The sequence below is a fragment of the Haloarcula sp. Atlit-47R genome (genome assembly GCF_003665985.1).
Lineage (GTDB): Archaea > Halobacteriota > Halobacteria > Halobacteriales > Haloarculaceae > Haloarcula > Haloarcula taiwanensis.
The window spans coordinates 1,382,042-1,436,129 of the sequence record NZ_QPLQ01000001.1 but is presented as its reverse complement, the minus strand read 5'-3'; the positions used below and the strand labels follow the sequence as shown (position 1 = coordinate 1,436,129).

At 64.8% G+C, this 54,088-nt stretch carries 64 protein-coding genes (2 of these 64 cut by a window edge); 30 read left to right on the top strand and 34 right to left on the bottom strand.

What is annotated here, in order from left to right; translation table 11 throughout:
- Positions 1–731: the 5' end (the start) of a leucine--tRNA ligase gene (gene leuS, locus DVK00_RS07515; protein ID WP_121536098.1), read on the bottom strand. Its footprint begins 1,945 nt before the window's first position; only the first 731 of its 2,676 coding nucleotides appear in the window; its start codon is at positions 729–731; its stop codon lies beyond the left edge, outside the window.
- A gap of 147 nt (positions 732–878) precedes the next feature.
- On the opposite strand from leuS, the gene DVK00_RS22225 reads away from it, so the two are divergent.
- From DVK00_RS22225 to DVK00_RS07500, 4 genes are all read left to right on the top strand, one after another.
- Positions 879–1,676, top strand: a complete 798-nt coding sequence (locus DVK00_RS22225) for a response regulator (RefSeq protein ID WP_158598760.1) — start codon at positions 879–881, stop codon at positions 1,674–1,676.
- Positions 1,677–1,784: 108 nt separating this feature from the next.
- Complete coding sequence (locus tag DVK00_RS07505) at positions 1,785–1,970, top strand: hypothetical protein (RefSeq protein WP_101348989.1); 186 nt, start codon at positions 1,785–1,787, stop codon at positions 1,968–1,970.
- A complete protein-coding gene (locus DVK00_RS21650; protein WP_014039217.1) occupies positions 1,970–2,137 on the top strand; it encodes a hypothetical protein in 168 nt (55 codons plus the stop codon). The genes DVK00_RS07505 and DVK00_RS21650 overlap by 1 nt, the downstream gene beginning before the upstream one ends.
- Positions 2,138–2,180: 43 nt before the next feature.
- Positions 2,181–2,396, top strand: coding sequence for a hypothetical protein (locus DVK00_RS07500; RefSeq protein ID WP_121536094.1), 216 nt, complete (start codon positions 2,181–2,183; stop codon positions 2,394–2,396).
- Here DVK00_RS07500 and DVK00_RS07495 read toward each other — a convergent pair whose 3' ends face one another.
- Complete coding sequence (locus DVK00_RS07495) at positions 2,397–3,392, bottom strand: ornithine cyclodeaminase family protein (RefSeq protein WP_121577503.1); 996 nt, start codon at positions 3,390–3,392, stop codon at positions 2,397–2,399.
- 76 nt (positions 3,393–3,468) lie between these two features.
- Here DVK00_RS07495 and DVK00_RS07490 point away from each other — a divergent pair, with 76 nt between their 5' ends.
- Positions 3,469–4,332, top strand: coding sequence for a hypothetical protein (locus DVK00_RS07490; RefSeq protein WP_101348986.1), 864 nt, complete (start codon positions 3,469–3,471; stop codon positions 4,330–4,332).
- A 295-nt stretch (positions 4,333–4,627) separates the two neighbouring features.
- Here the strand turns inward: DVK00_RS07490 and thsB are convergent, their stop codons facing one another.
- Both thsB and DVK00_RS07480 read right to left on the bottom strand, forming a co-directional pair.
- The gene (gene thsB / locus DVK00_RS07485) at positions 4,628–6,307 is read right to left on the bottom strand and encodes a TCP-1/cpn60 chaperonin family protein (RefSeq protein WP_394337668.1); all 1,680 of its coding nucleotides are present in this window, start codon (positions 6,305–6,307) and stop codon (positions 4,628–4,630) included.
- A 174-nt stretch (positions 6,308–6,481) separates the two neighbouring features.
- Positions 6,482–6,871, bottom strand: a complete 390-nt coding sequence (locus DVK00_RS07480) for a hypothetical protein (RefSeq protein WP_101348985.1) — start codon at positions 6,869–6,871, stop codon at positions 6,482–6,484.
- A 114-nt stretch (positions 6,872–6,985) separates the two neighbouring features.
- Between DVK00_RS07480 and mutS the strand changes: the two genes are divergently transcribed.
- Positions 6,986–9,814, top strand: coding sequence for a DNA mismatch repair protein MutS (gene mutS, locus DVK00_RS07475; RefSeq protein WP_121536088.1), 2,829 nt, complete (start codon positions 6,986–6,988; stop codon positions 9,812–9,814).
- Positions 9,815–9,823: 9 nt separating this feature from the next.
- On the opposite strand, the gene DVK00_RS07470 is transcribed toward mutS, so the two are convergent.
- A complete protein-coding gene (locus DVK00_RS07470; protein ID WP_101348983.1) occupies positions 9,824–10,540 on the bottom strand; it encodes a bacterio-opsin activator domain-containing protein in 717 nt (238 codons plus the stop codon).
- Between the two features lie 119 nt (positions 10,541–10,659).
- Between DVK00_RS07470 and DVK00_RS07465 the strand changes: the two genes are divergently transcribed.
- On the top strand, positions 10,660–10,908 hold the full coding sequence (locus DVK00_RS07465) for a HalOD1 output domain-containing protein (RefSeq protein ID WP_101348982.1): 249 nt from the start codon (positions 10,660–10,662) through the stop codon (positions 10,906–10,908).
- Positions 10,909–10,923: 15 nt separating this feature from the next.
- Here the strand turns inward: DVK00_RS07465 and nucS are convergent, their stop codons facing one another.
- Positions 10,924–11,643, bottom strand: a complete 720-nt coding sequence (nucS, locus tag DVK00_RS07460) for an endonuclease NucS (RefSeq protein WP_101348981.1) — start codon at positions 11,641–11,643, stop codon at positions 10,924–10,926.
- Positions 11,644–11,652: 9 nt separating this feature from the next.
- On the bottom strand, positions 11,653–12,090 hold the full coding sequence (locus DVK00_RS07455) for a DUF6735 family protein (protein WP_101348980.1): 438 nt from the start codon (positions 12,088–12,090) through the stop codon (positions 11,653–11,655).
- Between the two features lie 183 nt (positions 12,091–12,273).
- On the opposite strand from DVK00_RS07455, the gene DVK00_RS07450 reads away from it, so the two are divergent.
- The 7 genes from DVK00_RS07450 (at position 12,274) to DVK00_RS07425 (ending at position 17,178) form a co-directional block, all read left to right on the top strand.
- Positions 12,274–12,561, top strand: a complete 288-nt coding sequence (locus DVK00_RS07450; RefSeq protein WP_101348979.1) for a zinc ribbon domain-containing protein — start codon at positions 12,274–12,276, stop codon at positions 12,559–12,561.
- A gap of 109 nt (positions 12,562–12,670) precedes the next feature.
- Positions 12,671–13,963, top strand: a complete 1,293-nt coding sequence (locus tag DVK00_RS07445) for a hypothetical protein (protein ID WP_121577502.1) — start codon at positions 12,671–12,673, stop codon at positions 13,961–13,963.
- Positions 13,964–13,993: 30 nt separating this feature from the next.
- Positions 13,994–14,977, top strand: coding sequence for a Gfo/Idh/MocA family protein (locus DVK00_RS07440; protein WP_121577501.1), 984 nt, complete (start codon positions 13,994–13,996; stop codon positions 14,975–14,977).
- 117 nt (positions 14,978–15,094) lie between these two features.
- The gene (locus DVK00_RS07435) at positions 15,095–15,889 is read left to right on the top strand and encodes an aldo/keto reductase (RefSeq protein WP_101351382.1); all 795 of its coding nucleotides are present in this window, start codon (positions 15,095–15,097) and stop codon (positions 15,887–15,889) included.
- A 6-nt stretch (positions 15,890–15,895) separates the two neighbouring features.
- Positions 15,896–16,081 carry a hypothetical protein gene (locus tag DVK00_RS07430; RefSeq protein ID WP_101348976.1) on the top strand — a complete coding sequence of 62 codons (186 nt, stop codon included), beginning with the start codon at positions 15,896–15,898 and terminating at the stop codon, positions 16,079–16,081.
- 74 nt (positions 16,082–16,155) lie between these two features.
- On the top strand, positions 16,156–16,293 hold the full coding sequence (locus tag DVK00_RS21645) for a hypothetical protein (RefSeq protein ID WP_004516449.1): 138 nt from the start codon (positions 16,156–16,158) through the stop codon (positions 16,291–16,293).
- Positions 16,294–16,461: 168 nt separating this feature from the next.
- Positions 16,462–17,178, top strand: a complete 717-nt coding sequence (locus tag DVK00_RS07425; RefSeq protein ID WP_101348975.1) for a type 1 glutamine amidotransferase — start codon at positions 16,462–16,464, stop codon at positions 17,176–17,178.
- Between the two features lie 24 nt (positions 17,179–17,202).
- Here DVK00_RS07425 and DVK00_RS07420 read toward each other — a convergent pair whose 3' ends face one another.
- The 3 genes from DVK00_RS07420 to DVK00_RS07415 all read right to left on the bottom strand — a co-directional run bounded on the left by DVK00_RS07420 (position 17,203) and on the right by DVK00_RS07415 (position 18,763).
- Positions 17,203–17,670, bottom strand: coding sequence for a cupin domain-containing protein (locus DVK00_RS07420; RefSeq protein WP_101348974.1), 468 nt, complete (start codon positions 17,668–17,670; stop codon positions 17,203–17,205).
- 97 nt (positions 17,671–17,767) lie between these two features.
- Positions 17,768–17,932 carry a DUF6757 family protein gene (locus DVK00_RS21640; protein WP_004516452.1) on the bottom strand — a complete coding sequence of 55 codons (165 nt, stop codon included), beginning with the start codon at positions 17,930–17,932 and terminating at the stop codon, positions 17,768–17,770.
- 54 nt (positions 17,933–17,986) lie between these two features.
- Positions 17,987–18,763, bottom strand: coding sequence for a PHP domain-containing protein (locus DVK00_RS07415; RefSeq protein WP_101348973.1), 777 nt, complete (start codon positions 18,761–18,763; stop codon positions 17,987–17,989).
- Positions 18,764–18,909: 146 nt separating this feature from the next.
- Between DVK00_RS07415 and DVK00_RS07410 the strand changes: the two genes are divergently transcribed.
- Positions 18,910–19,197 carry a DUF2795 domain-containing protein gene (locus tag DVK00_RS07410; RefSeq protein ID WP_080508797.1) on the top strand — a complete coding sequence of 96 codons (288 nt, stop codon included), beginning with the start codon at positions 18,910–18,912 and terminating at the stop codon, positions 19,195–19,197.
- 116 nt (positions 19,198–19,313) lie between these two features.
- Here DVK00_RS07410 and DVK00_RS07405 read toward each other — a convergent pair whose 3' ends face one another.
- The 4 genes from DVK00_RS07405 to DVK00_RS07390 all read right to left on the bottom strand — a co-directional run bounded on the left by DVK00_RS07405 (position 19,314) and on the right by DVK00_RS07390 (position 22,144).
- On the bottom strand, positions 19,314–19,724 hold the full coding sequence (locus DVK00_RS07405) for a hypothetical protein (protein WP_101348972.1): 411 nt from the start codon (positions 19,722–19,724) through the stop codon (positions 19,314–19,316).
- A complete protein-coding gene (locus DVK00_RS07400; RefSeq protein WP_053966959.1) occupies positions 19,721–20,407 on the bottom strand; it encodes an ATPase domain-containing protein in 687 nt (228 codons plus the stop codon). Before DVK00_RS07400 ends, DVK00_RS07405 begins: the two co-directional genes overlap by 4 nt.
- A gap of 73 nt (positions 20,408–20,480) precedes the next feature.
- Positions 20,481–21,188, bottom strand: coding sequence for a hypothetical protein (locus DVK00_RS07395; RefSeq protein WP_121536079.1), 708 nt, complete (start codon positions 21,186–21,188; stop codon positions 20,481–20,483).
- A 50-nt stretch (positions 21,189–21,238) separates the two neighbouring features.
- Positions 21,239–22,144, bottom strand: coding sequence for an acyltransferase (locus DVK00_RS07390; RefSeq protein WP_101348970.1), 906 nt, complete (start codon positions 22,142–22,144; stop codon positions 21,239–21,241).
- 131 nt (positions 22,145–22,275) lie between these two features.
- On the opposite strand from DVK00_RS07390, the gene DVK00_RS07385 reads away from it, so the two are divergent.
- Positions 22,276–23,289: a CPBP family intramembrane glutamic endopeptidase gene (locus tag DVK00_RS07385; protein WP_101348969.1), complete on the top strand. Its 1,014-nt coding sequence runs from the start codon at positions 22,276–22,278 to the stop codon at positions 23,287–23,289.
- A gap of 24 nt (positions 23,290–23,313) precedes the next feature.
- Entirely contained in the window at positions 23,314–24,366 is a 1,053-nt protein-coding gene (locus DVK00_RS07380; RefSeq protein WP_101348968.1) for an aldo/keto reductase, read from the top strand.
- 421 nt (positions 24,367–24,787) lie between these two features.
- Here DVK00_RS07380 and radA read toward each other — a convergent pair whose 3' ends face one another.
- From radA to htpX, 3 genes are all read right to left on the bottom strand, one after another.
- Positions 24,788–25,837 (bottom strand): DNA repair and recombination protein RadA, encoded by a 1,050-nt coding sequence (radA, locus tag DVK00_RS07375; RefSeq protein ID WP_101348967.1) that lies wholly within the window; start codon positions 25,835–25,837, stop codon positions 24,788–24,790.
- Positions 25,838–25,969: 132 nt separating this feature from the next.
- On the bottom strand, positions 25,970–26,587 hold the full coding sequence (locus DVK00_RS07370) for a hypothetical protein (RefSeq protein ID WP_101348966.1): 618 nt from the start codon (positions 26,585–26,587) through the stop codon (positions 25,970–25,972).
- Between the two features lie 102 nt (positions 26,588–26,689).
- Positions 26,690–27,568, bottom strand: coding sequence for a zinc metalloprotease HtpX (gene htpX / locus DVK00_RS07365; RefSeq protein WP_101348965.1), 879 nt, complete (start codon positions 27,566–27,568; stop codon positions 26,690–26,692).
- Between the two features lie 128 nt (positions 27,569–27,696).
- On the opposite strand from htpX, the gene DVK00_RS07360 reads away from it, so the two are divergent.
- From DVK00_RS07360 to DVK00_RS07350, 3 genes are all read left to right on the top strand, one after another.
- A complete protein-coding gene (locus DVK00_RS07360) occupies positions 27,697–28,590 on the top strand; it encodes an NAD(P)-dependent oxidoreductase (protein ID WP_101348964.1) in 894 nt (297 codons plus the stop codon).
- An 84-nt stretch (positions 28,591–28,674) separates the two neighbouring features.
- On the top strand, positions 28,675–29,811 hold the full coding sequence (locus DVK00_RS07355; protein WP_121577500.1) for a 60S ribosomal export protein NMD3: 1,137 nt from the start codon (positions 28,675–28,677) through the stop codon (positions 29,809–29,811).
- Positions 29,804–30,844, top strand: coding sequence for a class I SAM-dependent methyltransferase family protein (locus DVK00_RS07350; RefSeq protein WP_101348962.1), 1,041 nt, complete (start codon positions 29,804–29,806; stop codon positions 30,842–30,844). Before DVK00_RS07355 ends, DVK00_RS07350 begins: the two co-directional genes overlap by 8 nt.
- A gap of 155 nt (positions 30,845–30,999) precedes the next feature.
- On the opposite strand, the gene DVK00_RS07345 is transcribed toward DVK00_RS07350, so the two are convergent.
- A complete protein-coding gene (locus DVK00_RS07345; protein ID WP_121577499.1) occupies positions 31,000–32,727 on the bottom strand; it encodes an ATP-dependent DNA helicase in 1,728 nt (575 codons plus the stop codon).
- Between the two features lie 160 nt (positions 32,728–32,887).
- Here DVK00_RS07345 and DVK00_RS07340 point away from each other — a divergent pair, with 160 nt between their 5' ends.
- A complete protein-coding gene (locus DVK00_RS07340) occupies positions 32,888–33,082 on the top strand; it encodes a cold-shock protein (RefSeq protein ID WP_004516469.1) in 195 nt (64 codons plus the stop codon).
- A 107-nt stretch (positions 33,083–33,189) separates the two neighbouring features.
- On the opposite strand, the gene DVK00_RS07335 is transcribed toward DVK00_RS07340, so the two are convergent.
- Positions 33,190–33,411, bottom strand: a complete 222-nt coding sequence (locus DVK00_RS07335) for a hypothetical protein (protein ID WP_101348960.1) — start codon at positions 33,409–33,411, stop codon at positions 33,190–33,192.
- 110 nt (positions 33,412–33,521) lie between these two features.
- On the opposite strand from DVK00_RS07335, the gene DVK00_RS07330 reads away from it, so the two are divergent.
- The 3 genes from DVK00_RS07330 (at position 33,522) to DVK00_RS07320 (ending at position 36,251) form a co-directional block, all read left to right on the top strand.
- Positions 33,522–34,508, top strand: coding sequence for an SDR family oxidoreductase (locus tag DVK00_RS07330; protein ID WP_101351381.1), 987 nt, complete (start codon positions 33,522–33,524; stop codon positions 34,506–34,508).
- A gap of 73 nt (positions 34,509–34,581) precedes the next feature.
- Positions 34,582–35,520: an NAD(P)H-binding protein gene (locus DVK00_RS07325; protein ID WP_121536073.1), complete on the top strand. Its 939-nt coding sequence runs from the start codon at positions 34,582–34,584 to the stop codon at positions 35,518–35,520.
- Entirely contained in the window at positions 35,517–36,251 is a 735-nt protein-coding gene (locus tag DVK00_RS07320; protein ID WP_121512054.1) for a hypothetical protein, read from the top strand. Before DVK00_RS07325 ends, DVK00_RS07320 begins: the two co-directional genes overlap by 4 nt.
- Here DVK00_RS07320 and DVK00_RS21635 read toward each other — a convergent pair.
- The gene (locus tag DVK00_RS21635) at positions 36,238–36,411 is read right to left on the bottom strand and encodes a DUF5786 family protein (protein WP_004516474.1); all 174 of its coding nucleotides are present in this window, start codon (positions 36,409–36,411) and stop codon (positions 36,238–36,240) included. The genes DVK00_RS07320 and DVK00_RS21635 overlap by 14 nt on opposite strands.
- A gap of 154 nt (positions 36,412–36,565) precedes the next feature.
- Between DVK00_RS21635 and DVK00_RS07315 the strand changes: the two genes are divergently transcribed.
- The 4 genes from DVK00_RS07315 to DVK00_RS07300 all read left to right on the top strand — a co-directional run bounded on the left by DVK00_RS07315 (position 36,566) and on the right by DVK00_RS07300 (position 41,068).
- Positions 36,566–37,540 carry a DUF5784 family protein gene (locus DVK00_RS07315; RefSeq protein ID WP_101348957.1) on the top strand — a complete coding sequence of 325 codons (975 nt, stop codon included), beginning with the start codon at positions 36,566–36,568 and terminating at the stop codon, positions 37,538–37,540.
- A 132-nt stretch (positions 37,541–37,672) separates the two neighbouring features.
- Positions 37,673–38,668, top strand: a complete 996-nt coding sequence (locus DVK00_RS07310; protein ID WP_101351380.1) for an ATP-binding protein — start codon at positions 37,673–37,675, stop codon at positions 38,666–38,668.
- A gap of 146 nt (positions 38,669–38,814) precedes the next feature.
- Positions 38,815–40,497 (top strand): thermosome subunit alpha, encoded by a 1,683-nt coding sequence (gene thsA, locus DVK00_RS07305; protein ID WP_004516477.1) that lies wholly within the window; start codon positions 38,815–38,817, stop codon positions 40,495–40,497.
- A gap of 346 nt (positions 40,498–40,843) precedes the next feature.
- The gene (locus DVK00_RS07300; protein WP_121536070.1) at positions 40,844–41,068 is read left to right on the top strand and encodes a hypothetical protein; all 225 of its coding nucleotides are present in this window, start codon (positions 40,844–40,846) and stop codon (positions 41,066–41,068) included.
- Between the two features lie 3 nt (positions 41,069–41,071).
- On the opposite strand, the gene DVK00_RS07295 is transcribed toward DVK00_RS07300, so the two are convergent.
- Genes DVK00_RS07295 through DVK00_RS07275 form a run of 5 tightly spaced genes read right to left on the bottom strand, consistent with a single transcriptional unit; the run spans position 41,072 to position 44,449 of the window.
- Positions 41,072–41,524 carry a TIGR00725 family protein gene (locus tag DVK00_RS07295; RefSeq protein WP_121536067.1) on the bottom strand — a complete coding sequence of 151 codons (453 nt, stop codon included), beginning with the start codon at positions 41,522–41,524 and terminating at the stop codon, positions 41,072–41,074.
- Positions 41,525–41,563: 39 nt separating this feature from the next.
- Positions 41,564–42,991: a poly(3-hydroxyalkanoate) polymerase subunit PhaC gene (gene phaC / locus DVK00_RS07290; protein WP_101348954.1), complete on the bottom strand. Its 1,428-nt coding sequence runs from the start codon at positions 42,989–42,991 to the stop codon at positions 41,564–41,566.
- Between the two features lie 2 nt (positions 42,992–42,993).
- Positions 42,994–43,539, bottom strand: coding sequence for a poly(R)-hydroxyalkanoic acid synthase subunit PhaE (locus tag DVK00_RS07285; protein WP_101348953.1), 546 nt, complete (start codon positions 43,537–43,539; stop codon positions 42,994–42,996).
- 45 nt (positions 43,540–43,584) lie between these two features.
- Positions 43,585–44,142, bottom strand: a complete 558-nt coding sequence (locus DVK00_RS07280) for a hypothetical protein (protein ID WP_101348952.1) — start codon at positions 44,140–44,142, stop codon at positions 43,585–43,587.
- Positions 44,143–44,149: 7 nt separating this feature from the next.
- Positions 44,150–44,449: an AbrB/MazE/SpoVT family DNA-binding domain-containing protein gene (locus tag DVK00_RS07275; protein WP_053966935.1), complete on the bottom strand. Its 300-nt coding sequence runs from the start codon at positions 44,447–44,449 to the stop codon at positions 44,150–44,152.
- A 300-nt stretch (positions 44,450–44,749) separates the two neighbouring features.
- Here DVK00_RS07275 and DVK00_RS07270 point away from each other — a divergent pair, with 300 nt between their 5' ends.
- Positions 44,750–45,295, top strand: a complete 546-nt coding sequence (locus DVK00_RS07270) for a MaoC family dehydratase (protein ID WP_080508796.1) — start codon at positions 44,750–44,752, stop codon at positions 45,293–45,295.
- 1 nt (position 45,296) lies between these two features.
- On the opposite strand, the gene DVK00_RS07265 is transcribed toward DVK00_RS07270, so the two are convergent.
- From DVK00_RS07265 to DVK00_RS07245, 5 genes are all read right to left on the bottom strand, one after another.
- The gene (locus tag DVK00_RS07265; protein ID WP_121577498.1) at positions 45,297–46,139 is read right to left on the bottom strand and encodes an alpha/beta fold hydrolase; all 843 of its coding nucleotides are present in this window, start codon (positions 46,137–46,139) and stop codon (positions 45,297–45,299) included.
- A gap of 76 nt (positions 46,140–46,215) precedes the next feature.
- Complete coding sequence (locus DVK00_RS07260) at positions 46,216–47,520, bottom strand: NADH:flavin oxidoreductase (protein ID WP_121577497.1); 1,305 nt, start codon at positions 47,518–47,520, stop codon at positions 46,216–46,218.
- Positions 47,517–47,804 (bottom strand): hypothetical protein, encoded by a 288-nt coding sequence (locus tag DVK00_RS07255; protein ID WP_101348949.1) that lies wholly within the window; start codon positions 47,802–47,804, stop codon positions 47,517–47,519. Before DVK00_RS07255 ends, DVK00_RS07260 begins: the two co-directional genes overlap by 4 nt.
- A 38-nt stretch (positions 47,805–47,842) precedes the next feature.
- Complete coding sequence (cgi121, locus tag DVK00_RS07250; protein WP_121577496.1) at positions 47,843–48,370, bottom strand: KEOPS complex subunit Cgi121; 528 nt, start codon at positions 48,368–48,370, stop codon at positions 47,843–47,845.
- Positions 48,370–50,766, bottom strand: a complete 2,397-nt coding sequence (locus tag DVK00_RS07245; RefSeq protein WP_121577495.1) for an ATP-dependent DNA helicase — start codon at positions 50,764–50,766, stop codon at positions 48,370–48,372. The genes cgi121 and DVK00_RS07245 overlap by 1 nt, the downstream gene beginning before the upstream one ends.
- Before the next feature lie 98 nt (positions 50,767–50,864).
- Here DVK00_RS07245 and DVK00_RS07240 point away from each other — a divergent pair, with 98 nt between their 5' ends.
- The gene (locus DVK00_RS07240) at positions 50,865–51,107 is read left to right on the top strand and encodes a ferredoxin (RefSeq protein WP_121577494.1); all 243 of its coding nucleotides are present in this window, start codon (positions 50,865–50,867) and stop codon (positions 51,105–51,107) included.
- On the opposite strand, the gene DVK00_RS07235 is transcribed toward DVK00_RS07240, so the two are convergent.
- From DVK00_RS07235 to DVK00_RS07220, 4 genes are all read right to left on the bottom strand, one after another.
- Positions 51,097–51,543: a MaoC/PaaZ C-terminal domain-containing protein gene (locus DVK00_RS07235; protein WP_121512046.1), complete on the bottom strand. Its 447-nt coding sequence runs from the start codon at positions 51,541–51,543 to the stop codon at positions 51,097–51,099. The two genes, DVK00_RS07240 and DVK00_RS07235, sit on opposite strands and share 11 nt — an antisense overlap.
- A 72-nt stretch (positions 51,544–51,615) precedes the next feature.
- Positions 51,616–52,422 carry an ABC transporter permease gene (locus DVK00_RS07230; RefSeq protein WP_101348944.1) on the bottom strand — a complete coding sequence of 269 codons (807 nt, stop codon included), beginning with the start codon at positions 52,420–52,422 and terminating at the stop codon, positions 51,616–51,618.
- Positions 52,416–53,258: an ABC transporter permease gene (locus DVK00_RS07225; protein ID WP_101348943.1), complete on the bottom strand. Its 843-nt coding sequence runs from the start codon at positions 53,256–53,258 to the stop codon at positions 52,416–52,418. The genes DVK00_RS07230 and DVK00_RS07225 overlap by 7 nt, the downstream gene beginning before the upstream one ends.
- A protein-coding gene (locus DVK00_RS07220) for an ABC transporter ATP-binding protein (protein ID WP_121577493.1) crosses the window boundary here: on the bottom strand, positions 53,245–54,088 show its 3' portion. The gene runs 248 nt beyond the window's last position; only the last 844 of its 1,092 coding nucleotides appear in the window; the start codon falls outside the window, past its right edge — the gene reads right to left on this strand; it ends in the stop codon at positions 53,245–53,247. Before DVK00_RS07220 ends, DVK00_RS07225 begins: the two co-directional genes overlap by 14 nt.

Below are 54,088 nucleotides of genomic sequence, written 5' to 3'. Positions count from 1 at the left end.
ACCTCGAAGGCGACGCTCGCGCCCTCCTGTTTGCCGATCCAGTTGCGCTGCATCTCCCGGACGTTGTTCGGCCAGCCGTCCAGATCGTCTAAGTCTTCCAGCAGTTCCTCGGCGTAGTCGGTGATGGTGAAGAACCACTGGTCCATCTCGCGGGCCTCGATGGGGGTGTCACAGCGCCAGCAGAGTTCGTCCTCGCCCTCGACCTGCTCGTCCGCGAGGACGGTCTCACAGGAGGGACACCAGTTCAGTTCAGCGGCCTGTCGCTCGACGAGCCCTTCCTCGCGGAACTGCTTGAACAACCACTGGTTCCACTGGTAGTACTCGGGCTCGCAGGTGGCGAGTTCGCGCTCCCAGTCGTAGCCAAAGCCCATCTCCGTGAGTTGCTCGCGCATCGAGTCGATGCACTGCATCGTCCAGTCACGGGGGTTGGTGTCCCGTTCCTCGGCGGCGTTCTCGGCGGGCAGGCCGAAGGAGTCCCACCCCATCGGGTGGAGGACGCTCTCGCCGCGCATCCGCTCGAAGCGGGCGTAGGCGTCCGTGATGGTGTAGTTCCGGACGTGACCCATGTGTAGCTCGCCGGAGGTGTAGGGGAACATCGCCAGGACGTACTCCGGGTCGGTCTCGTCGTCGTCGATGCGGAACACGTCGGCCTCGTCCCACGTGCGCTGCCACCGGGGCTCGACCTCGGTGTGGTCAAAGCCCCGCTCGCGTTCCTCGCCGGTCGTGGTCATGATATCGGAACATCCGATAGCGACGGTGCTATACCTTTCCCTTCGGGAGACCGGACGGCCGCCACGGGCGACGCGAGCGGGCCTGTCTGTGCATCGACCAGTTTCGCCGAGATGCTTTTATCGGCTGGGAACGGTGGTTACTGCAGCGTGCCCGAAGCAATCGCCGTTCTCCACGTCGACGACGACCCCGACTTCGCCGAGTTTGCGGCGAGCCTCCTGGAGCGGCAGGACGACCGCCTCACCGTGGTCCGGGCAGACAGCGCCAGCGACGGCCAGGCGCTGCTGGCGGAGCGGCCCGTCGACTGTGTCGTCTCCGACTACGACATGCCGCGCCTGAACGGCATCGAGTTCCTGCAGGCGATACGCGAGCAGTATCCCGACCTCCCGTTTATCCTGTTTACCGGGAAGGGGAGCGAGGAGATCGCCAGCGAGGCCATCTCCGCCGGTGTCACCGACTACCTCCAGAAGGGCAGCGACGTCGAGCGGTACGAACTCCTGGCGAACCGGGTCATGAACGCCGTCGCGCAGAACCGGGCCCAGCAGCGGGCGCTCGAAACCACACAGCGCTACGAGACGCTGTTTACGCACACGACCAACGCGATTGCCTCGGTCGAACTGCGAAACGGGGCCCCGATAATCCAGTCGGTCAACCCCGCGTTCGAGGCGACGTTCGTCCCGCCGGGAACGGACGTCGTCGGCCGGAACCTGGACCGGGTCATCACGGCGACCGACGCCCAGCGGGAACAGGCCGAACGCATCACGAGACGCGCCGAGACGGGAGACGTGACGACGACCGAGGTCACGCGCCAGACGGTCGACGGTCCCCGGACGTTCCAGCTCCAGGCGGTGCCGATAGACCCCGGCGAGACGGGCGGGGTCTGTTCGGCCTTCGCGGTGTACACCGACGTCACCGACATCGCTGGGGACGACGAGACGCCGCCGTAGCCGAGTCGGCGACCCACCGGCGGCCGCGGTACCGGGCCCGCCAGACCCCGGTCGACGGTCGGGAACCCACACAAGATTTTTGCCGGACTCAACAGGTGTCACAGACGTATGGTACACTGCCCTGACTGTGAGACCTCGCTCGAAACGGCCGACGACATCGAGTTCGTCGAAGTGGATGCTGTGACCGGGTTCATCAAAGCCTCCAAGCGATTTTACACCGCAAACTGCGCAGCGTGCGGCGTGACTATCGGTAGCGGCGTCGCCGGCGCGAAATCCAACGGGGGTGCGGCCTGATGGTCCACTGTCCCGAGTGCGACGCGGAGATGGCCGACCAGGACGACGTTGAGTTCCTCGATATGGACTCGACGACCGGTTTCTTCACGGCCTCGAAGCGGTTCTACCTCGTCGCCTGTGGCGAGTGCGGGGCCGCCATCGGCAGCGGCGTCGCCGGCGCGATGTAGTCGCCGGGGCTAGGCTTATACACGTATCAGCGCAAGAGAGCGTATGGCAGAATCACCTGACGACACGGACGACAGCGGACGACTGCCGGCGGCGCTCCGGTCGGTCACGCCGGGGACGCGGAGCCGTCCCAACGAGGGGATGGATATGATCGGCTGGGGCATGCTCGCCGGCCTGCTCGTTTTGCTCTTCCCGCTCCTGCCGTTCATCGTCATCGTCTGGGGCATCTCGAAGGTCACGGACGCCCTCACGCCGACCTAGTCAGGTCGCGTCGGTGTCGACGAGCGGGAACGCCGTCCCGTCGCCCTCGGCGCTCGCGTTCTCGTAGACGACGTGTGCGGCCGCGACATCCTGAATAGCCAGCCCAGTCGAGTCAAAGAGCGTGATGCCGTCGTCGTCAGTCCGCCCCGAGAGGGTGCCCGCGACGATGTCGCCGAGCTCCCCGTGGAGGTCGGTGTCGGTCAGGACGCCCTCACCCCAAGGGACGTTAATCTCGCCGGAGTGGGTACACTGCTTGTAGTTGTCGATGACGAGTTTCGCGTCGAGCAGCGTGCGTTCGTCGTGTTCCTGCTTGCCGGCGGCGTCAGCCCCGATGGCGTTGATATGGGTGTGCTCGTCGAGCCACGCCCGCTCGACGATGGGGGACTCGACGGGCGTAATCGTCGACAGCACGTCACAGCCGGCGGCGTCCTCGATGGGACACGCCTGCACGTCGAATCGGTCGGCGAACGTGTCGACGAACGCCTGCTGTTTCTCCGCGTCCCGGTCGGCGACGACCACCGTCTCAATGTCCCGCACCGACGAGATGGCTTCCAGTTGCGTGTAGGCCTGCGTGCCAGCCCCGACCAGTCCGAGCGAGGCCGCGTCGTCGACGGCAAGGTGGTCGGTGGCGACGGCGGCCGCCGCCCCGGTCCGCAGGCGGGTCAGGACGGTGCCGTCCATCACGGCCAGCGGGAACGCCGTCTCAGGGTCCGAGTAGATGAGCGTCCCGAGGACGGTCGGTAGGTCGTGGTCGCGGGGGTTGTCCAGATGGACGTTGACCCACTTGACCGCGGCAGCGTCCCACGTCTCCGCGTTGACGTAGGCCGGCATCGACCTGAAATCGCCGTTGTACTGCGGCAGGTCGATGTAGGACTTGGCCGGCATGATGGTGTTGTCTCTGGCATCGGCGGCAAAGGCCGCGGCAACCGCGTCGATAACTGCTGGCATCGTCGCGTGGTCCTCGACCGCGTCCGCGCCGAGAAGCAGCGTCTGCATACGAAATATTGGCACTCGGTAGCACTTATACCCCCGCTGTCACAGGGGTTATATTACCACGCGACCAGGCATCGGTATGCGTCGCGGGGTGGCAATTGCCGCGGTCTGTCTCTGTCTGCTGAGCGCCGGGTGTACCGGTCTGTTGGGGGACGACGCGGCTGCCAGAGAGACGGTGACGCCAGCCCCAGTCCCGACTGCAGACGCACCGACGGGTCCGGTACAGCGTGCCCCGGGCGTCGTCGGCGACCGCGTCGTCAACGCTACCGCGCTCGGCCGCGCCCACGTCAGCCAGCTCTCGAACACCTCCTATCGAGTCCACCACACCAGAACCGTCATGAACGGCAGCGGCTTGCACAAGCGCGTCCGGACCCGTGCCAGTATCAGCGCGGGCTACGAGTCGTACACGGCCACTCGAACGATATCCGGACAGGGTGTGACAGCGCGTGCGGTCCACAGCACCTGGCGGGACGGCCGTGCGCTCAGGCGGACGACCGTCAACGGCTCGACATCGGCGAAGGTGGTGGCGGACAGTCGGGGTATCGGTGGCCCGCCGCGCTCTCCTCGGGCCGCGCTGTTCTTCGAGCCAACGTTCAATGCGCGTCTCATGGCGTTGTTTTCCGCCACCAACAGCACAGCCATCCGCCCCGGCGATGAGGTCATCAAGCAACTGTACGGAGTGTCGCTGTATCGCGTCAAAGGAACCGGCACAATCGACGACAGCGCGATTGCCACCCGCCCCGTCGACCGTGTGAGCAATGTCTCCCTCTCAGCAACCGTGACGCCTAACGGCATCGTTCGGAGCTACGCGCTCCAGTACACGGCCGTCAACGGAACGGCTACCCACCGAGTGACTGAGATCCTCCGCTACAGCGACCTCGGGACGACGGACGTGGTGTTCGAAGACCGACACCAGCGAAACCGAACAACAGGACCCGACTGATGCGAGGGACGGCTGGACACTGTCACGGGAGCGCCAAAACGGAGAGAGGCCCCCACCCGCTGTCACCAGTCCGTCCCACCAAACGGACCGGGACAGTCGATACTTCGTAGAGAGATACCTAACTGTTCCTCCAGTTTCACGTCTCGATATACACGCTGGGATGACTCGGCGCGTTACAGAACCGCAAAAAACCGAATCGCAAGCGGCGATTCGCTCGTTCGGAGGTCTCTCCGGTCGACTGCTGACTCACGGGCCGATGGCCCGTTGTCTATCCGAGGTTCCGACGGAACCTCGCTTACATCATGCCGCCCATGCCGCCGCCCATGCCACCCATGCCGCCAGGGGCGCCACCGGGGCCGCCGGGGCCGTCTTCGTCGCCGCCGGAAGTCGAGAGTTCGCCGGCAGCGATGATGTCGTCGATCTTGAGGACCAGGTTCGCGGCCTCGGCAGCCGAGGAAATCGCCTGTCGCTTGGCGTGGGCTGGCTCGACGACGCCGGTATCGAGCGTGTTCTCGACATCACCGGAGAAGACGTTCAGGCCGGCGCTGACATCGCCGTCCTCGTGGGCGGCGCGCAGGTCGACCAGCGTGTCGATGCTGTCGAGGCCGGCGTTCTCGGCGAGAGTGCGCGGGATGATTTCCAGCGCGTCGGCGAAGGACTCGATGGCGAGCTGCTCGCGGCCTTCGACGCCGTCGGCGTAGTCGCGGAGACGGCGGGCGACTTCGACTTCGGGTGCGCCGCCGCCACCGAGAACGCTGCCGTTGGCAACGGTGGACGCGACGACGTCGAGCGCGTCCGTGACGCCACGTTCGAGTTCATCGACGACGTGGTCGGTCGACCCACGGAGCAGGAGGGTGACGCCGTGAGCCTCGTCGCCGCTGCCCTCGACGTAGAACAGGCCTTCGGCGTCGTCGCGGGTGACGGAGCCGTGGCCGAGGTCCTCCGCGGTCGCGGAGTCGAGGTCCGAGACGATGCGAGCGCCGAGGACTTCCTTGAGGAACTCGATGTCGGACTTCTTGGCGCGGCGGACGGCCAGAATACCCTTCTCGGCGAGGTAGTGCTGGGCCATGTCGTCGATACCCTTCTGACAGAAGACGACATCGGCGCCGGTGTCCGCGATCTGGTCGACCATCTGCTTGAGCTGCTCCTCTTCCTTGTCGAGGAAGTTCTGGAGCTGGCTCGGGTCGTCGACGGAGAGCTGGGCGTCGACTTCGGTCTCGTCGAGTTCGATGGCCGTGTCGACGAGCAAGACATCGGCGCCGTCGACTTCGGTCGGCATCTCCTCGTGGACCGGGTCTTTGTCGATGACCGCGCCTTCCAGCAGCTCGGAGTTGCCGGCGGAGCTGCCGGTCTGGGTCTCGATGTTGAGGTATTCGAGGTCGGCGACGACGGAGCCGTCATCGGCCTCGACGGTCACGGCGTTGACCGCGTCGACGATGAGCTGGGCGAGCAGCTCCTTGTTGAGCTCCGCGCCCTTGCCCGTCATCGAGGTTTCGGCGACCTTCTTCAGGAGTTCCTCGTCGTCGGGGTCGACTTCCGTGGCGATGTCCGCGAGCTCATCCTTGGCCTGCGTGGCGGCCATGTTGAAGCCCTTGATGATGGCCGTCGGGTGGATGTCCTGTTCGAGGAGGTCCTCGGCGTTCTTGAGGAGTTCGCCTGCGATGGCGACGGCGGAGGTGGTGCCGTCACCGGCCTCGTCTTCCTGTGTCTCGGCAACCTCGACGATCATCGACGCTGTCGGGTTGTCGATATCCATCTCCGAGAGGATGGTGACGCCGTCGTTCGTGACGGTCACGTCGCCCATCGAGGAGACGAGCATCTTGTCCATCCCCTTCGGGCCGAGCGTCGAGCGTACTGACTCGGCGACCGCGCGAGCGGCCGAGATGTTGTGTTCCTGTGCAGACTTGTCCTTCATCCGCTGGGAGTCCTCTCCCAGGATGATCATCGGCTGGCCCTGCATCTGGCGTTGGCTCATAATCAAGCGAAGATTGCATGTGGTTCTATATAAAAGTAGGGGTTATAGGATGCTCACCGGCCGCCCGCCGACACGACCGGAACAGGTGAAATCACCCGACTGAGGTGGTACTGTCCGTCAACAGTGGTAGCTGTTGGCACGCCCCATCAGGACGGTGCCGGGCTGTTTATATATTCACTCGACGGGTTCCGTCCAGTGGACCGTGACCGACCCGACGACGAATGCGTCCTTCGAGTCAGTGTCCCGTCGGAACTGAATCGTGTTCTCGCCGCGGTGCAGTCGCTCGGGCGCAATCGTGTCCATCCAGAGCTGCCACCCCTCGCCCGGCGCGATGTCGAACCCCGACAGCGGGTCCCCGTTGACCACGATTTCGTGGTCGAAGTCCTCGACGTCGTAGACCTGCATCTGCACGTACGGGTCTGCTGGTGACGAGGTGGGGATGTCGACGGAAACCGGGTCGGTCGAATCACCGCTGTACTCGGCCCACGGAACGTCGAGCGAGTCCGCCGACGGGCCGAGGTGTTGCTGGAACTGACAGAGCGCGTAGTTGGCGCGACGTGACATACAGCCTACGTCTCTCGGGCGGTATAAAAATCAGAGGCCGGGTCGGCGATACCTAGCGGTCACGCTACGGCGGAGAGCGGAGCGCCTATGGGGAGTCGGCTGTTGCCACCGGGTATGGACGCTGCGCTTGGCCCGCCCGAGCAGATGGCCGAGCTCGAGGGGGACCTGACGCCGATGATGGCACAGTACTACGAGCTGTGCCGCCAGTACGACGACGCCCTGGTCCTCTTTCAGGTCGGGGACTTCTACGAGGCCTTCTGTGCGGCCGCGAAACGGGTCGCCCGACTGTGTGAGATTACGCTGACCCAGCGCGAGGACTCGACCGGCGAGTACCCGATGGCCGGTATCCCCATCGACAACGCCGAGTCCTACGTCGAGACGCTGCTGGACGCTGGCTACCGGGTCGCTATCGCCGACCAGGTCGAGGACCCCGACGAGGTCAGCGGCGTGGTCAAGCGGGCGGTCACCCGCATCGTCACGCCGGGGACGCTCACCGAGAGCGAACTGCTCGGCGGCGCGGACAACAACTACGTCGCTGCTTTGACCGAAGGCGAACGGTACGGGCTGGCGCTGCTGGACGTGTCGACCGGCGACTGCTACGCCACGAGCGTCGGCTCGGAGGCCGCCGTCGCCGACGAACTCAGCCGGTTCGGCCCCGCCGAGGCAATCGTCGGGCCGGATGTCGACGTGGACCGGGACGCCGTCTTCGGCCCGGCCTGTCTGGTGACGCGCTACGACGCGGACGCCTTCGCCCGGGAGCGCGCCGAGGACCGCGTGTCCCAGTACTTCGGCCCGCCGGAGCGCCTGCTCGCCGGCGACGCGGAGATTCGGGCCTGCGGCGGCCTGCTGGCCTACGCGGAGTACACCCGCGGCAGCGCGGGCGCGGTCGGCCCCGACGGCGAACCGGTCGACCCCGACGTGGACCCCGCCGGCACGCTCGATTACCTCAATCACCTCACGCGGTACGACCCGCGGGAGTACATGCTGCTTGACGCCGTCGCCGTCGAGAGCCTCGAACTGTTCGAGCGGCGGTCGGTGCGGGGCCACGAGAACCGCACGCTCGTTGACACGGTCGACGAGACGGCGTGTGCGCTGGGCCGGCGGAAGCTGACCGACTGGCTCCGCCGCCCGCTGCTCGACGCCGAGCGCATCGAAGCCCGCCACGGCGCGGTCGCAGAACTTCAGCGTGACCCCGCCACCAGAGAAGCCCTGTCTGACCTCCTCGCGGAGGTGTACGACCTCGAACGGCTCATTTCTCGCGTCTCTCGGGGTCGGGCGAACGCCCGTGACCTCCGGTCGCTGGCCGCCACGCTCTCTGTCGTGCCCGAGGTCCGAGAGGAGCTGGCCGACGCCGATGCCCGCCTGCTCGCGGACCTGCACGCGACGCTGGACCCGCTAACTGAAACCCGCGAAGAAATCGAGGCGGCCATTCGCCCGGACCCGCCACAGCAGGTGACCGAAGGCGGCGTCATCCGCGAGGGCTACGACGATGAACTGGACCGACTGCGTTCGACCGAGCAGTCCGGCAAAGAGTGGATAGACGAACTGGAAGCGAGCGAGCGCGAGCGCACCGGCATCGACTCGCTGAAGGTCGGCCACAACTCTGTCCACGGCTACTACATCGAGGTGACCAACGCCAATCTCGATTCCGTCCCCGAGGACTACCAGCGCCGTCAAACGCTGAAAAACAGCGAGCGCTACTACACGCCGGAACTCAAGGAGCGCGAAGAGGAGATTCTGCGAGCCGAGAGCGCGGCCGACGACCTGGAGTACGACCTGTTCTGTGCGGTCCGGGACGAGGTGGCCGACGGGGCCGAGCGCGTGCAAGCCCTGGCCGAGCGGCTGGCTCGCCTCGACGTGCTGGTCTCTTTTGCCGAGGTCGCGGCGCAGTACGACTACTGCCGGCCCACCGTCGGAAGCGACGGTATCGACATCACCGCCGGCCGCCACCCGGTCGTCGAACGCACCGAAGACGCCTTCGTCCCCAACGACACGGGGCTGGGCGGCGGGCCGGTCGGGGACAAAACGGACGGGAGCGGCGACGGCGACGCCGCGGACGACAGACAGCCCTTCCTCGCGGTCGTCACGGGACCGAACATGAGCGGGAAGTCGACGTACATGCGCCAGGTCGCGCTGATATGCCTGCTCGCGCAGGCGGGGAGTTTCGTCCCCGCGAAGGCGGCGGACCTCCCGATTCTCGACCGGGTGTTCACCCGCGTCGGGGCCAGCGACGACATCGCCGGCGGCCGCTCGACGTTCATGATAGAGATGACCGAACTGGCGACGATTCTGGACGCGGCGACCGGAGACTCGCTGGTCCTGCTAGACGAGGTCGGCCGCGGCACGTCGACGGCCGACGGGCTGGCTATCGCCCGCGCCGTCACCGAGTACCTCCACGACGAGGTCGGCGCGTACACGCTGTTTGCGACCCACCACCACGACCTGACCGCCGTCGCGGCCGACCTACCGGGCGCAACCAACCGCCACTTCGAGACCAGCCGCGAGGACGGCGACGTTCGCTTCGACCACGAACTCGCGCCCGGCCCCGCGGCGGCCTCCTATGGCGTTGAGGTCGCGAGTATGGCCGGCGTCCCCGAATCCGTCGTCGACCGGTCACGGGCCCTTCTGGCGGAGGCCGAAGCGACCGATTCGGGCGTCGAAGGGTCGAGTGGGGCAGAATCCGAGGGCAAAACGATGGGTGACTCCGATACGGGTTCCGCCCCCACGGCGACGACTAGAGCGACGGAGAACGGACCAGCGGTGGCGGCGGCCGATGAGGCTCCAGCAGACGACCACAGACAAGGGATGCTTCGGGCGAACGGAGCCGCCGAGGGCGAGTTGCCAGAGTCAGTGGCACAGCAGTTAGCGTCGCTGGACGTCGCGACGATGACGCCGATAGAGGCGATGAACGCGCTCGCGGACTTGCAGGACAGACTCGAATGACAGCGCCGGTCAGCTATCACCCTCAGCAGCCAGGTCGTCGTGCGGGCAGGCGAACATGGTCGCGACGAGTTTCTGTTCGGCAGCCCGCAGATGCTTGTGAAGCGTTGGCTCCGAAATATTGAGAAGCGAAGCGAGGTCCGCAGCTGTCGCTTCGCGGGGCCAGCTGTAGTACCCCGCTTCGTGGGCCGTCACGAGAGCCTCCCGCTGGCGGTCGGTCAGTGATTCGGTGTGGGACGCGTAGTTCTGGAACCCGAACAGCGGGGCGATGGACTCGTGCTGCTTTTTCGCTGCGAGTTCGGCCTCTGAATGGGCCGTCAGGAACGATTCGATAACCGAAGCCGTCTCGGTCTGCCTTGGAACATCGGCTACGATAGTCCCCTGTCCGTCGACACTCCGGGCGGTCCGTGGTACCGCCCCGGCGTCCGCAAGCGAGACAACGGGACAGTTGTCCTGTACGGTGATCTCGACGAGGCCGCCGTCGTCGGTGCGCTCAAGTACCCGCGCCTTACCACGGGTGTCGTCACTGATTCGCTCAACAAGCCGCTCAGGGGGCGTGTCTTCGACCGAAAAAAACTCCGCATACGTGTCGTCCGTCTGTGGCAGGCATTTCTCGAGAATCACTGAACACGATTCGGCTGCAGACACGGATACGAAGGGGTACGAGCCATCAGACAGGGCAAATTCCACACGGGTTACCGCCCGGCCGTTACCAGGCTGTTGGGACATGAATAAGTGCAGTCGGCACATCGTGAAGAATGTTGGCATGGGTCGTGGTTCGGCGTTTACTATACTAGCCATACTGAACTTTACACTACAGAGTGAATCCAGCATGAGGGCAGAGAACCGTGTCTGGAACATCACCAACCGTTATCGAAGCTCACGGCCCTGACCAGTCTATCGTCACGGCAGTCGTTCGCGCTGTCGCGACCGCGGAGAGACGGCCGGTCAAGACGCTCCCGCCGCTGGCCGACAGTATCAATCCAGATGCACTGACGACGTGTATCGCGGATTCGAACACTACCGGTCACGTCGCGTTCGACTACAGCGGCCACCGCGTGGTCGTCGACACCGACGGAACGGTCACCGTGGACTAGGAGCCGACACGGGCGTTACGGCGGCTCCAGCGAGACGAACTCCAGACCGTTCTCGGCAAGCAACTGCCGCGCCCGATCCGTCACGGACGGTGCGACAAGAATCCCCCGGACCTCGGTGTCAGCGTGTAAGTCGCGTCCCAGAGCATCGACGTACCGACCAAGCTGGCCGACAGCGTCGGGACCCACGCGGCGGCGCTTGAGTTCGAGTATCGTCGTCCGACCGTCGGCGTCCTCGCCGTAAACGTCGACCGCTCCGGCAGGGGTCTCGCGTTCGGTCGCCAGCGGCGTAAACCCTGACTCGACCAGCGCCGGCTCGGCGAGGATGCGGTCTTTCAGGTCGGCTTCCGTCCCGGTGAGTGTGAGGTCTTTGGAGTCCGTCACGTCGAAGGCGGCGGCGTGGGCGACTGTCTCGAACGCGACCTCCAGCGACTCCTCGGGGGTCGACCGCGTGGAGCGGACGACCAGCGAATCGTCGTCGACGCTGATGCTGTGTTCACAGCCCGGCGGCTGCCAGTTCACCGGCTGTTGGCCCTCATCGGTGTGGACCAGTGCGGCCCCGTCGGGCTTGAGCATCACGTGGCGGTCGCCAAGCCCCAGCGAACTGGCCGCTCGCCCCTCGTACTCGACCGCACAGGTGCCGACAAGCGTCACTAGCGCGCCGCGGTCAGTGGCACGCGACGCGAGGTCCAGCGCGTCGGCGGGGTCAGGGTACGTCAGCGTTTCGACGGCGGTCACGGATGGCGGTTAGCGGTCCCCGCGTAAAAAGGACGCGTCGTCGGGGCAGTGGACGGACGAAGCACGGTCACGGAGCGACGCGAGCAGGGCACGCCGAACGGTCGCCGGGTCACGGCCTTCGCTGTCGAGGGCGCGACAGGCCTTGTCCTTCCGATCGACCCACCACGTCCGGAACGACTCAGGGTCGGCAGTGCGGGCGAGGACGATGTCGTCGGGAGCCGACAGTGTCGGGTCGAGCCAGCAGACGGCGTAGGTCCGGACCGAGCGGTCGAGCACGACAAACTGCTCGTAGGTGGCATCGATGGCACTGAGGGCAGCCGACGCTGTCAGGCCAGTCCCGAGCGGTCGAGACTGAGCGATGGGGTCGGCGTCGACGCCCCAGTGTGCGACGCGGCAGTCGTAGCGGCCGTCGGGGCGAGCGACAGCGACGAGCGTGCGACGGCCCATCAGGGACCTCCGAGCGTGTCAACGGGCATGCGTACCCCTGGCTGCGTGGTCCTATTTGAACGCTGGCCCACAGGACACCTCCGATGCCTGCTCGGTACGGGAGACAGTGCCAGACCCGTCGAAATCGCCGACCATTGGTAACTCGGCACAACCCTCAAGTAGTACGTTCACGTACCGTCACATATGATGGTGAGCGAGTGGCTCTACGGCGCAATCGCGCTTCTCGTGGGGCTCCACGTCCTGACCATGCTGTACGCGTACCGGCACCGGGGTGACCCAGCCGGTGCGACTGGGCAGGGCGAGGCCGAAGGGCGCCGTGGCAGCGCCACCGACGACAGCACTGAATCCATCGACTGTCCCCACTGCGGGGCGAGGAACGAGCAGGACTACCAGTTCTGCCGGCAGTGCGTCGCCGACCTGACCAGCGGAAGCCCGCAGCGCCAGCCGACGGACCGAAGCCAGCCGTACTGAGAGCGTTGCAAGGGAGGGTCGAAACGACCAGTTTGAGCGCTGCTATCGGCCAAAGGATTTATTTCTACGACAATATATTTGAATATACTGTCACGAACAGGGGTGAACTGTGGAAACTGTTATCGACGTACGTTCCGCGGGTCGACCAGCGGTATTCGACCGGGCGAACACCGACGGGCTGTTCGGACGCAAGCGCCGCCTGCAGCAGCCGCTGGAGCAGTATCTACAGCGGGCAGAGACACCGAGCTATCTCGCGTACAACGACCAGTCCGGCGTCGTCGCTGCCCGGGGGAACAGCGAGTCGCTCACGCCGGCCGGCGACTACCGCGCGTATCTGCTCGCCACGACCGTTCGAGTCCTGTTCGTCGTCGGCGACGACGACCGCGACCGGACCATCTCGCTTCCCCACGAAGGCATCGTTGCCGTGCACTGTTCGTCGGGACTCCGCACGTCGACGCTCGAAATCGTCACCGTCAACGAAGACCGCTGGGCGTTCGAATGCAAGGGCGATCTAGCGCCAGTTCGGTCGTTCATCGACGAAGCCACACAGGTCTGGACGCGCACGCTCACCGAGCTTGATCGGGCAGAGTCCCAGGTCGAGGCCGCTGTGACAGCACTCGAAGCAACAGATTTCGAGACAGCAGCCACGCATATCACGGCCGCACAGGAAGCGCTCGACAACGGGCGAAAGCGGGTCGAAGCACTGGGCGAGGGGGCGAGAGCGGCCGTCGATGGACGACTCCAGTCAGCGCAAGCACGCATCAACACCTGCCAGCGCCGACGCCACGTCAGCGCGGGCGATGAGTACCGCGACACGGCCCGCCGCGCATGGGAGAACCGGTCGTACGAACGGGCCGCAGATGCATACGCACAGGCCGGCGTCGAGTACGAGCGAGCGCTGGCCGTAACGGCATCGGAGCCGCCCACAGAAGCCATCACGGATGCTCGAAACGCGGTCGAAGCGGAGTACACCGAACTCCGGTCAGCCCCAGTCGACGCGGCGCAGGTGGCTGCAAGCGCGGCCAGAGCCACGACAGACCCAGCAGAGCGAGCGAGACACTGGGAAGACGCTCTCGACCGCTACCGGACGGCGTACGAACTTGACTGGGGTCGTGACCGTCGCTTCGACGGCGACCGGGCGTCGCTCCGACAGGCGCTCGCGGACATCGCTGTCAAACTAGTCGATGCACATCGTGAGGCGGGGCGACAGGCGCTTGGGGAAGCTGGCGAGTCAAAAAGAGCGGCGTCCGAGACCGCGTGTGACAGCGCGACGATACACTTCGAGCGCGCACGCGAAGTTGCCGCCGAACTCGTGCCGGACAGACGCGGGTCGGCGACGGACGAACTAGCCGCCGTGTCCGAACAGGGCGTCAGCGTCGAGGCGGAGCCGAAAGGTCGGTAATTGTTTATCACCGCGGAGCCGGGTATCGGTATGCGCTTTGGAATTATTTCGACGGCAGGAATCGCGCGCAAGGACGTGATTCCGGGTATCCAGAAGTCTGCCCACACGGTCGCGGCCATCAGCTCCAGAACCCAAGACCGTGCCAGCGAGGTAGCCGACGACCTCGGTATCGACAGTGCCTTCGGCGACTACGAGACGATGTTCGCCGAGGCGGACATCGACGCGGTGTACAACCCGCTTCCGAACGCGCTCCACGCCGAGTGGAGCCAGCGGGCCGCCGATCACGGCCTCGACGTGCTCTGTGAGAAGCCACTGACCGTCGACACCGCTGAGGCAGTGGACCTCTTCGATTACTGTGCCGAGCAGGGCGTCACGCTGATGGAAGCGTTCATGTATCAGTTCCACCCGCGGACCCAGCGGGCCAGGGAAATCGTCGAAACCGAACTGGGCGAGGTACACACCGTCGACGCATCGTTCAAATTCTCGCTCACAGACCCCGACGATATCCGTCTGGACCCGGAGCTGGCCGGTGGGAGCCTGATGGACGTAGGCTGTTACGCCGTCAGCGCGGTCCGGGGCTTCCTCGGCGAGCCAAGCCAAGCGTTTGCGCATGCCCGGGACTCCCAGAACAGTGGCGTGGACACGAACCTCAGCGGCGTCCTGTCGTACGACGACGGGCGGGTCGCCTCGATTTCCTGTGGGTTTGACGGACCGAGACGGGAGTACTACCGAGTCGAAACGGACGACGGCTGGCTCGAAGCGCCGAACTGCTTCGGCCCGGACCACGACCAGTCCGTCTCGCTGACCTACAGCGTCGACGGCCGCGAGGTCACCGAAACGTTCGATCCGGTCGACCACTACCAGTTGCAGGTCGAGGCGTTCGCAGACGCTATCGAGAGCGGGGAGACACCGCCCATCGACCGGGCCGAAACACTGGGGAATATGCGCGCCATAGATGCGCTGGCCAGAAGCGCGGACACCGGCGAACCGGTCCACGTCGCCAGTCCCGAGTGAGAGGCGACCGGGTGTGTACTGTAATGCGGCGAGCGCGAAACGGTTTTGACTGCCGCGGGTGAGGCACGTACTGTGACACCCCCAACAGCGACACTCCCGAGTGGCGACGAACTGCCGATGGTCGGCGTCGGGACGTGGGACATCGACGGCGACACCGTTCAGCAGTCCGTTCGAGCCGGACTCGACGCGGGCTACGGCCACGTGGACACGGCCGAAGGGTACGAGAACGAGGGCGAAATCGGCGCGGCCCTCGCCGACTACGACCGCGAGGACGTGTTCCTCACATCAAAAGTGCTGCCAAAGCATCTCGACTACGAGTCGGTCATCGAGGCCTGTGAGGCGTCGCTGGACCGACTTGGGACTGATTACCTCGACCTGTATCTCGTCCACTGGCCCAACCCCGCAACCTCCATCCGGGAGACGATGAACGCGATGGCCACACTCCGCGATCAGGGGAAGATCCGCAACGTCGGCGTCTCGAACTTCAGCGCGTACCAGCTCGGGGCCGCCCAGCATGTCGCCGACGTGCCTATCGCTGTCAATCAGATCGAGTACCATCCCTGGAACACGCAGGACCAGGTGGTCGAGTTCTGTCGCGACACCGACACTGTCGTTGAGGCCGCCGCGCCACTGGGTCGAACGGAAGTGTTCGCGGACGATGTCATTCAGGACCTGGCAGAGAAATACGACAGGTCGCCGGCTCAGATCGTCCTGAAGTGGGCGGTCGAGAACGAGGTGGTCGTCCTGCCGAAGTCCTCCTCGCCCGAGCACGTCCGCCAGAACTGCGACCTGTTCGACTGGGACCTCGACGCCGCCGACCACGAGCGCATCGATGCCATCGAACGCGAGCAGGCAGTCTACGATACCGGTGTCTACGACTGGGACAACGACACCTACGGTATCTCGCAATAGGTTCCGATGGTCGAACCGCCCGCACTGGACCGCTGGGACGCCACGGCCGCGGCAAGCATCGCCGTTTTGCTTGTCGTGGCGTACGTGCTGATTCCCGACCCGACGATCCAGTACGGGACGTGGCTGATCGTCTTTTGCATCTGGATGGCCTGGTTCGTCTCTTTCGGTGCCAAATGGTTATACGGCCCCTAGAGGGGTGCGTTGAAGCTTTTACTCGATTCCGTGTCAGCGGAGATTTATTTACTCCCGCTCTCTATACACGCTTGATGCCCCGTATCGAAGTCTCGGAAAACCTGTACCGGCAGATCGAGAGCGAGGCCAACAACGACGACTTCAACGACACGCTGTGGAAGATGGTCGGCTCCTATCGGCGGACGAACAACCCGGAAGCGGACCAGACGTAACACGTATCGCAGTCGTCAACCCGTAGCGGGACGATTCTGAGTGGTCAGTTGCTCCTGATAGCCGCTGTGCCAGCGGGCGCTTCGACACGCCGATGTCCCGTCACTGTGAGCGGCAATCACTGCCGTCGGTACGCACGTTTTTACGATTCGAACTGCTCCGTACTGGTAATGAGGCCACGAATCGCCCTGCTGAACGCAGCCCACGACGGCGGCGACAACCGCCGGAACTTTCGGCGGGAACTCGACGCCGACCTCGTGGAATACGACGTGACCGAGCGCGAACTGCCCGACACCTTCGCGTTCGACGGCTGTCTGGTCACGGGCAGCCGCGCGTCCGTCTACTGGGACGAACCATGGATCCGTGAACTCGAATCCTGGGTCACGGACGCAGTCGACCGTAACATCGCGTTCCTGGGCGTCTGTTTCGGCCACCAGTTGCTCGCACATGCGCTCGGCGGCACCGTCGAGCCGATGGACGAGTACGAGATCGGCTACCGGACGGTCGACCACGATGGCGAGAACGAACTGCTCGCCGGCGTCGACGAGTCGTTCACTGTCTTTACGACGCACTCGGACCGCGTCGCCGAGGTGCCACCGGGCGCGACCACGTTCGCCGAGAACGACTACGGCATCCACGGGTTCCGGAAGGAGAACGTCTTCTCGGTGCAGTTCCACCCCGAGTACGACCCCGAGACGGCCGAGACAGTGACGAAGGGCAAGGACGACCAGCTCGCCGACGAGCGCATCGAAGCGGTACTGGACGGCGTCACCGAGGCGAACTATCGCGCCGCCTGCGAGGCCAAGCAGCTGTTCGACAACTTCACCGAGTTCGCTGCGCGTTACGCGGGTGACGTGACCGGCGCTACCACCGCTGCCGACGACTAACCGACCGGCTTCGCCGCAGTGGCGCTACGAGAACCGGCCGGTTTCTGCGTCACATTCCGCACAGCGTGTCACGAGCGCGTCCCGGTCGGCCGTCATCTCGACGTAGTTGTGCGTGCGACCGCCACACTCCTCGCAGTGTCGAAGCATATCCGTATCGCCCATCTCCTGTGGTGCGCCGAGCGCAAGCGCGACGACACGCTCCTCGCCCTCGTTGTGGCCGCGTTGCCACTCACCGGGCGCAAAGCGGATCGCCTCTCCGGCTGCGACGCGGACATCACCGTCCTCCGTTTCGAACGTCGCCGTGCCCGACTGGATGATAAATACTTCCTCCTGTTCCGGGTGGCGGTGGTAGCCGAAGCCGAAGGATTCGCCGGGTGCCAGTTCGTAGTGATTCAACGCGATATTGTCGGTGCCAAGTGGACCAGCGAGCGCCCGCTTGACCGACGCCGGCCCCATCCGCGATTCGACGGCGTCGATACTGACTTTCTCCATAGTTGCCATGTACGGGGGACAGTCCTTAACGGTTAGTCAGAGTGGGTCACAGCGGAGACGCGGGGGACACAGCAGAAGCAGCAAAACGGAGCGTCGGTCACTCGCGTCGGTCGATGTCGAGTTCCTCGTCGAGGTCTTCGAGCCAGTCGGCGTCTTCCAGCTCCGCCATCTGTTCACGGAAGTGCGTCTTGCAGACACCGACCTTGACGCCGTCGTTCTCGACGGCGATGTCGGCTTCACGGTCGCAGTAGTGACACTGCATACTCGAATAGTAGTCCCGCACGACATTGAACCCTCGGGTTCCGTCTGCCGGTTGTCAGACACCGAGGGCTGTTTCGACCCGGTCCCAGGCGGCCGCGCCCAGACCAGTGTCGCCCAGTGTCTCTCCGTGGGCGTCGCTGCCGCCGGTCGGAATCAGTCCGTGCCGCTCGATGGCGTCGTCGACGAGACCGTTGTCGACCGCTCGGCCGTACGGATACCACCGTTCGACGGCATCGAGCGACGCACACGTGGACAGCGCGGCCGCAGTGTCCCGGTAGCGGAACGGGTGCGCGAGGCCGACCAGCCCGCACGCGTCCGAGAGCAACGCACAGCCGCGCTCGAACGACGGGACCTCCCGGGCGACATAACAGGGGCAGTCATCGCCGATGAGGTCGTCGAACGCGGACTGAAAGGTGTGGTCCGACACCTCGGCGATAGCGCTGGCGATGTGGGGACGACCGAGGCCGTCACGCGGCTCGACGGGGAGCGAGACGCCTAGGCGGTCCTCGACACACTCGATGATGCGCGCGCCGCGCTCGCGGCGGTTCCGCTGGATGCGCGCACACTCGACCCGGAGTTCGTCGGTCGGGTCGACACCGTAGCCCAGCAGGTCCAGTCGCTGTATCTCGCTTTCGACGCGGAGTTCGATACCGTGGAGCAGCGTCACACCGTCCCGTTCGGTGACGGGACCGTCGAGAGCAGGCTGGAGGCGGTCGTGGTCCGTAACGGCGACAACCTCGACACCCGCTTGTCTCGCGGCGGCCGGGACCGAATCGAGCGTGAGCGTCCCGTCGGAGCGAGTCGTGTGTACGTGCAAGTCAGCGACGACCATACCACGTCCACACCTCCCAACAGCAAGCCGCTTCTGATTAGACCATGTGTCGTGACCACACGAAACGTGGGTTCCTTATACGCATTAAGGGATATTATGATTATCTATAGTGAAGGTTTATTAGGAACCATGAACTTTCGGTAGATATGCGAATGCTAAGCAACGCGACGGACGCCTTCCAATCGTACGACTACCCGATTTCCGCGGAGGAAATCATCGAGAGCGACGGCGACATGGAACTGGAACTGCCAAACGGCACCGAACGGCTGGGCGACGCACTCAGCCGATCGGCCCCAGAAACCTTCGAAAGCGCGGAAGACGCTGAGTTCGCAGCGTTCTCGGGTGTGTCGAGCAAGGCCATCGGCCGGAAGGGCTACTCCGACCGCGACCCGATCTGCATGGGCGAAGACGGACCGGACCAGGTCTCCTTCTAACGGCCTGGAACGGCCTGCAGTCATCCCCAGCTCTGGACGGATTTTCCGTCTCCTTCGGTTTTACACAGGCGAGCGGCAGCACTATTCGGACAGTCGCCGCGCGCACCATAGAACGGCTATCGGTCGAGAAAGTCCGGTTTGTCGACGGCGTCAGTGCTGTCGATTGACTGCCTGTCCAGCAGTTCCGACGAATCGAGCGCCGACGGCAGGCCATCGCGGCCGCCAGTCGGCACGTCCGCCTCGTCGATGTACGTCTTCTCGCCGTTGATCAGGTCGGCCCAGACGGCGTCCCGGTCGGCGCTGGTCGCCTCCGCCGCTTCCTTCGCTTCGTTGCGACCTTCGTCGTACGCGAGTTCGACCATGCTCTTGTGGTACGCCGAGTTCATCTCGGCGTAGATGGCTTCGAGTTCGTCGCGATTGAACTCCCCGAGGCGCTCGGCGACGCCGATAGCGTAGGCCCTGTCGGTGGCCTCGTCCTTGTCGAGAGTGTCCCAGTCGGTGCCGAACTCGCGCTCGTAGCGGCTCATGTCTCCACTTTCCGATCAGGGTTGACCCGAAGTCCGGCGTCAGAAAAGGAGATTTCACGGATGTCACAGTCGATAGCTGTCCCCCGCATCTTGATAACCTGAACGCCGCGGGTCATGCTTCCGTTTTCGAGGAAATTGTGGAAGAAGACGACGCCGTGGGCGAGATAGTGCTCGTCACTGTAGGAGGACGGGTCGGTCATCTCGGAGATAAGGAGCGTCGTCGCGTCCGTCTGTTTCAGCGCGGAGAGAAAGCCCGTGATCTCGTCCTCGACGTCGTTCATAAAGTGCTGCAACAGCATCGTCGAGTCGATAACGACCCGCTGGATATCGTTCTGTCTGATATAGGCGACGAGTCGGTTCGTCAGACCGCCTTCGCTGCCGAACTGCGTGATAGTTCGTTTCCCGCTCTCGGTGACGAGGTTGAGGAACTGGATGGCGTCAGATTGCATGGCCCGGTCGAAACCGAAGTCGTAGCCGGCCATGTCCTGCATCAACTCCGACTTGGTTTCGTGCATCGTCACGTACAGGCACGTCTCACCCTCCTTGACGCCCTGTGTAATGAACTGTGAGCAAAACGTTGTCTTCCCGCTGCCCGGCGGGCCGCTGACCACGTAGAGACGGTTCGGAAGTAAGCCCCCCTCAATGAGTTCATCGAATCCGGGGACCCCACTAGAGAGACGCATATCAGCTATCTGAGTCCGTCTGGACATATGCTTTCACATTCTATTTTCACCGGTGATAACTCATTCGGCTGCGTCAGCGTTCGATAGCGCTGGGGTTGCTATCGGCCAGTTCGAGCAGTCGCTCCGTGCCGGCCTCGTCGAACCGCATCGGCCGTCGCCACCACGGCCCCTTCCCCGAGTCGGACGACAGTTCGGTGACCAGTTCGTTCGCGTCGGTGCCGCCGCTCGGGGCCGACAGCGGGACCACTGTGTTGTACAGTTGTGACTCGGCGGCATTGCCGCGGATGAGAACGCGAGCGTCGAACGGGTCCCGTTTCACGTGGGCGTTCGAGGCGAACTGGGCCCGGTCCTCGGGCGAGAGGTCGCGGTACTCGTCGCCGGTCACCGCGTCGCGGACGAGGCGGAAGTGGCCGATGACATACGCGCCCCATTCTGGCGGAGCCCAGGCCGGCGCGTCGCCGACGGTCGAGAGCGTCGCGTAAAAAAAGAGGTAATCGCCGGCCGACAGCCCCGAGAGCGGGCCGGCCTTCACGCCGTGTTCGTCGCCGTAGGTGTAGCGCTCGCCGCCGGCCTCGGGGAACTCCGGGTCGAAGTGGACCGGCCGGTCGGCCACCGCGGAGACGTCAGTCCCCAGGTCGAGGTCGGCGTAAGTCGGCACTGGCTCGCTGGTCGGCTCCGACTCGGGAATCGGGACGTATTCGAAGGAGCCGTCGGGAAACAGCGGTCCTCGGAAGCCGGGTTCGTTCGTGTTAGCTCCGACGTTGATGGCGACGCTGCGCATACGTAACCGTCGTCGGGTGTAACAAAAGGGATGACGGCGCGTGCTGACACCTACTCTCGGTCCGGCGGCGAGAGAGTCCGCTGGAACTCGTCGAACTTGTCGAGGTCGTCGGGGAGGTCGTACGACAACTGCCGCTCGGCACGGCGGTCGACGTTCGCCCCTTCGATTGGCTCCGCAACGGACTCCCAGCCGTCCTTGACTGTCAGGGATTTCGCCGGCGTGCCGGCAGCGATGTGGTGGGCGGGGATGTCCTTCCCGGCGATAGACTTTGCTGCAAGGATGGCGTTTTCCCCGACCTTCACGCCGGCCCGGACCATCGAGTCGTAGGTCAGGCGCACGTCGTCTTCGATGATGGTGTGGTAGTTGTCGACGTGGGTCTGGTCGACGGCGTCGTGGTCGTGGCTGTAGACGTGGGTGTCATCGGAGATGGAGACGCGGTCGCCGATAGTGAGCTTCCCACGGTCATCCAGATGAACGTCGTCATGGACAACGACGTTGTCACCGATCTCGATGTTGTGGCCGTAGGTAAAGGAGATACCCTTGAAAAATCGACAGCCCTCACCACAGGACTCAAAGAGGTGGTCGGCGAGCATCCGCCGGAACCGGAGCGCGAACTCAACGTTGTCCGCCATCGGCGTCGCGTCGAACTGCCGCCAGAGCCACTGGAGGTGCTTCGAGCGTTTGAACCGTTCCTCGTCTTTTTCCGCGTAGTACTCGCTCTCGAGGGTCGTGTTACAGGGGTCATACCCTTGGAGCCGGACCCGCTCGGCCGGGGAGATATCCGCGCCGTCCTGCCAGCGCTCGTAGGCCTCTCGGTCGCCGTGGAGGTCGATGAGCACGTCAGTGACAACGTCGCAGGTGTCCTCGTCACCAGAGAGGCGTTCGTCGACCTCGTCGATGAACGCCCTGAGCCCCTCTTCGGCGAGCGGTGGCAGCGACACGTGACGCTTCGTCATGTCGAGTACGTGGCTTCGCGGGCAGATAGGGGTTTCCGTTACGTGAAACCTACCCAGTAACATCCGTGTCACGGCACCAAGTGGCACAGCGAGCAAGCCACAGTTAAGACAACGCCGTCCCAGACGACGGCATGGTCAGGTCGGATTTCATCATGGAGATACGGCGCTACATTGTCAATCCCGCCGAGCGCCGGCTGCGAGCGCCGTGGCGGGTGACGGTGTGGCTGTTTCTCGCCGGATTCGGCCTCGTACTCCTCTCAGGGGTGGTCGCGGTGGTGTCGTCGGTAGTGCGCATGACGCCGGCGGTCGCAGTCACGCGCCAGATTGCGCTCTTCGCTGCCGGAACCGGCATCGCTGTTGTAATCGGCTATCTGCTCGACCGGCGGACACTCCGGGACTACGGCCTAGGGTTCGACGGGCAGTGGTGGCGCGACGCGGCGTTCGGCCTCGCGCTCGGGGCGGGGCTGCCCACGCTCGTCCTCCTCGTCGAGGTGGCCGTCGGGTTCGCCGAGGTCAGCGTCGCCCTCGCAACCGTCGACAGCGGACCGCTTCCGCTGACTGCGTTCGGGCCACCGGTCGCCGTCATCCTTCTGGGGGCGTTCTTCCTCGTCCAAGCAACTGCCGAGGAGGTGCTCGTCCGTGGATATCTCCTGACAAACACGGCTGAGGGGCTCGCCGGGTGGGTCGGTAAGCGAGGCGCGATCATCGCGGCGACAGGGCTGACGGGCGCACTGTTCGGTGTCCTCCACTGGACAAACCCCAGCGCGTCGCTGCTCAGTGTGGCCAACATTACTCTCTACGGCTTCCTGCTCGGTGCGTGTTACGTCCTGACCGGGCGGCTCGGAGTCGCCAGCGGCTTCCACGTCGCCTGGAACTACACGCTGGCACTGCTTGGCTTCCCAGTCAGCGGCCTCCGGATGGGCGTCGCCATGCTCTCGACGACCGCAACCGGCCCCGCGCTCGTGACCGGCGGCGGGTTCGGTCCCGAAGGGGGACTCATCGCCATTCCACTGCTCGGCGTTGGCGGGGCCGCGCTGTACTGGTGGGTCCACCGCGAGTACGGCGCGGTCGAGTTGCTTGACGACATTGCGACCCCACAGCTCCGGGTTCGAACGCGGTCCGACACGGCAAACCAAGACGGCTAAGTGGACAGCGCCGCTACGTCGGGTATGGAATACGCGACACTCGGAAACTCCGGCGTCGAGGTCTCGGAAGTCGGGTTCGGTGCCTGGGTCGTCGGGACGGACTGGTGGGGCGACCGCACCCGCGAGGACGCCGTCGAGATGGTCCAGCACGCGCTCGAAGAGGACGTGACCTTCTTCGACACCGGCGACGTGTACGGCCACGGCGACAGCGAGGAGATAATCGGCGAAGCGCTGGCGGAACACCGCGACGAGGTGACGGTCTCGACGAAAATCGGCTACGACTTCTACAACAACCCACAGGCAGGCCACGGCGAACTCCCGAAGAAGATTACGCCCGAGTGGGTCCACACCGCCGTCGACCGCTCGCTCGACCGCCTCGGCATGGACCACGTCGAACTCCTGATGCTTCACAACGCCAACGTCGACGAGGTCGACGAGGACGTACTGGAAGCGCTAGACGAACTCCGCGAGGAAGGCAAAGTCGAGGCCATCGGCTGGGCGCTTGGCCCCTCCATCGGCTGGCTCGCTGAGGGCGACGCCGCGGTCGCAAACGAGTTCGACGCGCTCCAGACCGTCTTCAACCTCTTCGAGCAGACTCCCGGCCAGCACTTCATCGACACTATCCGCGAGCAGAACGCCGATACGTCGGTACTCGCTCGTGTCCCGCACTCCTCGGGCCTGCTGAACGAGCAGGTGACCCCCGAGACGGAACTCGGCAAGGGCGACCACCGCTCGCACCGACCCAGCGAGTGGTACGAGACCGGCTGGGAGAAAGTCGAGGAAATCCGCTTCCTAGAGCGGGACGGCGAGCGGACAATGGGACAGGCCGCCATCCAGTGGCTCCTGTACAACGACGAGGTGGCGTCGGTCACCCCAACGTTCCGGACAAACGCCGACATCGACGAGTGGGCCGGTGCGCCTGACACGCCGCCGCTCAGCGACGAGGAGTACGACCGCGTGCAGGACCTGTACCGGGACAACTTCGGCATCGACCGCGACGACGGGATGGACGCTCTACGCTCGTCGGTCGGCGGTGCGGACCTCGAAGACACCGGCATGAAATCTGCCGGGGACTGACGGCGAGGCGGTGGAGCGCCGACGCACGGGCAGACGTGCGACTGATTTGACGCTGCGCACCTGATTTCCACATCGTCCGACCACCGAGGAGCGGGCACTGAAATCTCCAGTCGACGGTGTACCCTCTGCAAACATCGACGACCGGACAGCCGTCTGCTGATTCCCGGCTACGACCCCCCTGTTTCAACAGGAGATGTATCGCCGTCCTGCGGTTAGGGTGTTGAAGTTTCACATTCACCACGGTGCGTCTGACAGCCGCAAGACGCCAGACGGGAGTCGGTTCGAGATGAAACGAAGGGGTTCGAGTCGCGGGACCAGTCCACATACTAGTCCGGGAAAAAGCTGTCGGAGGTGTCAAAGGCCGCTGGAGAAAACGCTCTGCAGTCGATCGAGTCGGCGAGCCGTGACTGCCGGATCTGGACTACTCGTTCAGCAGGCCGTCCTCTTCGACGCGCATGACACCCTCGCCGTCCGGGAGGTTCGGCGCGTCGACGAGCTTGACGATGCGCTTGTTCCCCTTGGACTTGCGGAGGTACATCCGGAACGTGGAAGTGTGGCCGAGGATGTTGCCACCGATGGGCTGGGTCGGATCGCCGAAAAAGGAGTCCGGGTTCGAGGCGACCTGGTTCGTGACGACGACAGCAGTGTTGTTGAGGTCACCGACGCGCATCAGGTCGTGGAGGTGCTTGTTGAGCTTCTGCTGCCGGTCGGCGAGTTCGCCACGCCCGACGTACTCGGCGCGGAAGTGAGCAGTCAGCGAGTCGACGGCGAGCAGGCGGACGGGGAACTCCTCGTCCTGACTCTCGCTGGCGATTTCCTGTGCCTTCTCGGCGAGAAGGATCTGGTGGTTGGAGTTGAACGCCTTCGCGACGTGAATCTTCTCCAGCACGGAAGAGACGAGGGCGTCGAGCTGGTCGTCGTCGGTGGGGTCAGCGTCGTCTGCTTCCTCAACGACGCCGTGGAGGACCAGCGTGTCGGCCAGAACCTCGTCATCGAGGCCCTTGACCATCTGTTCGATACGCTCGGGGCGGAACGTGTCCTCGGAGTCGACGAAAATGGCGCTTCCCTCCAGCCCGCCGTGTTCGGCGGGGAGCTGGACGTTGACGGCGAGCTGGTGCGTTACCTGAGACTTACCGGCCCCGAACTCGCCGTACACCTCGGTGATGGACTGGGTCTCGACGCCGCCGCCGAGCAGGTCGTCGACCTCGTCGACGCCCCAGGAGAGCTTCCCGATCTGTTCGCGGCGTTCGAGTACCGTCGATCCAGTCTCGAAACCACCGATATCGGCCGCTTCACGAGCTGCCTGGATGATATCGGCTGCCGACGATTCGCCGATGTCGGCCGTGTTCGACAGTTCGCCGGGAGAGGCAACCGCAATTCCCTGGTAGGAGTCGTAGCCGTTGTCTTCGAGTTTCTCTGCTGTCGCCGGACCGACACCCGGCAGCTCTTCGAGGTCCTCACTTGCGGACATAGACGTGGCTTGTGCGTCCGTGGGTATAAAGCCTCGTTAACACCAGAGTGAAAGTGAAAGTGTAGGACGGCAGCGGGATAATACGGAATGGAATCGGGAGTTTTAGATGTGAAAGGGAAAGAGCGAGCCGACTTACTCCCAGGGGTGGTAGCCGGGACGGTCGGGCCACAGTGGATACCAATACTCCTTGTCGCCCTCGACAGTGATCTCGTCGCTGAGGTTGCTGTCCAGTTTGAACTCCGCGGACGTGTTGCGCTCGTGGCTGTTGTGAGGGTCCGGAGCAAACGGGTAGTACGCGCCCCGGCGGAAGGAGTACACCCAGTAGACGGTCTGGTCGTCACGCGTGTGTTCGAACGCGAACAGCGCCGCGAGCAGGCGCGACCCGTAGCGCCGCTCGACGAGCGTGTCCGCTGCGAAGTGGATCGACGTGAGCAAATCCTCGAAGTCGTTGTCGTGGAGCACAACCCACTGGTAGCCGTGGTCGTCGGTCTCAAACGTCGCCCGCGTGCCCGTCTCGACCATTCCGGCGTCGAGGATGGATTCGACCTCGTCGACGGCGTCCTGAAAGTCCGTGCTATCCACGTCGGCGAAACACAGCGCTGCCTCGCCGGTCGACTCGTACCCCAAGTCGGCTTCCATCGTGATGTAGGCGGTACTCATCCCGAACAGGTCGTCCGGGTCGGCGTCCCGCGTCGCGTCGGCCTCGGCTTTCACCCCGAGGACGCTCTTGAGTCCGTCGAGCAGTCCCATATGCGAGCCCCTACGGGCCGGAGACCAAGGTGGTTTGCGTCTCGACCAGTCGGTGTCTGTGTTCGGTGACGCGTATTCGAACAGCCAGACAGCCAGCGGAAATTACCGACTTTCGAGTTCGCGTTCGAGGTCCTGCAGGCGGTCGATGCGTTTCTCCGTCGAGGGATGAGTGCTGGCCAGACGGCCGATCCACCCGACGTCAATCGGGATGATGAAAAACGCGTTCATTTCGGCCTGATCGCGCATATCCTCCTTTGGCACCTTGTCCATCCGACCATCGATTTTCATCAGTGCGTTCGCAAGGGCGGCAGGCTTGCCGGTAATCATCGCGCCGCCGCGGTCAGCGGCGTACTCGCGGTAGCGGCTGAGCGTCCGGATCAAGAGGAAGGAAACGACCCAGACGACCAGCGAGATGAGTATGGCGACAATAACCGGGACCTGCTGGCCGCCGCGTTCGCGGCCGCCGCTGAACAGCCAGCCCCATCGGACGATGAGGAAGGCAATCGTCGAGAGGAACGAGGCGATGGTCATCACCATCACGTCGCGGTTCTTGATGTGGGCCAGTTCGTGCGCGATGACGCCCTCCAGTTCGTCCTGGTCCAGCGTATTCATGATGCCCGTCGTCACGCAGACGGCCGAGCTACTCTTCGACCGGCCGGTGGCGAAGGCGTTGGGCACCCGAGAGTCGGCGACGGCGACCTTCGGCTTCGGGAGGTCGGCCTGCTGGGCCAGGCGGTCGACGGTCCGGTGGAGTTCCGGATACTCCTCCGGTTCGACCGTCCGGGCTCCCATCGAATACAGGGCGAGCTTGTCGCTGAAGAAGAACTGCGCGCCGAGGAACAGTCCCATGACGACCACGATAAGGGCGAGATTGCTGAAATACAGCGTGAGCGCTCCAAGGAAGACGATGTACAGCGCGAACAGCAGGAACATCGTCAGAGCCATCCGGCCACGGAGCCCCCAGTCTGTTTGCCACTCCATACCCACTGATAGACGGTCGACACTCTAAAACCTCGCTATCGTGGGAAAGCGCCACACGGCACGGGCCAGTGGACCGTCAACGGGGCAGCTGTCCACACACATTTACTCTCCGGGCAACAATCGGATACATGACCGACACAGTCGCCGTCACTGGCGGGCGCGGGCGCTCCGGGCGCTGGATCTGCGACCACCTCGCCGGCGAGTACCACGTCGTCTGCGTGGACCTAGACCACCCCGGCTGGGAGATTCCGACGCGAGAGCGCATAGATTTCAAAGCTGTCGACGTGACCGAGGGGGTGGAAGTTCGGGACCTCTTCAGCGAGGTCGATCCGGACGCCGTCGTCCACTGGGCTGCGTTGCCAGCGCCGGAGCGGCACGCGGGCACGCGGGTGTTCGACACTAACGTCTCGGCGACGTACAACGTCATCGACGCCGCAGGTCGCGCCGGCGCAGATGTCGTCTGGGCGTCCTCCGAAAGCGCCTACGGGCTGGCCTTCGCCGACGAGACGCCGCTGCCGGCGTATCTCCCGATAGATGAATCACATCCGACCGCGCCGGAGGACCCGTACGGCACGTCGAAGGTCGCCGGCGAAGAGATCGCAAAGATGGTCGTCCGGCGCGACGACGTGGACGTGGCCTCGATACGGCCGTCGTGGATTCAGTACCCCGGCGAGTACAACTGCCGGGACGTGGCCGCAGGCGACCTCGCCGACGGTGCGGGTAACTGCTGGTCCTACGTCGATGTCCGTGACGTAGCGACGGCCGTCGCGGCGGCGCTCGATGCCGACATCGGCGGGCACGAAGCGTTCAACGTCGCCGCCGCCGAGAACTACGTCGGACGGCCAACGGCCGACCTCGTGGAGGAGCAGTGGGGCGAACTTCCCGCGGAGTGCAAGCTCGACGGCGACCAGTCGGCGCTCTCGACCGCGAAAGCACAGGGGCTGTTGGACTGGGTGCCCGAACACGAATGGCGTGAGGCCGCCGACGCCGACGTTACCGCGCCGACACTCACGGGTGAGTAGGCGAGGGCGGTATCGGGCCTGCCAGCGGCGTCATCTCGATGGCGGAACACACGGCTTAAACGGTTCAGTACAGTAGGACCGGTAATGAGCCGGTCGGGAGAGTTCTGTCCACGCTGCGGTGACGAGATACCGGAGGGCACCGACGAGCGCCCGGAGCTTTCGGGTGCCGGCGGCCAGCGCAACTCCGAGCACGTCCTCTGTGACGCCTGCTACTTCGAGGAGTTCGACCTGGTGGACGCCCCTGACACCATTCAGGTGCGGGTCTGTTCCCGGTGTGGCGCAGTCCACAAGGGGAACCGCTGGGTCGACATCGGCGCGGAGGACTACACCGACATCGCCGTCGAACAGGTCAGCGAGGCCCTGGGAATTCACGTCGACGCCCAGTCGGTCGCCTGGCAGGTCGCTCCCGAGCAACTCGACAAGAACAACATCCGAATGCACGCCGAGTTCTCCGGCGTCATCCGCGGGACGCCGGTCACTGAGGAGGTCACCGTCCCCGTCCGTATCTCCCGGCAGACGTGCAAGCGCTGCGGGAAAATCGCCGGCGGCTCCTTCGCCAGCATCGTTCAGGTGCGGGCCAACGGGCGCGACCCGACCGACGAGGAGCGGGAGCGGGCCGAAGAGATAGCTCAGGAGTACATCGCCGCCCGCGAGGAGACCGGCGACCGCAACGCCTTCATCACCGAGACCAAGTCCGTCGACGACGGGCTGGACATGAAGATATCGACGAACCAGATGGGGCTTGGCATCGCCAAGCGCATCACCGCCCAGCTCGGCGGCTCCTACTCCGACTCGCGGCGTCTCATCTCCGAGGACGAGGACGGCCAAGAGCTGTATCGGATGACCTACGCCGTCCGCCTGCCCCGCTACCGACAGGGCGAAATTATCGACCCGGAGGACGGCGACGGGCCGGTGCTGGTCCGGTCGGTCCAGGGGAACCTCAAGGGGGTCCGGCTGGCGACCGGCGAGGACTACGAGGCGAGTTTCGAAGAGGGTGAGACACCAGACGCTCAGCGGCTGGGGTTCCGCGATGATGCCCAGACGACCACGCTCGTCGCTGTCGAGGACGAGCGGGCCGTGCAGGTCCTCGACCCCGAAACCTTCGAGAGCAAGACCGTCCCGCGACCGGATTACCTCGACACCGACGCCGACGAAGTGCCGGTGCTGAAAAGCCACGCCGGGTTGCACGTCCTCCCGGCCGAGACGGACGCCGATGAGTGACGACGCGGGAGGGCATGGCGACCAGCGGCTCGCCGCCGTCGTCGCCAAACCACGCTCGCAGGCCGCTATCAAGTCCCTGCAGGCCGAGGGCGTCTACGACGACACCAGAAGCATCACCGAGTGGACCGCCGACAGCGTTGCCGTTCCGGTGACGGCACCGCCACAGGAGACGCAGTTCCGGGAGGTCGTCCGCCAGGTCGGCGAACGCCGCCTCCGAACGCTCGATGACCACCTTCGGGAGCGCGGCTGGACCGACGCAGAAATCGCCGCCGCACCCGGTTCCTGGGCCGTACTGGGCTCCGTCGTGCTGGTCGACATCGGCGACAGTCCCCGGCCGTCCGAGGTCGGCGAGGCGCTACTGGCGCTCCACGGCGAGGCAGAGACGGTGCTGGCCCGCCACGGCATCTCCGGCGAGCACCGCGAACCCAGCGTCGAGGTCATCGCCGGTGACGGTGATACCGAGACGATCCACACCGAACACGGGACCCGGTACGCGATGGACCTTGCCGAAGTGATGTTCTCACCCGGCAACAAGGCCGAGCGGGCACGGATGGGCGATGTCGTTGCGGCAGATGAGCGCGTGCTGGATATGTTCGCCGGCATCGGCTACTTCACCCTCCCGATGGCCCGCGCCGGCGCGAACGTCACCGCCGTCGAGCGCAATCCCACAGCGTTTCGCTTTCTGGTCGAGAACGTCATGCTAAACGACGTAGACGAGCGGGTTCACCCGTATCGGGCTGATTGTCGGGAGGTCATTCCGGGCTTCGCCGAGGAGGGGCGCGCCGACCGCGTGGTGATGGGCTACTACGAAGCACACGAGTACCTCGGCAGCGCGCTCGATGCGCTCGCGCCCGGCGGCGTCCTCCACATGCACGAGGCGACGCCGGACGCGCTCGTGTTCGACCGCCCAATAGAGCGCCTGGAGGCAGCCGCCGCCGAGGCCGACCGGGCGGTCGAGGTACTGGACACCCGGCGCGTCAAGGAGTACAGCGAGGGCGTCGCCCACGTCGTTGTCGACGCTCGGGTAGAGTAGGTCGTCCGTAACGGGGCGCGTCGAACGGGCGGTCGTAACGCCTAATTGCGCCAGCGGTCAAGGAGAGGTATGGATAGACAGCAGATTATCGCCATCATTCTGGTCGGCCTGATGGTCGGGTCGTCAGTGGTTTACGGATTAGCCTTCGCCTTCTTTTAGTCCCACACGTCCGAAAGCGGGTGATTTTCGTCCCCAGACCGAGACCGTGAGCGATTGTGCCGGCGTTTCGTGCCCGAACTGACCGCCGACAGCGCCCGGTCCGGCGCGAACCGCGGCAGGTCGGGCCGGGAGAGCCGGTCGACCTGTGCACGGAACCAGTCGGGCATGTCGTGTTCGGCGCGGTCAAACAGGTCCAGTAGCGACGAGTCCGCGAGGTAGGTCGCGCCGTAGTCGTCGGGCGCGCGGACGACGCGGCCACAGGCCTGGATGACCGTCCGCAGCGCGGTCCGGTAGTACCAGCCCCATTGGTCGTCTTCGAGCCGTCGGGCGACGCGGGAGTCCCGCGTGTTCGGGTACGGGGCCTTGCACAGCACCTGCCAGCGACAGAGGTCCCCCTCCAAGTCCAGGGCCTCCTCCATCTTCACCGAGAGGAATACGTCGGGGTTGTCGCTTCGCTTCCAGGCCGCGAGCGCCCCGTCCCGACCATCCTTGTCGTGGGTGCGGACGCGCGCGCCGACGCCGAAATCGTCTAAGAGTTCGTTCAGTTGCTCCTGGATAGCGTAGGAGTGGCAGTGGACCAGCCCCTTCTCGTCCGTGTGCTGAGCCATGATACGAACGATGGTCCGGGCGATGTCCGGTAGCGTGTCGTCGCGGTACTCGTATGTCATTTTCCCCTGTGTCACATCGTACAGCGGCCGGTTCTCGACGGGGAAGGTGTGGCCGACCTCCACGAGCGCGACGTTCTCGGGGTCGAGACCGACGTTGGCGCAGAACGCCTCCTTGTTGAGGATGGTCGCCGACAGCAAGGCGAAGCGATTGCCACGCTCCCAGACGGTATGTTTGAGGTACCGCTCTGGGTTCATCGGCTTGATAGTCACCGGACCGTTCTCGCCGTCGGCCTGATCGACGACCCACGTCGTCGCGCTCTCGGCGTCCGTGTAGTCCTCGCGGAACCACCCGAGGTCCTGCCGGAGCGTGTTCAGCGAGTCGCGCTCGGCCACCTCCTCGCCGGTGAGTTCCGCCTTCTTTCGTAGTTCCTTCACGCGGCGCTCGGCGAGGTGTTCGACGCGCTCCGTGAACGCGACAGCCTCGTCCAGCCCGTCAATTTCGGGCACGTCGATATCGTTCCACATCGGGATGGTCCCCGGCGAGAGGTCGATAGTGGCGTACATCTCCGCCCACTCGCCGAGGCCGTGAGCTTCGTCGATGACAACCACGTCGCGTTTCCCGAACACGTCGCTACCGGCAGTCTGCATGAAATAGGCGAGCGTCATCGCGGCGATTCGGCGGTTTGAGGCGATAGCGCGGTCCGAAAAGTACGGACAGCGGTGTTTGACCTGGCAGTCGAACTTCCGTTCGCGCACGCATGGAGCCTGGTTCACCGGCGTGTCCGTCTCGCCGGGGAGGATACAGTCGTAGTTGTTCTTCCCGCGGATGACACAGAGGTCCTCCAGCAGGGCATCTTCGGCCACATCGTCCAGTTGCGAGACCTGTGGTGTGGTGTAGTAGGCGTCGATGACCTGCTCGGCGGCAGCTTCGCCAGCGGTCCGGGCACACCCGGCGATAGCCCGGGCGAGGAGCGATTTCCCGCTGCCGGTCGGCGCGCGGACGAGCACAACGTCCTTGCCGCGCTCGAAGGCCGCGCGGATATCAGCCAGAGCCTGTTTCTGGTTGCCCCGGTACGACGGGGCCGGGAACTCGTCGGTGATCCGCGCGGGGTACACGCGAGAAGGGAACGGACGAGGCGGCCTAAACCTTTCCTGTCGCCGAGTGTGCGTCAGCAGTTACCCGAGATGAGAGCGTGGGTCGTGTTCACAGGCACACGGTCGTGGTACTGGTACTCTCGGAACTCTTATACATATACCCCCTGTACGTATATTTGCAATGGCAAACGGTAAGGTTGATTTCTTCAACGACACAGGCGGTTACGGTTTCATCTCGACTGAGGACGCGGACGATGACGTTTTCTTCCACATGGAAGACGTTGGCGGCCCTGACCTCGAAGAAGGCGAGGAGATCGAATTTGACATCGAACAGGCCGACAAGGGCCCCCGCGCGACGAACGTCGTCCGCAACTAAGGCAGATTTTCGGTCGCCTTCGGGCGACCACATCTGACACTTGTTCTTATCGAACTACTCGAAAAGCGACAGCGCCGGTTCGCAGTAATCCAGACAAGAACTAACGATCAGTCGTCAGTCTGTGCAGAGAGAGCGGCCACATCTGCCGCAGTCACTTCTTGATCGTCCGGTAGCCGGTCGATGCAGTCATAACAGAGGAAATGCTCTGTGTCATCGGCGAGTTCGAGGACGATGCCCTCGGTCGGTCTGGACTCCTGCGACCAGATGTTGGCGATGCCGCCAGCTATCGAAACGTTCGTATCGCACCCATCGCAGGCTCTGGAGGCCACTGTCCGGTTTTTATGTACTGTATACACTTTAAGGTAGCTGGCTCCTTCGGACAGTTCAGTGTGGTTAACTCTCGACATACTTTTGTCGTCCGATGGACAGCATCCGGATAATGCAAATACTGGTCACAGGCGGTGCCGGGTTCATCGGTGGTCATCTAGCAGAGCGGTTCGCCGCCGACAGCCACGACGTGGTCGTACTTGACAACCGCGACCCGTTTTACGATCTGGATATCAAGCAGCATAACGTCGAAGCGGGGCGGGAAGCCGCCCGGAACAGCGGCGGAAGCTACGAGTTCATCGAGGGCGACGTGCGTGACGCGGAGCTGGTGAGGGACCTCGTCGCCGACGCCGACTACGTCTACCATCAGGCCGCACAGGCCGGCGTCCGCCCGAGCGTGCAGAACCCCCGAAAGTACGACGAGGTCAACGTCGACGGCACGCTGAACCTCCTCGACGCCTGCCGCGACGAAGGCATCGAACGGTTCGTGATGGCCTCTTCTTCCTCCGTCTACGGGAAGCCGCAGTACCTGCCCTACGACGAGGAGCATCCGACGACACCGGTCTCGCCCTACGGCGCGTCGAAGCTCGCCGCCGAGCGCTACGCCTGTGCCTACAGCGAAGTGTACGACCTCCCCACCGTTGCCCTCCGCTATTTCACCGTCTACGGCCCGCGGATGCGCCCGAACATGGCAATCTCGAACTTCGTCTCGCGGTGTCACAACGGCGAACCGCCGGTCATCTACGGTGACGGCACGCAAACGCGTGATTTCACCTATATCGAGGATGTCATCGACGCGAACATGACGCTGCTACACGAAGACGCCGCCGACGGTAAGGCCGTGAACATCGGGTCGACGGACAACATCGAGATCAAGACGCTCGCGACGGAGATCCGCGACCAGATCGACCCGGACCTCGAGCTAGTCTATGAAGAACGCCACGACGCCGACGCCGAACACACCCACGCCGCGACCGACCGTGCCGAGGAACTGCTGGGCTACGACCCGGACCACACCATCCGGGAGGGCGTCGAGAAGTTCATCGACTGGTATCGGGACAACCGCGACTGGTACGAGCCGCTCGTTCGGCAGTCCTGAATCGAAGGCAGTCTGACACAACGGCAACCGAACAGGCCACGGTTTTAACCTCGTCCCGTCCTGCAGGAAGGGTATGCATGTGCTCGTGACCGGTGCAACGGGGTTTGTCGGGAGCCATCTCGTCCCGGCGCTCCTCGCGGCCGGTCACAGCGTCCGCGCGCTCGTTCGCGACCCGAGCGAGTACACTCCACCAGACGGCGTTGACGTGGTGACAGGTGACCTGCTCAACGCAGGCAGTTTCGATGCCGGCCTCGACGGCGTCGATGTCGCGTACTATTTGATCCATTCGATGCGTGCCGGGAGCGACTACGCCGAGCGAGACCGACGGGCGGCACGGAACTTCCGTCGGGCAGCCGACGAAGCCGGCGTCAACCGCGTCGTCTACCTCGGCGGCCTCGGAGAGGACGACGAGACGCTGTCGAAACACCTCCGGTCGCGCCGGGAGGTCGAGTTCATTCTCCGGGACGGCGAATACGACCTGACGACGTTCCGGGCGGCCATCATCATCGGCGCGGGTTCGGCGAGCTTCCGGATGATACGCGAGCTAACGACGCGACTGCCCGTGATGCTGACACCGCGCTGGGTACGGACGGACTGCCACCCCATCGCTATCGATGACGTCGTCTCGTACCTGGTCGACGTGCTCGACAAGCCGGAAACGGCGGGTGAAACCTACGAAATCGGCGGGCCGGAGGTGCTGACATACGCTGAGATTCTGGAACAGACGGGCCGACTCATGGGGACCGGTGCGCCGACAATCGTTCCGATACCGGTGTTGACGCCGAAACTATCAGCGTACTGGGTCGCCCTCATGACCGACGTGCCATCGAGCGTCGCCCGCCCGCTCATCCACGGGCTGAAAACGCCGGTGGTAGCAGACACCGAGGCTGCACAGGCACAGTTCGCCGTGGACCCGACATCGTTCGCGGATGCGGTCAGGCTAGCCCTCAGCGAGTCGCGGAGTCGAGACGCGGCACGGGCGGCCGCGGCCACGGGTGGTGCTGGCAGATGAGCGGCGACAGCGCCCGCCCCGAGTACGGCGAAACGTGGGTGTATGAGAGCATCATCGGCGCGCTGCCGGGGATTCGCCTCCCGACGTGGGCAGCGATGGCGATTCAGCTCCTCGTCTTCGAGGTTGCCATCATCGCCCTGTCGTGGTACTACGAGGTCTGGAGCGCCGCAATCGCTGGAACGGTCGTCGTGTTCGTCGCCACCATCGGAAGCGCAGAAATGCTCCGGATCAGCACGCTCATCCGGCGTATCGACGTGCCACCGACCTACCGTGCGCTGCTGTTCGCCTCGAACGTCGAAGTCGTGTTGTCCGTCCTTGCGTACATCGCATTGCTCACCCATCTGTTCGTGTTCGACCCGCAGGTCAGTTCGATGCCGCTGCTGAACCGGCTGTTCGGGTCGGAGCCGCCGGTACTGGTCGTGTATCTGACGCTGCTCATCCTCTGGGATGTGAGTTACCGCATCGGGACCGGGTGGTGGGCCAGCGTCACAGGCCTGTGGCGGTCGGCTCGCTACCGGTTCGACCCCGAGACAGCGCGGGTGTTCATGCGGGCCGACTTAGAGATTTGGGGCTTTGGCGTTCTCCAGCTCGTGCTCGTGCCATTCGTGCTTGATCAGCCGGTGCTGCTCGCGGCGCTGGTCGGCCACGTGCTAGCCGTCACAGCCGTGACGGCCGTCTCTGTCGGACTATTGCGCTATCGGTCGAGAACGGCCGCAGTCAGTCGGAGTTGATCTGCTTGAACTGGTCGAGCAACTCTTCTGTCGACTCGTCACCGTCGTAATCGACGCTCCCGTGGTATGTACTGCGGTCGTCGTCTTCCGACAGGTCGACCTCGCTGTTCTTGCGTTCACGGCGTTCGTGTTCGTCGTCGTCGTACGCTCCCATCGACATAGGTTACCACAGTGAAACTTGGCTGCTAGTGACTATCAATGTAACGGTGGTGCCAGAAACCGTCCCACACGGGCGGTAGAGGTATCAAGCAGTCCGAGCGGCGGCGTTTCGGCAGGGCGGAACGCCCAAGACCACTGACCGTCTACACGACCGTGTGGCTGGTCCCTTACGTCTGCGACAGTCGAACGAGCGATGGAGCGAAAATCGGGTCCGGAACGACCTGCTGACACCGCTGCAGAACACTTTCGGTGCGGCGATGAACGGCCCGTGGTTCGCCCCGCCGGAAGGGTGGGCCGCGCGCCGACTGGAGATGGACAACGGTGATCTGGCGCTGTTTTGCTGGAACGGTCAGCGCGCCTACTGGGTCGGAAACACGGAGACGCCGGAGACGCTGTGGCGGACAGAGAAATACACGTTCGACGAGGTCCCCGACGCCATCAGCGAGTGGGTCCAGCGTGAACTGTTCGCACAGCTAGAGGTGGAAGACCCGTGGCTCACCGAGTACGAGGCGCTGGCGCACTTCTTCCTCCCTGTGTTTCTGTCGAAGGACGGCCGCGAGTCGACACGGACGTTCTTCCGAGACCACGCCGGCGGCTTCCCGGACGCCGACCGGGCGGACGGGCTGGCATTCTACGATGACTTCCTCGCGACCGGCGAACTCGACGACTACCGCTACACGATGGCGAGCAAACTCGGGACCAGCGAGGGCTTTGACCTCTCGCGGATGCGGGCGACGATGGGCGAGTTCAACGTCGCCAAGCTGCTCGTCGACGCGGGCAACGACATCAGACCCGAGGTCGAACTGGACTCGGGCCACTCCGTCGACTTCCGAGTCGAGGACACGCTCGTCGAGGTCACCCGGCCGCGGCCGCCGTCCCGGCGACAGGTCGACACGGCCGTCGCCGCGGTGAAAGCCTCCGGCGACGCGAAGACCCGCGACCAGTTGGCGGCCCACCCGGGGGCCGTCCTCGTCGTCGACTGCAGTTCCTTCCCGGACGACGACTGGCGGCGGGTGTACGGCGAACAGCCCGACGTGGGCTACTCGCCGACCGTCGTGTTCCGCGCCCGGCCCGAGAGTGGCATGGAAGGGTATGCCTACGGCTCGGTTCCGTTCCCGCTGCCGTTTTGACCGCGGTATCTTCCCCAAAATTCGGGGCGTAACATATAACGCGCCGGACCAGCAAGGCTGAGAGAGATAGCCGTGGTAGACGACACAGAGCAACCGAAGACCAGCGGTTCGGGACAGTCCGTCTCTGAGGTGATGGACCGGCTCGAGTCGCTCCGGTCTGAGGAGGCGGAGCGCGCCGAGAGCGCTACCGCCGGCGTCCTGCTGGACCAGCTGAAAGAGGTCGAACAGCGCCTGCTGGCCTTCGGCGAGGCGCTGGGCGGCACGGCCGAGACCGTGACGGACCTCCCGTTCACCGAGGAGGCCGGGCTGGACCACATGCCCGAGCCGCTCTACGTTCGTCACGACACCGAAATGCTGAATCAGGTCACGTCGTGGCTCCTCCAGGACCAGCACATCGGGCTGGTGAGTCCCTATGGGACCGGGAAGACGGCGTTCCGCGAAATCGTCCTACGGGACCTCTCGAAACACGAGGGGTTTGTCATCACGCATCTGGACAATCCGCGCGAGACGACGCCCCGGAAACTGTACCAGACGGTGCTGACCGCCGCCTACGCGGCGGGGTACTCCATCGACCAGCGCAACTACTCGCAGGTCCGGGACGGGATTCCGTGGGCGACCGCGGAGGCGAAAGACGCCGTCCACGAAATCGTCCGTCGCGTGCGCGAGGACGACAGGACACTGTTGCTGGTCGTCGACGAAATCGAGGTGCTGGAGGCGGACCTGCTGTCGCCGCTGCAGGTGGCCGGCGACGCCGGCGTTCGGCTGTTCCTCACCGGGACACCGGAAGGGAAGCGCCGCGTTGCCGAGATTCGCGGGACGCTGGACTCCCGGCTGCGGTACTACGAGGGCATCGACCCGTTCTCGCCGGACGATGTGGCCGAGTACACCGCCCGCTCGCTGGCGTACTTCCGGGACGAGCCCTACGAGGGCCAGGCCCCGGACCTGTTCACTCGGGCCGCAATCGAGGATATCCACGAGCGGACGGAGGGCAACCCCCGGGAAGTCCGCATCGAGTGCCGGGAACTGTTCACCAGGGCGGCGTTCGTCTGGTACCGGACCGGACAGGACATCTCCCGCATCCAGATTACGCCCGAGTTGCGCCACCGGCGGTTCGGAATGGGTCGCTGAGCGCCCCTGCGTCGGTATATAAACCACCCACGTTAGGTAGTATCACACCGTCGAGTGTGGCATGCAGTGGGGCGATATACCGGCCGTGACCAAAGCTTTTATATAGAATCACATTCAATCATCGTTTGACTATGGCTCAACAGCAGATGGGCAACCAGCCCATGATTGTACTTTCCGAGGAGTCCCAGCGGACATCCGGAAAGGACGCGCAGTCGATGAACATCACGGCCGGGACGGCCGTCGCCGAGGCCGTTCGGACGACACTGGGTCCGAAGGGCATGGACAAGATGCTCGTCGACAACTCGGGCTCGGTCGTCGTCACGAACGACGGCGTCACCATCCTCGACGAGATGGACATCGAGCACCCCGCCGCCAACATGATCGTCGAGGTCGCCCAGACCCAGGAAGACGAAGTGGGCGACGGCACCACGACGGCGGTCGTCATGGCCGGCGAACTCCTCTCGAAGGCCGAGGAACTCCTCGACCAGGACATCCACGCCAGCATCCTGGCCCAGGGGTACCGCCAGGCCGCCGAGAAAGCCAAGGAGATTCTCGAAGACAACGCCATCGACGTCGACGCCGACGACACGGAGACCCTCGAAAAGGTCGCCGCGACCGCGATGACCGGCAAGGGCGCCGAATCCTCCAAGGACGTCCTCGCCGAACTCGTCGTCCGCGCCGCACAGTCCGTCGTCGACGACGACGGCAGCGTCGACACCGACAACATCCAGATCGAAACCGTCGTCGGCGGCGCAACCGACGAGTCCGAACTCGTCGAAGGCGTCATCGTCGACAAGGAGCGCGTCCACGACAACATGCCGTTCGCCGTCGAGGACGCCGACGTTGCCCTGCTCGACACGGCCATCGAGGTTCCGGAAACGGAGCTCGACACCGAGGTCAACGTCACCGACCCCGACCAGCTCCAGCAGTTCCTCGACCAGGAAGAGGAACAGCTCAAGGAGATGGTAGACAAGCTCGCCGAGGCCGGTGCTGACGTCGTCTTCTGCCAGAAGGGCATCGACGACATGGCCCAGCACTACCTCGCTCAGGAAGGTATTCTGGCCGTCCGCCGCGCCAAGAAGTCCGACATCGAAGCGCTCTCGCGCTCGACCGGCGCGCGCATCATCTCGAACATCGACGACATCGAAGCCGACGACCTCGGCTTCGCCGGCTCCGTCGCCCAGAAGGACATCGCCGGCGACGAGCGCATCTTCGTCGAGGACGTCGAAGACGCCCGCGCCGTCACGATGATTCTCCGCGGCGGCACCGAACACGTCGTCGACGAAGTCGAGCGCGCCATCGAGGACTCGCTCGGCGTCGTCGCCGCCACGCTGGAGGACGGCAAGGTCCTGCCCGGCGGCGGTGCCCCCGAGACCCAGCTCGCGCTCGGCCTGCGTGACTACGCCGACTCCGTCGGTGGGCGCGAACAGCTCGCCGTCGAAGCGTTCGCCGACGCCATCGACGTCATCCCGCGCACCCTCGCGGAGAACGCCGGTCTCGACCCGATCGACTCGCTGGTCGACCTCCGCAGCAAGCACGACGGCGGCGCGGTCACGTCCGGCCTCGACGCCTACACCGGTGAGGTCGTCGACATGGAAGAGGACGGCGTCGTCGAGCCCCTCCGTGTCAAGACCCAGGCCGTCGAAAGCGCAACGGAAGCAGCCGTCATGATCCTCCGCATCGACGACGTCATCGCCGCTGGCGACCTCAAGGGTGGCCAGGGCGACGACGACGAGGACGAAGGCGGACCCGGCGGCCCCGGCGGCGCGCCCGGCGGCATGGGCGGCGGCATGGGCGGCATGGGCGGCGGCATGGGCGGCATGATGTAAGCGAGGTTTCGAAGAAACCTCGGCACGCCGAGCGGGGAACAGAGCGGGACCGAAGGTCCCGCAGGCAGTCGGGCGGCATCGCCGCCCGACGACGAAGTGACCCGCGAGGCAAGCCACATTGGCGAAAAAGGCGGAATCGCCGCACTGCGGCGATTCCGAGAACCGCGGCCTTCGGCCGCGGATGCCTGCCTCGCCCGTCGACCCCGCGAAGAATCGTTGCGGTTCTACATTTTCTGTCTTCAGTCTGAGTGAGCCACGGCGCTGTTTCGATTCTGCAAGAGTGTCGGGCAGTACGCACTTCGCAAGCAGACGCCACGGTCAAACCGACGCGTCCCCTTGAGCCGGTATGGACCTGACACGGACCGAACGGCGGTTGCTGTGGACCGGAACGGCGCTGGCGGGCGTGGTTCATCTACTCGTTCCGGGGCTGTTGTTGTCGTCGGCACGGCTGGGCTATCGCCGGGTGCTGGCGGTGGAGTTCACGCCACAAGAGAGGTCCCGTCGGCGGGTCAGGCTGCTCGGCGTCGCGTTTCTCGCAATCGCGGCGGCTCTCAAGCGGCTGTTGGAGTGAAAGCTACTGCACGGCCGACTCGACGTACTCGACGGCTTCGGCGGGCGTGTCGACGTGTTCGATTGCGTCGCCGCCGTCGAGGCGGTGGGTTCCGAGCCCGGCGACCGGTCGACCCATATCAAGCGCGTGGCCGAGTTCCGAGAGCGTCCCGGGGCCGCCGTCGACGGCGACGACTGCCGCGCCGTTCATCACGACGAGGACGTTGCGGGCGTTTCCGAGTCCCGTGGCGATGGCCGTCTCGACGTAGTCGTTTGCGGCGGCCCGGCGCTCACTGGGCAGGATGCCGATAGTGTGGCCGCCGGCCTCGCTCGCGCCGCGACAGGCTGCCTCCATTACACCGGTGAGGCCGCCACAGACGATGTCGTGGCCGTGCTCACCGAGTTGTCGTCCGACCTCGCGTGCCTGCTGATACTGTTCGTCGGTAACTGTCGAGCCGCCGATGACCGAGACGCGCATGGCTACTCGTGCAGCGCGAAACAGAAAAACAGCGCCGGATTACAGCTGGTCGAGCCAGTCCTGCGCGCGGGACTCGGTAGTCTCAGCGATGTCGGCCAGTTCGGCCGCATCGTATTCAGCCAAGTCCGCAACGCTGTGGATGCCAGCGCCGTGGAGACGGTCGGCGTAGGTCGGGCCGATACCGGAGACGCTATCGACGTCCGCGGGTTCGTCGGTCGCATCGTCTTCGTCCTCGGTGGCATCGACATCGGTCGTCGCGTCAACGTCGATGTCAGTAGGTTCCGACTGGTCTACCGGGTCGTCGTCAGCCTCGTCGGGAGATTCGACCTCGATGTCGACTTCGCCGCTTCCCTTGTTGCGCTCAGAATACCACTCGGCGACCTCGGGCCAGAGGTCGGCGTGGGTCGACGACGAGACGGAGAGGCCGATGTGGCCCGTCGAGAACTCGATCGTGCGCGTGTCGTCGCTAGCGATGACATCGTTGAACGGCTTGGAGGCCTCTGGCGGGATGAGGTGGTCGTACTCGCCCATGAGCTGGAGGACCGGCATGTCGATGTTGTCCAGGTCGACGTGCTTGCCGTTGAGTTCCAGCTCGTTCCTGTAGAGCTTGTTGTCCTGATACACGTCTTCGAGGAACTGAACATAGGCCTCGCCGGCCACGTCGATACCGTCGCCGAGCCATTTCTCCATCCGGCCGAAGTTCTCGACGAAGCCCTCGTTCTCCATGTTCTCCGCGAACCGGATGTACTTCGTGACGTAGTTCTCGACGGGGTCCATCAGCGCGAACCCGATGTCGAGCATGTCCGCGGGGACGTTGCCGAACGTCTCGGTCACGTCGCTCGGTTCGTAGTACTCGTCGGAGCCCCACTCTTCGAGGACGCCACCAGTGTGGTCGAAACACAGTCCTGCCGCCATCAGCCCGAGAGCGTTGACCTTCTCCTTGTGGAGCGCAGTGTACATCACCGACATGGTCCCGCCCATGCAGTAGCCGAGGATGTTGATGGCGTCTTGGCCGGAGCGGTCGCGGACCACGTCGACGCAGTTGTCCATGTAACGGTTGACGTAGTCGTCGAGCGTGAGGTGCTGGTCGAGCCGCGAGGGCTCGTTCCAGTCGATGAGGTACACGTCGTGGCCCGCCTCGAGCAACCGTCGGACGACCGACCGCTCCTCCTGCAGGTCGAGGATGTACGGCCGGTTGATAAGGGCGTAGACGATGAGAATCGGGATATCTTCCGTCTCCTCGTCCGGTACCTCGATACCGGCAGCCTCGGCGTCGTAATGGAGGAGTTCGAGCTTGTTCTCCTCGTACACGACGTTGCTCGGCGTCTGACCGACTTCGACGGACTCCAGCAGTTCCAGCCGCTCGTCGGCGATCTGACTGGTCTCGGCGGCGTCGGTCATGTTCTCCAGTGTCTTGCGCTGCCAGTTGAGCGCGGCTTCGAACGGATTGAAGGGGTTGCTTGACATGATTACTCTTCCAAGTGTTCAAGCACGCGGTCGAGCTTCTGTTCGACCGCGTGCTGGCGGCGCTCCAGTTCAATGAGCCGCTCGCCGACCTCGTCGACATCGTCTCGCGTCGGGAAGCCGAGCTGTTCCAGCGTGTCCTGGCTCAGGTCGTCCGCTTCCTGCTGCATCTCCATCATCGACTCGACGAGCTGGCCGTTGGCGGCCGCAAAGGCCGAGGTACCCATGACGTGTTTGAATGCCTCATTGGCGGACTGCAGCCAGATGTCACGGAACTCGGCGGGGTCGACATCCTCGCCCCGAGCGGCGTCGGTAGAGCGTTCGACCATCTGCTCGGCGGCGTCCATCCACTCCTCGTAGGCGCGGTTGTAGCCGTCCATCCCGTCAGCAAGGTCCTCCTGCTCCGGGATTGTATCCTCGACAGCATCGGCCCACGACTCCACGAAGGCCGCCTGGGCCTTCATGTTCTGCTCCATCGAGTCGGCGACCGCGTTGTTCATCTCCTCAACCATCTCCGTCCATTCCTCCTGAATGTCGTTTGTGTTACTCATAATAGTACCTCGGCGGCGGGCGCACAAAAAAACCGACTGTCGTCGTTACGCTTCGACGTCGACAGCGTCGGCGGCTTCGGCCTGCACTTCCTCGACCTGCTCCTGAATCTCCTCGACCTGCTCCTGCACTTCTTCGAGCTGCTCGCCGAACTGCTCGGCGGCCTCGACGGACTGCGCTTCGAGTTCCTCGTGGGCCTCGACGAGCATGTCGACCTGGTCGTTGACGGCCGTGACGTACTCGTCGGTCATCTCGTCGTAGGTGTCAACGCCTTCTTCGAGCTCGGTTTCCATATTGTCGAACAGTTCGGCGTGGTTCTCGAGCAAGAAGTCGAACTGCTCGTCGACGGTCTCACGGATCTGCTCGACGGTTTCGGTCATGCCGGGCATGGTCGACGCCATCGCGTCGAGGTAGCTGTGGAACGCAGTCTGCTGGAGCTCGACACCGCGGCGCTGTGCCGACTCCTGCGTGTCGAGGCTGTCGATAACCGCGTTGTTAACGTTCTGCTGGAAGGAAACACTCTGTTCGAGCGCCTTCTGGCTCTGCTCGATCGTCGCACGCTGCATCTCGAACGCTGTCGTGACGGGGGTTGTGTAGTCTACCATTGTTGGATTACTCGCTATTGTTGTTAGTGACCGGGAGGACGACGGCTTGCACGATGTCGCCTTCGTCGATGCCCAGCGCCTCTCGCTCCGCATCAGGAATGCTGATCCGACCCCCGCTTTGCACGCGGGTCTTGAACGTCGCCATCTGGCTCATGGCACCGAGCTGATTCATATCGAAACTCGGCATGCCACCGTTGGCGAACATCTGTTTCATCAGCTGCTGTTGCTGTTCCATCGCGTTCTCGCTCGCCTGTTGCATCCCCTTGAACATCGGAGGCCACAGCAGGCCATCATCCTCGTCGGCCATCGGTCAACTACATGTACTCTCCTCAACAATATAAATCTTCCGCTGAAAACCATTGATTACCATTGAATGGTAGAGAATGGTATTAGGGGTTCAGCGGCGTCGAGGGAAGTGCTACGCCCTGCAGCGCCGATAACGGCACCCCCAAACACCCGTCTGACGCCCGTTAGACGGCGTTTACCGACAGCTGAGACGAAACCAACACCAAGGTTTAATACTCCGACCAATAAACTACCAGAACAGATGAGTTCTGAATCGCCACGAAACCCGCTGTTAGACACATGGACTGAAACATCGTCACATATGTTCAACAGCGTCGTCGCAGCTAACCGGGCAGCGTTCGCCGCGTTCGGCGTCCAGCAGGAGGACGAAGACGGCGTAACGCCCGCAGACCGTATCGAACCGGACGAAGATCTCCCCGAATGGCACGTCTCGATCTCCGAAGACCATCCGGGCCGCCTCGGCGTCGGCGACCACGTCGATTTCACAAAGACGATCTCGGAAAACGACGTGCAACAGTTCGCCGCCGCGAGCGGCGACACGAATCCGCTTCACCTCGACGACGAGTTCGCGGAGCAGACACGCTTCCGCGGCCGAATCGCCCACGGGACGCTCGTCGGGAGTCTCATCAGCGCGGCGCTGGCACGGCTGCCGGGGCTGACTATCTATCTCTCGCAGGACCTGGAGTTCCACAACCCGGTCCGTATTGGTGACCGGCTCACTGCCGAATGTGAAATCGTCGAGGACCTCGGCGACGAACAGTACCGGCTGACCACGCGCGTCCTTGCTGACGACGATGTCGTCATCGATGGCGAAGCGGTCGTCCTCATCGACGAACTGCCGGAATAACTCAGCAGAACGCTCGAACGGCCCGGTTGAACCGGTCGGGGTGTTCCCGCGGTGGACAGTGCCCGCAGTTCTCGAAAATCTTCAGCGTGCTATCAGTGACCATTCCAGCCGCCTGCTCGGACCACCGACGGGGGAGCAGCGGGTCGACAGCTCCATGAATCAGCATCGTCGGCACATCTATTTCCGCTAACCGATCGGAGTAGTCGGTTCGAAACCCGCACCACTGAAACTCGCTACGCTGCCAGCGCCGCATCGCCCGGACCGTCTGTCGGTCGACAGCGCTATTCACGTCCTCGACCAGTTGTTGGGGCGGCTCTCCAGGACCCATGCTGCGGAGGCTGTTCCGGATTGCCGGCCGGGACGACCCCACGCCCTGCCAGAGCATGTTTCCGAGTATCGGCGTCTGCAGGACGCTGCTGGCCGCTGTCCGCCAGTAGGCGTCAGCTCCCAGCCCGTAGCTGTCGACCAGCACCAGCCGCTCGACGGGGCCGCCATCGAGCGCGTGGCCGAGTGCGATGGCACCCCCCATCGAAAGGCCGGCGAGTGCGGGTTCCTCGATATCGAGCGCGTCGATGAACTCGGACAGGGTCTCGAGGTAGTACTCGGTCGTGTACGCACGGTCGGGCTTGTCACTGTCGCCGTGGCCCGGCAAATCGATCGCATACACCGTCCGCTCTGGCGCGAGTGCGGGCAGTGCGTGTCGCCACGAGACGGTCGCGGCGTCCAGCCCGATACCGTGGAGAAACACCATCGGCGGCCCCTCGCCGCCGGTCCGGTAGTGAATATCGACGTCTTCGCCGTCGACGGACAGCTCGACGCGTTCGGACGAAATCCCTGTCGTCATCGGCGTCTGTTCGGGACCGAGCGCGTATGAGCCTTTGTATCTGCCCAGTTGTGGCGGTGGCAGTATCCGAAGCCCGTTACTCGGTTCGCTCGTAGGCACCATCCCGCCGGAGCCGAGCCTGTTCGCGGACGATCGCGGGCGTTCGACAGCGGCCCGGTTCGCCGGTGACTTGCGGAACAGTACAGTTGTTACAGCTCTCACACAGCGCGTCCGCGCCGTCGAGCAGGCGCGCGCCGAGCCGCGGCTCCGCGTAGAACGGCCGAGCCATCCCGACCGCATCGGCAGCGGGCGCGGCCCCGTCCGCGCCGAGATACCGGTCGCAGTCGGCACGCGTCCGCAGCCCGCCCTCCAGCAGGACCGGCACGTCCACGCGCTCGCGGACCGCTCGACAGAAGTCGGCGTTCCAGCCTGGGTCGTGGCCGAACCGGCGGGCCTGCAGGCTGTTGAGCAGCCGGACGGCACGCGCCCGGAGTCGACCGCCAAAGACCGCCGCGTAGTCGTCCTGCAGGTCGCTCGCGTCCCAGGCCCGGTCGGGGAACGCGCCGCGAACGATGCTCATGTCCCAGAACGGCGACACCACGACCGGGACGAGCCCGTCGTAGCCGATGACTGCCGCCCGTTCAGCGATGTTCACGCCGTCCGTCTGGGTGAGATACCTTCGAACGAAGCTGGGCGCAGCGGTCTCGGCGGGGACCTTCGTGACCAGCGGCACGTCGCCGGCGTGGTCCCGGACAGCGTCGTGGACCGCTTCGAGGAAGCGGATGCCGTCGCCGAACTCGTCGTCCCGGTGATTGTAGAACGGGGAGAGGAACTGCTGGATCAGGCTCATGTTCGCCGCCGAGAGGTGGATGCCGTCGTAGCCGGCGTCGACGGCGTAGCCGGCACACCGACCAAACTGTTCGGCCAGGTCCCACACCTCCGCGGTCGAGAGCACGTCCGGCCGCAGCGAAATCAGGCCGGCGCAGTCGAGCGCCCGGAGCTGCCAGGGCGGGCGGCTGACGGCCAGCTGGCGCTGGTCTGGGTGCCGCCGACGGTACTCGGCGTGCCAGGTCGCCATGCTCCGGAGACCGCCGTGGGCCAGTTGCAGGAAGATTCGGCCGCCGTGGTCGTGGACCGCGCCGGTGAGCCGGGCGAGCCGCTCGACGAAGGCCGGGTCGTGGACCCGCGTCATGTTCGGCGCGGCGCAGCCGCCGCGGTCGGTGACGATGCTCGCGCCTTGAAAGATGAGGCCGACGCCGGAGGCCGCCGTCGGTTCGAGTTCGTCGACAAGCGTGTCGACAGCAGCCTCGCCGTTGCCGGCACACTCCAGTACCGGTGCGCGATACAGTCGGTTGGGGACTTCGACGCCGCCGATGGACAGCGGCGTCTCCAGCGCAGTCACGACTGCTCGCGCTCGTCGAACGTCGCCTCGGTGCGGGCGCTGTTCTGCGCTGTCACCTGCTGGATGGCCGCCCGGACCTCCGTCGGCGAGTCGAACTCGCCGTCGGTACTGCGTTCGATCGCGGCCGAGAGGTCCTCGGCAGGCGGGTCGGCGCTGCCGTATTCGTCTGCCAGCTCCTCCACGCGGACCGGGTACGCGGCCCCGCCGGTGGTGCGGTCGACCGTCGCTTCGACCCGGCGGGCACGCTCGCTGGCCCGCTGCCGTGCCGTCCGCTGTGGGTCCATGTGTGACGATAACACGGCCATCGTCAAAAATACTGTCGCTACTTCTCGACCGGCAACAGCGCGACGCGCTCCCGGACGGCGTCGGGAAGACCACCGGCCGTCGCGGCGAGTTCGGCGTCGGTCACGTCGAAAAACGACCGGACGCGCTCCGCGTCGTACTCGCCGAGCGTCGACGCGGGCGTGAGGGCGTCACGCACCTCGTCGGCGGCTGCGCCGATGTCCCGCGGCTCGCCATTACCTTTGTGGGAACTAACCTTTTCGGGGTCGACGACGACGGCTACGACGGGACAGGAGCCCTCGCCGACGCCCATCGTCAGCGCGCGGTTTATCTGGCGGCGACCGGCTGCGTACAGCAGTATCTCGACGCCGAAGTCCTCGGCGATAGCGTCACCCCGACGGTGGGCCCGGGTTGCGAGTTCGACAGCCAGTTCGAGATGGGCGCGGTCCACGACGTAGCGAGCGTCGAATGCCTGTACTATGACGCCGTGGCGGTCGCCGATTGCGCCGAGCGTCTCCACGAACGACCCCACGTCGTCGATTTCAGCAGTTCCTTCGACAACCTCCATCAGAAATCACCCAGACTGGACTGGTCGTCGTCGGCCGTAACGTCCCCGTTCGTGTCCGTGTCGCCGTCGTCGAGGTCAACGGATACGTCGGGTGCGGGCTCGACGCCCTCCATGGACGGGTCCCGGTGGCCAGCGTTCTCCAGCACGTTCTCGGCCGTCTTCCGGCGGCCTCGGAGCGCCGCCAGCACGACGGCTTTGTCCGCGTCCCGGAGTTGTGCGCGGTCGGTGATGCCAGCCTGGAACAGCCGCCGGGCGCGCTTGCGGCCGACGCCGCGGACGCCGGCCAGGTCGACCAGTTCCTCCCGGACGCCGTGTTCGACGCGGATGCGCGCCTCGCTGATGGCCCGCGCGGCGTCCAGGTCGACCTCGCTGGCCAGCGACTCCGCCGCTCCCAGCAGCCACTGGGCGGTTTCGACCTTCCCGCGGATGTCACCCGGACCGACGCCGTAGCGCTCCGTGATGGTCGCCTCGTCGACCTCCGTCGCCCAGTCTTCGAGCAGGCGGGCGGTCTTCAGCGCCGAGAGCCAGTCCTCGAATCGGCCCTCCTCGAACTCCGAGGGGGTCGGGCCGAGCAACTCTTCCTCGCGCTCGAACAACTCCATCTCGTACTCCTCGCGGTCGCCCGAGCGGAGGTACAGCTGGTACATGTCCGGCGTGCGCGAGACGAGATGGTACAGGCCCAGTGCGGAGATGTCGTCCGGGTCCCTATCATCGTCGCTCCCGGCGGCATTCTCAGCCAGCTCGCTTGCGGTTGTGAAGCCGCTGTCAGCCGGTGGTTCCGCTTGCGGGTCAGCCGGCGACCCGCTTGCCGAGGTGCTATCGCTGGCTCCTCGCTCCCAGTCCCGGAGGCCGTCGACGATCTCGGCGGCGCTCATTGGGTCCAGATAGAGCCGCGAGACGGTGTGGCCCAGTGAGGTGGCGTCCAGCTCACCACCCTCGATTTCGAGGAAGTCGTTCCGCTGCAGGTAGGTGAGCACGTCGTCAACCACCCGTTCGAGCTGGCCGCTGTCGTCGGTCTGGCTGGCGTACAGCGTCTGTTCGAGGAACTCGAGCAGGCCCGACCGCGAGCGGGCGAAGCCGGAGGCGACGGTCGCGAGGATGTGGGTCCGCAGCGCCGGTTCGGCCGCGAGTTTCGACCGGACCGGCTCCGGGTCCGCCCAGACGTAGCGCTCGAACAGCTCGTCCACTTCGTCGTGGCTGTTGGCGATGAGGACCGCCTCGCCGTAGGGGTCGAGCCCCGGCCGGCCGGCTCGTCCCATCATCTGGTGGACCTCAAGTACCGACAGCGGGGCCATCCCACCCGCTGAGCCGTCGTAGCGCCGCCAGTCGCGGACGATGACGCGCCGCGAGGGCGTGTTGACGCCGGCCGCGAGCGTCGGCGTCGCGCAGACGACCTTCACCAGCCGGTCCCGGAACGCGTCCTCAACGAGTTCGCGGTGGCCGCGCGAGAGGCCGGCGTGGTGGAACGCCGCCCCGTCGGCGACGGCGTCCGCGAGGTCGTCGCTCGTCTCCGTGTCGCTCACGTCACGGATCTCCTCCGCGATGTCGGCCAGCCGCCCGCGCTCCTCGTCGCTGAGGTGTGGCCGGACGGTGTTGGCCAGCCGGCCCGCGGCCGCCTCGGCGTTGCGCCGGGAGTTGACGAACACCAGCGTCGACCCGTCGTCTTCGAGCGTATCGCGGACGATAGCCGCCGTCTGTTTCTCGTTGTTCTGCACCGAGAGCCGCTGCTGGCTCCCGTCTTCGAGGTGTAGCGCCTGCCCGTAGTGGACCCCCTTCTGGAGGTCGATTGGCCGCCAGTCCGAATCGACGAGGCCCGCGTCGAGCCACGTCGCCAGCGCCTCCGCGTTGCCGATGGTCGCCGACAGCGCGACGGTCTGCAGGTCGGGGTTGAGCCGACGGAGTTTCGCCAGTGTCACCTCCAGAGTCGGCCCTCGTTCGCCGTCGTCGACGAGGTGGACCTCGTCGGTGACGACGCAGGTGAGGTCCTCTATCCAGGGGGCGTCGTTGCGCACGAGTGAGTCGACCTTCTCGCTGGTGGCGACGACGATGTCCTTGTCCGCGAGCCACCCGCCTTCGGACTCGTAGTTGCCCGTCGAGACACCGATGTCGAGGCCGTACTGCTCGAACTCCTCGAAGTCAGCCTGTTTCTCGCTGGCCAACGCCCGCAGCGGAACGATGTACAGTGCCTTACCGCCGCGAGCGACCGATGAAAGCATCGCTAGCTCGGCGATGAGGGTCTTCCCGCTGGCCGTCGGAATCGACGCGACCAGGTTCTTCCCCTCGGTGACGCCGGCCTCGACGGCCTCGGCCTGGGGCGGATACAGCTCCTCGATGCCGTCGTCGCGCAGGTGGTCCGGGAGCCACTCGGGCACGCCCGGCAGGTCCGCAACGTCCATTACACCCCGCTTGGGTCCTGCCCCGATTTAAACTGTCGCACTACACCCGCGACGGCGGCGAGGGGAACGCCTTTGCCCGCGAGCGGCCAACACGAGGTATGCGAGTCGAGTACGACTACGACACCTGTATCGGGATGTTCCAGTGTGTCGCGGAGTGGGACGCCTTCGAGCGCGACGAGGACGCCGGCAAAGCGGTGCTGGCGGACAGCGAGGAAACCGATTCGGACGTGTTCGTGCGGGAGGTCCCGGACGACGCCGAACTGGACGCGAAGTTCGCCGCCCGGTCCTGTCCGGTCGACGCCATCACACTCTACGACGACGGCGAACAGCTCATTCCCTGATTAGTCCCTCGACGGTCGCTTCAAGCACGACGGTTCCAGCGGTGTCTCCGTCGGCCGGGTTCGCGGCGGCTGTGTCGGCCTGAGTGGACTCATCGCCGCGATTGATCCGTCGGACAGCCACATCGCCGACAACAGCGACGCCGCCGTCGGCATCCGGGTCGGTACTCACGACTGTCAGTTCACAGACCAGCGTCTCACCGGTGTACACCGGGCGCTGGAACTGGAGTTCCATCCGCGAGGCGAGCACTTCGAGGTCGCCGCCAATGCTGGTTAGCAGCGACGCGGTGAGCAACCCCTGGACCATCTGCCGACCGTCCCCATCAGGCTCTGTGTGGCGGGGCTGGTCGTCTCCAGAGAGGGCGGCGAACTGGTCGACATCGTCGGGCTGGAACGTTCGGGTTTCGGTGAACGTCTCACCGACTTCAATGTCTGGCATCACTACGTCGCTCGCCGCTCGGTCACAAAAGCGTGCCGCTGGGTCGCAGAGCAGATTGGCGGCTGGAACCACTCACACAGGACGGCGCAGTGTCGAAGCCACACCGGCCGCCACAGCGCTGACAACGATGACGAGCACACTCGCCGCATTCAGGAAGGCCGTGGCACCGATTCTGACCTTGCCGAATATTTCCAGCGGGACCGTCGTCACGCTCGACCCGGCGAGGAAGAAAGTGATGAGAAACTCGTTGAACGAGAGCGCGAACGCGAACAACACACTCGCCGTCAGTGCCGGCCACAGCAACGGCACCGTGATCGTCCTGAACACAGTCCGGTCATCGGCACCGAGGTCGCGGGCCGCAGCCGAGAGGCGGTCGTCGAGCTCCGCGTAGCGGGCAGCAATGAGGAACGTAGTGAACGGGAGTACCCAGAACAAGTGGCCGAGAACGACCGGAAGGTACCCGTAGCCGAGGCCGACGAGCGCGCTAGCGCGTCCGATGCCGAAGGCGACGACGACCGTCGGAACGAACAGCGGCAGGGCGATAATCACGGCGATGGTTCGACGGGCAATCTGGGAGAGTTGGCTCCGAACAATCACGTATGCGCCGGCCAGCCCCAGCGCAGTACCGACAACGGCTGTGACGACGCCGATGCCGAGACTCGTCAGTAGCGCACGGATAAACCGGGTATCAGTCAGGACCGCGGTGTACCACCGGAGCGAGAACCCGTCGATGGGAATCGTCGGCTGGCCAGCGGGTGAGAGCGACAGGTACCCGATGACGAGAACGGGAGTGTACAGGAACACGAGCGCCAGCGCGACAACGATGCCCGGGAGCCGCCCGGCACCGCGTTCGGCCAGCCGTGTGACGCGGCTCACCATTGTCGTAACTCCTGTCTGACCCGCGGCGAAAGCGCTCCGAGTCCGAGCGTTCCAAGCACCAGCAGCAGGAACACGAACGACAGCGCCGCCGCGAACCCGTAGTTCGTGTACTGCCGGAACGCCTGCACGACGAGCCGTGCGATCATGACGTTCCCGGGACTGCCGAGGATTTCAGGAGTTGCAAACGCACCGGCGATGCGTGCGTAGACGATGAGTGTCGCCGCCGCCGCGCCGGGAAGTGTTCGCGGGAGCACGACGTCGAGAAATACTCGAATGTCACTCGCACCGAGGTCCCGCGCGGCCTCGATGAGCTGGTAATCGAATCGCTCCATCGAGACGTACATCGTCAACACGACGTAGGGCAGGTAGATGTACACGAACCCGATGGTCATCGAGATGTTATTGTACAGGAGGTCAAGCGACGAATCGAGGAGACCCGTCCCGACGAGGATTCGGTTCACCACGCCGCCCCGGGCCAGAATCCACACCCAGGCGTAGTTGAGCACCACGTAATTGAGCCACAGCGGCAACGTCACCGAGACCAGCGCGACGAGCCGGTACCGGTCCGGACACCGGTGGGCAATCCAGTACGTAATCGGATACGCGACGGCGAGACAGATGGCAGTGACGCCGACACCGACGCCGATAGAGTACAGCAGTGCGCCGCGGTACAGGGGCGACAGCACTTCCGCGTAATTCTCGCTGCCAAGGCCGGGACCAATGCTCTCGACGAACAGTGTCAGGAGCGGAAACACGCCCAGGGCCAGTGCCAGCAAGAGTGGGCTGCCGGCGACCAGCCAGTCCCGGAGCCGACCGGGTGCGTTAGCGACGCTCATCCCTGACGAGGACGGCCCGGTTGACGCCCAGTTCGACGGTCTCTCCGACGCGGAACGGGAGGGCTGTACCGCCGTCGGCGGATGTCGCGTTGTCCGGGGCCGCCACCGTGTTGCGTTCGCGTCGGACGACGAGTTCCGCGCCGCCGCAGTCGACGGTCGCTTCCTCGTAGAACCCCTTGTACGCGACATCAGTGACGGTGCCAGTCAGGTCGCCGCCGAGGGTGACGGCTTCCGGCCGGACTGCGACCGTCACCGCATCGCCCACGGCGTCGCTCGTTGCGTCTGCGTTGGCCCGAAGCGGGCCAGCGCCGGTCTGGACTACGACATCGGCACCCTCGCGCCTGATGACGTCGCCCTCAAGCAGCGTGGCGTCGCCGAGAAACGACGCGACAAACCGGGTCTGCGGGTCCGTGTACAACTGGCGAGGAGGGCCGACGTTGACGATGCGCCCGTCCCGCATCACGGCGACTCTGTCGGACATACTCAGTGCGCTCTCTTGGTCGTGTGTGACGTACAGGAAGGTCGTGTCGCTGTCGCGCTGAATCCGTCGGAACTCCGCCTGCATCTCTTCTCGGAGTGCCCGGTCGAGCGACGCAAGCGGTTCGTCAAGCAGCAGTATCGCCGGATCGTTGACCAGCGCCCGAGCTAGTGCGACCCGCTGGCGCTGGCCGCCCGAGAGGTCAGACGGGTCACGGTCGCCGAATCCCGTCAGATTGACCAGTGCCAGGGCGTCCTCGACACGCTGCCCGCGGTCCGGCTCTGTAACACCACTTCGGGCCAGCCCGTAGCCGACGTTCTCCGCGACGTTCATGTGGGGGAACAACACGAGG

Bases quoted from the DNA above. Each gene is read 5' to 3' on its own strand.
- DVK00_RS07505 (WP_101348989.1), top strand. From the start codon at position 1,785: ATGGTACACTGCCCTGACTGTGAGACCTCGCTCGAAACGGCCGACGAC.
- DVK00_RS21650 (WP_014039217.1), top strand. From the start codon at position 1,970: ATGGTCCACTGTCCCGAGTGCGACGCGGAGATGGCCGACCAGGACGAC.
- DVK00_RS07500 (WP_121536094.1), top strand. From the start codon at position 2,181: ATGGCAGAATCACCTGACGACACGGACGACAGCGGACGACTGCCGGCG.
- DVK00_RS07495 (WP_121577503.1), bottom strand. From the start codon at position 3,392: ATGCAGACGCTGCTTCTCGGCGCGGACGCGGTCGAGGACCACGCGACG.
- DVK00_RS07490 (WP_101348986.1), top strand. From the start codon at position 3,469: ATGCGTCGCGGGGTGGCAATTGCCGCGGTCTGTCTCTGTCTGCTGAGC.
- thsB (WP_394337668.1), bottom strand. From the start codon at position 6,307: ATGAGCCAACGCCAGATGCAGGGCCAGCCGATGATCATCCTGGGAGAG.
- DVK00_RS07480 (WP_101348985.1), bottom strand. From the start codon at position 6,871: ATGTCACGTCGCGCCAACTACGCGCTCTGTCAGTTCCAGCAACACCTC.
- mutS (WP_121536088.1), top strand. From the start codon at position 6,986: ATGGACGCTGCGCTTGGCCCGCCCGAGCAGATGGCCGAGCTCGAGGGG.
- DVK00_RS07470 (WP_101348983.1), bottom strand. From the start codon at position 10,540: ATGTCCCAACAGCCTGGTAACGGCCGGGCGGTAACCCGTGTGGAATTT.
- DVK00_RS07455 (WP_101348980.1), bottom strand. From the start codon at position 12,090: ATGGGCCGTCGCACGCTCGTCGCTGTCGCTCGCCCCGACGGCCGCTAC.
- DVK00_RS07450 (WP_101348979.1), top strand. From the start codon at position 12,274: ATGATGGTGAGCGAGTGGCTCTACGGCGCAATCGCGCTTCTCGTGGGG.
- DVK00_RS07440 (WP_121577501.1), top strand. From the start codon at position 13,994: ATGCGCTTTGGAATTATTTCGACGGCAGGAATCGCGCGCAAGGACGTG.
- DVK00_RS07435 (WP_101351382.1), top strand. From the start codon at position 15,095: ATGGTCGGCGTCGGGACGTGGGACATCGACGGCGACACCGTTCAGCAG.
- DVK00_RS07430 (WP_101348976.1), top strand. From the start codon at position 15,896: ATGGTCGAACCGCCCGCACTGGACCGCTGGGACGCCACGGCCGCGGCA.
- DVK00_RS21645 (WP_004516449.1), top strand. From the start codon at position 16,156: ATGCCCCGTATCGAAGTCTCGGAAAACCTGTACCGGCAGATCGAGAGC.
- DVK00_RS07425 (WP_101348975.1), top strand. From the start codon at position 16,462: ATGAGGCCACGAATCGCCCTGCTGAACGCAGCCCACGACGGCGGCGAC.
- DVK00_RS07420 (WP_101348974.1), bottom strand. From the start codon at position 17,670: ATGGAGAAAGTCAGTATCGACGCCGTCGAATCGCGGATGGGGCCGGCG.
- DVK00_RS21640 (WP_004516452.1), bottom strand. From the start codon at position 17,932: ATGCAGTGTCACTACTGCGACCGTGAAGCCGACATCGCCGTCGAGAAC.
- DVK00_RS07415 (WP_101348973.1), bottom strand. From the start codon at position 18,763: ATGGTCGTCGCTGACTTGCACGTACACACGACTCGCTCCGACGGGACG.
- DVK00_RS07410 (WP_080508797.1), top strand. From the start codon at position 18,910: ATGCGAATGCTAAGCAACGCGACGGACGCCTTCCAATCGTACGACTAC.
- DVK00_RS07405 (WP_101348972.1), bottom strand. From the start codon at position 19,724: ATGAGCCGCTACGAGCGCGAGTTCGGCACCGACTGGGACACTCTCGAC.
- DVK00_RS07400 (WP_053966959.1), bottom strand. From the start codon at position 20,407: ATGCGTCTCTCTAGTGGGGTCCCCGGATTCGATGAACTCATTGAGGGG.
- DVK00_RS07395 (WP_121536079.1), bottom strand. From the start codon at position 21,188: ATGCGCAGCGTCGCCATCAACGTCGGAGCTAACACGAACGAACCCGGC.
- DVK00_RS07390 (WP_101348970.1), bottom strand. From the start codon at position 22,144: ATGACGAAGCGTCACGTGTCGCTGCCACCGCTCGCCGAAGAGGGGCTC.
- DVK00_RS07385 (WP_101348969.1), top strand. From the start codon at position 22,276: ATGGTCAGGTCGGATTTCATCATGGAGATACGGCGCTACATTGTCAAT.
- DVK00_RS07380 (WP_101348968.1), top strand. From the start codon at position 23,314: ATGGAATACGCGACACTCGGAAACTCCGGCGTCGAGGTCTCGGAAGTC.
- radA (WP_101348967.1), bottom strand. From the start codon at position 25,837: ATGTCCGCAAGTGAGGACCTCGAAGAGCTGCCGGGTGTCGGTCCGGCG.
- DVK00_RS07370 (WP_101348966.1), bottom strand. From the start codon at position 26,587: ATGGGACTGCTCGACGGACTCAAGAGCGTCCTCGGGGTGAAAGCCGAG.
- htpX (WP_101348965.1), bottom strand. From the start codon at position 27,568: ATGGAGTGGCAAACAGACTGGGGGCTCCGTGGCCGGATGGCTCTGACG.
- DVK00_RS07360 (WP_101348964.1), top strand. From the start codon at position 27,697: ATGACCGACACAGTCGCCGTCACTGGCGGGCGCGGGCGCTCCGGGCGC.
- DVK00_RS07355 (WP_121577500.1), top strand. From the start codon at position 28,675: ATGAGCCGGTCGGGAGAGTTCTGTCCACGCTGCGGTGACGAGATACCG.
- DVK00_RS07350 (WP_101348962.1), top strand. From the start codon at position 29,804: ATGAGTGACGACGCGGGAGGGCATGGCGACCAGCGGCTCGCCGCCGTC.
- DVK00_RS07340 (WP_004516469.1), top strand. From the start codon at position 32,888: ATGGCAAACGGTAAGGTTGATTTCTTCAACGACACAGGCGGTTACGGT.
- DVK00_RS07330 (WP_101351381.1), top strand. From the start codon at position 33,522: ATGCAAATACTGGTCACAGGCGGTGCCGGGTTCATCGGTGGTCATCTA.
- DVK00_RS07325 (WP_121536073.1), top strand. From the start codon at position 34,582: ATGCATGTGCTCGTGACCGGTGCAACGGGGTTTGTCGGGAGCCATCTC.
- DVK00_RS07320 (WP_121512054.1), top strand. From the start codon at position 35,517: ATGAGCGGCGACAGCGCCCGCCCCGAGTACGGCGAAACGTGGGTGTAT.
- DVK00_RS21635 (WP_004516474.1), bottom strand. From the start codon at position 36,411: ATGTCGATGGGAGCGTACGACGACGACGAACACGAACGCCGTGAACGC.
- DVK00_RS07310 (WP_101351380.1), top strand. From the start codon at position 37,673: ATGGACCGGCTCGAGTCGCTCCGGTCTGAGGAGGCGGAGCGCGCCGAG.
- thsA (WP_004516477.1), top strand. From the start codon at position 38,815: ATGGGCAACCAGCCCATGATTGTACTTTCCGAGGAGTCCCAGCGGACA.
- DVK00_RS07300 (WP_121536070.1), top strand. From the start codon at position 40,844: ATGGACCTGACACGGACCGAACGGCGGTTGCTGTGGACCGGAACGGCG.
- DVK00_RS07295 (WP_121536067.1), bottom strand. From the start codon at position 41,524: ATGCGCGTCTCGGTCATCGGCGGCTCGACAGTTACCGACGAACAGTAT.
- phaC (WP_101348954.1), bottom strand. From the start codon at position 42,991: ATGTCAAGCAACCCCTTCAATCCGTTCGAAGCCGCGCTCAACTGGCAG.
- DVK00_RS07285 (WP_101348953.1), bottom strand. From the start codon at position 43,539: ATGAGTAACACAAACGACATTCAGGAGGAATGGACGGAGATGGTTGAG.
- DVK00_RS07280 (WP_101348952.1), bottom strand. From the start codon at position 44,142: ATGGTAGACTACACAACCCCCGTCACGACAGCGTTCGAGATGCAGCGT.
- DVK00_RS07275 (WP_053966935.1), bottom strand. From the start codon at position 44,449: ATGGCCGACGAGGATGATGGCCTGCTGTGGCCTCCGATGTTCAAGGGG.
- DVK00_RS07270 (WP_080508796.1), top strand. From the start codon at position 44,750: ATGTTCAACAGCGTCGTCGCAGCTAACCGGGCAGCGTTCGCCGCGTTC.
- DVK00_RS07265 (WP_121577498.1), bottom strand. From the start codon at position 46,139: ATGACGACAGGGATTTCGTCCGAACGCGTCGAGCTGTCCGTCGACGGC.
- DVK00_RS07255 (WP_101348949.1), bottom strand. From the start codon at position 47,804: ATGGACCCACAGCGGACGGCACGGCAGCGGGCCAGCGAGCGTGCCCGC.
- cgi121 (WP_121577496.1), bottom strand. From the start codon at position 48,370: ATGGAGGTTGTCGAAGGAACTGCTGAAATCGACGACGTGGGGTCGTTC.
- DVK00_RS07245 (WP_121577495.1), bottom strand. From the start codon at position 50,766: ATGGACGTTGCGGACCTGCCGGGCGTGCCCGAGTGGCTCCCGGACCAC.
- DVK00_RS07240 (WP_121577494.1), top strand. From the start codon at position 50,865: ATGCGAGTCGAGTACGACTACGACACCTGTATCGGGATGTTCCAGTGT.
- DVK00_RS07235 (WP_121512046.1), bottom strand. From the start codon at position 51,543: ATGCCAGACATTGAAGTCGGTGAGACGTTCACCGAAACCCGAACGTTC.
- DVK00_RS07230 (WP_101348944.1), bottom strand. From the start codon at position 52,422: ATGGTGAGCCGCGTCACACGGCTGGCCGAACGCGGTGCCGGGCGGCTC.
- DVK00_RS07225 (WP_101348943.1), bottom strand. From the start codon at position 53,258: ATGAGCGTCGCTAACGCACCCGGTCGGCTCCGGGACTGGCTGGTCGCC.